Source organism: Pseudomonas sp. NPDC089569, from assembly GCF_050280625.1.
GTDB lineage: Bacteria > Pseudomonadota > Gammaproteobacteria > Pseudomonadales > Pseudomonadaceae > Aquipseudomonas.
On sequence record NZ_JBNNVQ010000025.1, the window covers coordinates 1 to 56,970 of the forward strand.

Genomic DNA, 56,970 nt, shown 5'->3' on the forward strand with positions numbered 1-56,970 from the left:
AGCGGGGTGGTGTGCCCGTTTAATGTTCGTGCGCGGGCAAGCCTCGCTCCTACACTCAGTGCCCGCAATGCGCGGAAATCCGCCTATACCCCCTGCCTCCAATAAGCGGATTTCCGCTCATCAATATTGCCAAACCCCTCTAAACCGGCCCTCTCCCCGTTGGCACAGCTCCTGCTATAGGCCCCGCAGGCTGCGTTTAATCACGCTCCACAAAAACAATTAAACGAAGGATCCTTCAATGGATAACTCCAACGCCCTGCCCCGTGGGTCGGCTGCCGTGCCGACAGAAGAACGAACCACCTCCAGCCGCATCAAGTCGATCTTCAGCGGCTCCGTCGGCAACATGGTCGAGTGGTATGACTGGTACGTCTATGCCGCTTTCTCGCTGTACTTCGCCAAGACCTTTTTCCCCAAGGGCGACACCACCGCACAACTGCTGAACACCGCTGCAATCTTCGCCGTGGGCTTCCTGATGCGACCGATCGGGGGCTGGCTGATGGGCCTGTACGCCGACAAGGTCGGACGCAAGAAAGCGCTGATGGCCTCGGTCTACCTGATGTGCTTCGGCTCACTGCTGATCGCCCTGAGCCCGGGCTACGAGATCATCGGCATCGGCGCGCCGATCCTGCTGGTGTTCGCCCGCTTGCTGCAAGGCTTGTCCGTCGGCGGCGAATACGGCACCTCGGCCACTTACCTCAGCGAGATGGCGACCAAGGAGCGTCGCGGCTTCTACTCCAGCTTCCAGTACGTGACCCTGATTTCCGGCCAGCTCATCGCCTTGGGCGTACTGATCGTGCTGCAACAACTGCTGACCACCGAGGAGCTGTATGCCTGGGGCTGGCGCATTCCGTTCGCCATCGGCGCGCTGTGTGCCGTGGTCGCTTTGTACCTGCGTCGCGGGATGGAAGAAACCGAGTCGTTCACCAAGAAGGAAAAGGCCAAGGAAAGCGCGATGCGCACCTTGCTGCGCCATCCAAAAGAGCTGTTGACCGTGGTCGGCCTGACCATGGGCGGCACCCTGGCGTTCTACACCTACACCACCTACATGCAGAAATACCTGGTGAACACCGTCGGCATGAGCATTTCCGACTCCACCACCATTTCCGCCGCCACGCTGTTCCTGTTCATGTGCCTGCAACCGGTCATCGGCGGCCTGTCGGACAAGATCGGCCGTCGCCCGATCCTGATCGCCTTCGGCATTCTGGGCACGCTGTTCACCGTACCGATTCTCACCACCCTGCACACCATCACCACCTGGTGGGGCGCGTTCTTCCTGATCATGGCGGCGCTGATCATCGTCAGCGGCTACACCTCGATCAACGCCGTGGTGAAAGCGGAACTGTTCCCGACGGAAATCCGCGCCCTGGGCGTGGGCCTGCCGTACGCACTGACCGTGTCGGTCTTCGGCGGCACCGCGGAATACATTGCCCTGTGGTTCAAGAGCATCGGCATGGAAACCGGCTACTACTGGTACGTCACCGCGTGCATTGCAGTGTCCTTGCTGGTGTACATCACCATGAAAGACACCCGCAAGCATTCGCGGATTGTCACTGACTGACCGGCAAATCACCACTGGCTTTACGGGCCTCTTCGCGGGCAAGCCTCGCTCCTACAGGCACTACATACCGTAGGAGCGAGGCTTGCCCGCGAAGGCCTCGACTCGGTCTATCAGGAAAGTTGCGCAGCCTCGCGCTTGCCGAACTTGTTTTGCGCAATCGAAGCGCCGCCGATCAACACCACCAGAATCCCCGCCAGTACCAACGACGAACCAATGGTGCCGAAATCCAGTCCACCCTTCTCATGAGGCTTGGTCAGGAAATCACCCAGGGTTGCGCCGAAGGGACGGGTCAGCACGAAGGCCACCCAGAACAGCACGACCGACGAAATCCGGGTGAGGTACTTGAGCAGGACCACCACGGCAATGGTCGAGCCGATCAACAACGCGCCACCGGCAAAGCCGAGCCCCGAATCGTCAGCCAGGTAGTCGCCAAGCGCCGTACCCAGGGTGTTGGAAAACAGGATCGCCATCCAGTAAAACATCTCGCCGCGAAAGCTCTGGACCTTGGTCACATTCAGCGAGTCGCCGCTCAGGCGCCAGGCCGCGAAGATACCCAGCAAAATCGCAATCAGGATCATCGAGCCGCTGGCATAGCCCAGTCCGAGGGTGCGGTCCATGAAGTCGGACATGGTGGTGCCCGCCGTGCTGGTCGACAGGATCACGATCCAATACAGCACCGGCTTGTAGGTTTTCGACATCAGTTGAGTGATCAATGTCAGCACGAACACGCTGATCAGAATCAGCGAGCTGACGGCATAACCGACATTGAGTGTCATCGACAGCAGGTCACCTGCGGTTTCCCCCAGGGTGGTCGCACATATTTTCATCACCCAGAACGCCAAGGTGATTTGAGGCAATTTATTCATCGGAGATGAAGCTCCAGTGTTCATGAAACGCATTTTCCTTCCGGTTATTCGGCGGTGCGCAGACTGGAGATGAGGCAGTGAAAATTGGGTAAGCACTAGATGAAAATTCTGTCACACAAGCAAAAGAGCGGATTAATCACGGGTTAATGCGCTTCCCCCATTCTGAAACTGCCTGATCGATTAACGCTGATGCGCTCACTCAAACCCTGAAAGCGGAAAGGCTCGATGGCGTTAACATCAAATTAATCGATTATTTGTAGCATTATTTTGCGCTTTTTAATCAGCTTAATTGGCGTAGCATAGAACCCATGACCAAGACACAGAACGCCAACGAATCTGGAGATACGAAAATGAAAACCAAACTGTTCCTTGCCCTGGCACTCACCGTACTGGCTGCCAACTCCTTTGCCGCCGACGGTTTCGACCGCACCGGTTCTGCCGTGGCAGCAGACGGCTATGATCGCACCGGCTCAGCCACCGTCGCCGCCGATGGCTACGACCGTACTGGCGGTTCAACCGTCGCTGCAGACGGCTACGACCGCACAGGCTCAGCCACCATCGCTGCCGATGGCTACGACCGCACCGATGGCGCTTCCATTAGCTGATCCATGCAAGTGACACCAAAGCCCGGCTTAGGCCGGGCTTGGTCATTTCTGGAGGGCAAAAAACTGTAGGAGCGAGCACGCTCCGGGCGGCGTTCCGACGATGGACGCAAGGACACCGCGGGAAACCAGACTGCCCGCGTCATCGTTAACGTCCATCGCGAGCGTGCTCGCTCCTACAGGGAGATTGATCACTGGCAAAATGTTGCCCGGCCTTGCACCATGAACGACTTACGAAACTCCAGGATTGCCTCATGTCGGACGACATCCACTACTACGAACCCGCCAACGGCCATGGCCTGCCCCACGATCCGTTCAACGCGATCGTCGGCCCGCGCCCCATTGGCTGGATCTCCTCACAGGATGGCAACGGTCACCTGAATCTGGCGCCCTACAGTTTCTTCAACGCCTTCAACTACATTCCGCCGATCATTGGTTTTTCCAGCATCGGACGCAAAGACAGCCTGAACAACATCGAACGGACCGGCGAATTCGCCTGGAACCTGGCCACCCGGCCACTGGCCGAGCAAATGAATCAGAGCTGCGCCATGGTCGCGCCTGAGGTCGACGAGTTCGAACTGTCGGGGCTGACCCCGATTGCCTCGAAAATCATTTCGGTGCCACGGGTCGCTGAAAGTCCGGTGTCCTTCGAGTGTAAGGTCACGCAGATCATCCAGTTGCAGCGGGCCGACGGAAATACAGTGCCGAGCTGGCTGATTCTTGGCGAAGTGGTCGCCGTGCATATCGCCAAGTGGCTGTTGAAGGACGGGATTTACGACACCGCCGCGGCAGAACCGATTCTGCGCGGCGGCGGGCCGGCGGACTATTTCCAGCTGGGGCCTGAGGCATTGTTCAAGATGTACCGCCCGGGGGCGGCCAGGTAATCACCAGAGCAGATCGGTGTCTTCCTTGACGTCCTTGAGACGGGTCAGCTCTTTGGCGGCGGCCTCATCGGCCTCATGGGCGGTCTTGAAGGTCTGGCCTTCCAGAACCTTGTGAAAACGCGGGGCACCGAAACCACCCAGTGCCTTGACGGCGATAGCGGCGTGGTAACCACCCTCGCCCGGAACTACAGCGGAAACTGCTTCAAAGTGATCAAAGGCTTTACGTGCCATGTCGCGCATCCTGGCTGGTTGAGAATGCCGCCATTAAACCCTCAACCGGCCAGTTTGTGTACCGCAACCCCTGACTGGCCAAGAGCCTGTGCCGCCGATACATCCTTGAAGGTATGGAAATCCAGGCTATCGACTACCAGTTCCTGCACCAACTCGGCAAAAATCTCCATGGCCGGCGTACTGAAATAGGCGGTCATTGACTGCTGATTGACCCAGAAACCGGACACCAGCCACAGCTGCGGATCGCATTGCGAATGCTGCAAGGCAAAATTCAGACAGCCGGGTGCAGCGTTGGATGGTTCGATCAGTGCGCTCAGGCGCACACCCAGCTCCTGCGAACGCCCGGCGCGCGCCCGGACAAAAGCCATATGACTGACGGGGATCTGCTTTGACATGTTCAACCCTCCGGGGGAGTTGCGTGGCAGCCGAGGGACAGGCTGCGACAGGATCAAAGATTAATGGCCGGCAGACCTTGTTCGTTAGTCGATTCCTGCCGGTGAATTGCACATTTCTGCGAGCGTGCAGGGCCAGCTTGTAAAAATGTGTAAAACGCTGTCACCGTCCTGCAACACGAGTTTCAAGCAAGTTCTGCCTTCTGCGCCCTGCTTCGTCGGGGCATGAAGGCGTTGCCGTGCAGAATCAGGCAAGCATCAGGCAGGATGTGTCTACCGCTGTGGCTTGCACAAACTTAAGCTCGCTCCATTAGCCATACGTTAACGAGGATGCCTGGCATGTCGTCACTCGATCACTATCAGGAATTGCAGCAGGAATTGCAGCAGCACCCGCTGCAGGACCCGCTGCAAGCCGCGCAGGAAGCCGACATGGAGAAGCAGCGCGCAGAACTGGCAGCGATCATCCGGCGTAATACCGCCGAAGATGGCAACTATGCTACCGCCGTCGACTCGTTGTTCATGTCGCGCCACAGTCAGAACCACGACTTTGCACCCGTGCTTGCACAACCGGCGCTGTGCATCATGGCCCAGGGACGCAAGGAAGTTCGGCTGGCCGATGAGTACTTCAATTACGACCCGCTCAATTACCTGGTGGTCTCGGTTTCCATGCCGCTCAGTGGGCGGGTGGTGAATGTCTCGGCGCAGGAGCCGATCCTCGCCGTGCGCCTGGACATCGACCCGGCGGAAATTACCGCATTGATCGCCGATGCCGGACCTCTGGGGGTGCCGACTCGCCCGACCGGGCGTGGACTGTATGTGGAGCGCCTGGATGCCGCCATGCTCGATGCAGTAGTGCGCCTGGCACGCTTGCTCGATACCCCGAAAGACATCGCCATGCTCGCGCCGCTGATCCGGCGGGAAATCCTCTATCGCCTGCTGCGCAGCAAACAGGGCCATCGGCTGTACGAGATCGCCATTGCCAACAGCCAGAGCCACCGCATCAGCCAGGCGATCAAGTGGCTCAACGGCAACTTCGAGCAGCCGCTGCGCATCGATGACCTGGCCAGGGAAGTGAACTTGAGCGTGTCGACGCTGCATCACCGCTTCAAGGCGATGACGGCGATGAGTCCGTTGCAATATCAGAAGCAACTGCGCCTGCAGGAAGCGCGACGCCTGATGCTGGCCGAAGGGCTGGAAGCCTCGGTCGCCGGGTATCGAGTGGGGTATGAAAGCCCTTCGCAATTCAGCCGTGAGTACAGCCGATTGTTCGGGGCACCGCCGCTGCGGGATCTGGCGCGGTTGCGGTTGTCGGTCTAGCTGAATTTTTTTGTTCGCACCGGCCTCATCGCTGGCAAGCCAGCTCCCACAGGTTTTGTGAACACCACCGAACACTGTGGGAGCTGGCTTGCCAGCGATGGGGCCAGCGAGGCCACCATCAATTCCTGATCAGGCGCCCAGTACGCGGCACGCTTCTGCCGGCAAGGTCACCGACACCGGATTACCGATGCTCAGGCCGATGTCCTGGCACGGCGTGCTCAGCGTGGTAAAGGAAATGCCCGAACACTCGACCGTCGTCTCGATGGTCGCGCCGATATCGCGCACGAAGGTCACCTTGCCCAGCAAGCGGTTGCCCGCCGTGGCCTGGGGTGCCGACAGTTGCAGGTCTTCCGGGCGAATCAGCATCTTCACCTTCTCCCCCACCACAATGCTGCTGCAGATCGGCACGTCCAGCGCGTCACCGCCCGGCAGGCTGACCTTGCCGTTGCCCATCGCCGTGGCCGGGAAGATGTTGCCCGAACCGATGAAGTCCGCCACGAATTCGTTGGCCGGGTGGCGATAGATTTCGATCGGCGTGCCCACCTGTTGTATCCGGTGCTCACCCAACACGACGACGATATCGGCCATGGTCATGGCCTCGCGCTGGTCGTGGGTCACCATGATGGTGGTGATGTTCAGGCGTTGTTGCAGCTGACGGATTTCCACCTGCATCGATTCGCGCAGCTTGGCGTCCAGCGCCGACAGCGGCTCGTCGAGCAGCAGGATCTTGGGGTGCGAGGCAATCGCCCGGGCAATCGCCACGCGCTGACGCTGGCCGCCGGAGAGTTTTGCCACAGGGCGATCGATCATCGGTCGCAGTTGAATCAGGTCCAGCAGCTCCACCACCCGCGCCTGCTGGTCAGCCTTGCTGACCCCGCGCAGCTTCAGTGGATAGGCGATGTTCTCGCCCACGGTCATGTGCGGGAACAGTGCCAGGGACTGGAACACCATGCCGAAGTTACGCAGGTGCGCCGGGGTATTGCCGATGTCTTCCCCGTCCAGGCGAATCTCGCCTCCGGTCAGGGTTTCGAGCCCCGCGATCATGCGCAACAACGTGGTTTTGCCGCACCCCGAAGGGCCGAGGAAACACACCAGTTTGCCCTCGGGCAAATGCAGGTTCACATTCTTCACCGCACAGGCCGAGCCGTAATGTTTCTCGACGTTTTCCAGAATCAGACCAGACATTTGAATTACCTCAAGAAATCAGAACGAAACGCCGCCTTCACCGACCAGCTTCTCCAACGCCCAGATCAGGACGAAGTCGATCAGCACGATCAGCACGGCAAACGAGAACACGGTTGGGTCGAGCGAAGACACGGTGCGGCTGTACATCCAGATCGGCACGGTCATGACGTCGATGGTGTAGAGGAAGTAGGTCACGGTGAATTCGTTGAACGAGACGATGAACGCCAGCAGCATGCCCGCTAGAATCCCCGACTTCATCAGCGGCACGACCACATCGACAATCGCCCGCAGCGGAGAAGCGCCGAGCATCTGCGCAGCCTCTTCGACTTCGCTGCCGATGGACAACATCGCCGCGGTGCAGTTTTTCACCACGAACGGCAGCGCCAGGATCACGTGGGCAATCACCAGCCGCGAGGTGGTCATGTGGAACGGCAGGCTGTCGAACACCAGCAGCAAGGCCAGGCCCAGCACCACCATCGGGAACACCAGTGGCAACGACATCAATTGCAGCGCCACCGCCTTGCCGCGGAACTCGCAACGGGTCAGCGCATAAGCGGCCGGCACGGCGATCAGCGTGGCGAAGATCATGGTCATGCACGACACCAGCAGGCTGGTGGTCATGGCCTGGCCAAGACTCAGGACATCGCTGGCATCCGGCGACACGAACGTGTGCCAGGCGGCCTTGTACCATTGCAGGCTGTAGCTGCTCGGCGGGAAGTCGAGGTTCGACGCACCGCTGAACGACATCACGATCATGGTCAGGATCGGCAATACCGCCAACAGCAGGATGAAGCCGGAAAGTATGCCGGCGAACTTGCCGGTCTCACCCGGCAACAGCGACTGGCGCTTCTTGATCAGGGTACTCATTGCGAAGCCTCCAGCATGCGCCGGCGACGGCCGGTGATGTATTCGGACAAAGTCATGATCGCCAGGGTGGTGACAATCAGCACCACACCGGCAGCTGAAGCGTTGGGCCAGTTCATCAGCGGAGCGATCTGGTCATGCACCATCACCGCCAGCATCGGCACGCGCCGGCCGCCAAGCAGCAGCGGCACCACGAAACTGCTGGCGTTGTAGGCGAACACCAGCGTCGCACCGGTAATGATCCCCGGCATGCTCATCGGCAAGACCACCTGACGGAACACCTGCAAGCGACTGGCGCCGAGGGTGGCCGCGGCTTCTTCATAGCTGCGGGCAACGCCGCGCATGGCGCTGGCAATCGGCAACACGGCCAGCGGGAAAGCGGTTTGCACCAGGCCCATCAGCACGCCGTTCTGGTTGTACAACAGCATCAGCGGACGCTTGATCAGGCCCAGGCCCATCAGGGTCTGGTTGAGCATGCCGCCGGGGCCGAGAATCACCAGCCAGCCGTAGCTTTGCAGCAGCAGGTTGACCAGCAACGGCAGCAATACCGCGGCGAGGAAAATCCGTCGCACCAATGGCGAGGTCAGGCGCGACATGGTGTAGGCGACCGGGATCGCCAGGATCACTGCGATCACTGCACTGATCAGCGCCAGGCGCAGGGTCAGCAGCAGGGATTTGAGGTAGTAGGGTTCCAGCAATTGGGCATAGCTGGCCAGGCTGAAACCGGTCCATTCCGCGCCCTTGGTGCCCACGCTCATGCGCAGGACCAACAGACTGGCGGCAATCAGCACGCCCAGGAACAGCATCGACGGTGTGAGGAAAAGCCAGGCACGCGTCGTCGGCGAAACACCGCGTTCGGCGCGCACGGGTACGGCACTCACCGGATGGGCAAGAGGTTGGTGTTCCATAGCAAGGGTCTCGTCAATGGAAAACAGCTGACAAACACAAGCCTTCAGGTCACTGCGACTCTTGTGGGAGCGGGCTTGCCCGCGATAGCGATCTGTCAGTCACATCATCATCGACAGGAAGGCCATCATCGCGGGCAAGCCCGCTCCCACAGGGTTATGCAGTGCCTTGAAGATCCAGATCAGGAAGAAAAGATTTCCGTGTAACGACGAATCCACTGGTCATGCACGGTGGCCAGGAAGGCGTTGTCGTGCATGATCGCCTTCTCGGCGATCTGCTCCGGCGTGAGGATGTAAGGGCTCTTGCGCGCTTCGGCGGAGATGATCGCCTTGGCGTTGACCGGACCGTTGTAGATGTCTTCGGCCATCTTGCCCTGCACCAGCGGGTCCAGAGAGTGGTTGATGAAGGCGTATGCCATGTCGGTATCGCCCGGACGGTTTTTCGGCATGACCGATTGCATCAAGTCGGTGTAGAAACCTTCTTTCATGCCAAAGGTTGCGCTCAGACCGTAGTTCGGATCGCGGATCTGTTTCGGGAAGAAGGCTGGCGCGTACAGGCCGCCCATGTCCAGGGAGCCGGTGCGGAACAGCTCGGCGATCTGGTTCGGGTTTTCACCCAGAGTCACCACGCGGTCCTTGAGCTCGGCGAGTTTCTTGAAGCCAGGCTCGATGTTGTGCTCGTCACCACCTGCCAGTTTGGCGGCGATGATGATCAGGTCCATGGCCTCGGTCCAGTTCGGCGGCGGCAGGAAGATGTTCGGAGCAAGCTCGGCGTCCCACAGGGAGGCATAGCTGTCCGGCGCGACTTTCTGGGTGCGGGTGCTGTAGACCAGGCTGTTGCACCACAGCAGGTAACCGATGCCGTGGCCGTTGGCGCCGGTGCGGTATTTCTCCGGCACGTCGACGATGTTGGGAATGCGGTTGAGGTCGGGTTTTTCCAGCAGGTTGGCGGCGGCCAGACCTTCGGCGCCGACGCCTGCCAGGGTGATGATGTCGTACTGCGGACGATCACCGCCGGCCTTCAGTTTGGCGACCATTTCCGAAGTACTGCCGGTGCGGTCGGCGACGACCTTGCAGCCGTACTTGTCTTCGAACGTTGCGGCGATGTTGCGCAGTGCCGCCAGGCCGGTGTCATCGGACCAGGTCAGCAACTTCAGTGTCTTGCCGGCAAAGCGTGTATCGCTGGCATTGGCCTTGATGAACGGCATGCTCATGGCCGCTGCCGCAACCGAGGCTACACCTACGGTCTTGATGAATTGACGTCTGTTCAGATCATGATCGCCCATTACGGACTCCCTTTGTTTTTGTAGGTATAAGGCAGCTCAAAACTGTTGCATCCGCTCGGCCGGTTCAGCGTTACACCTCCTGTTTTCGGGGGTTTTACTGAGCCGGCGAGTTCATCCTGAGGTCGTGCACAGCACCTGACTATCGATAAAAACTCATCGAAGCCATGACGCTGGCGCATGCCTCTTTGTAGGAGCGAGCAAGCTCGCGATGGTCGCAAGGACGACGTTGGCTGTCTGATGCCCCGCGTTATCGTTAACGTCCATCGCGAGCGTGCTCGCTCCTACAGGGGTGTGTCAGACAGCGCGAATCACGTGTTTGATTTCCTGGAAAGCCTGCAAGCCCCACGGGCCCAATTCGCGGCCGATGCTGCTCTGCTTGTAGCCACCCCAGGCGGTCTGCGGGAAGATCACCTGCGGCGCGTTGATCCATACAAGCCCTGCCTGCAAGGCGTTGGCGACGCGATCAGCCGTCTCGGCATTGCGCGTGACCACACTGGCGACCAGGCCGAACTGGCTGTCGTTGGCCAGGGCAATCGCCTCGGCTTCCGAGGTGAAACGGCGCACGCAAATGACCGGGCCGAAAATCTCTTCACACCACAGCGCACTGTCCAGGGGCACGTCGGTGAACACCGTCGGCTGCAAGAAATATCCGCGCGACAGGTCGGCGGGGCGATTGCCGCCGCAAACCAGCGTGGCACCGGCGCTCAGGCCACGGTCGATATGACCGAGCACGCGCTGGTATTGCGCCTGGTTGACCAGTGCGCCCATTTCCACGTTCGGGTCGAACGGATCGGCCACGCGAATCGCCTCGGCACGGCTTTTGAGGCGTGCGATGAAATCATCGAACAGTTCATCGGCGACCAGCACGCGGCTGGTTGCGGAGCACATCTGCCCGGCGTTGAAGAAACCGCCGCCGCAAGCCACCTCGACCGCCAGTTCGATATCGGCATCGGCCAACACCACCAGCGAAGACTTGCCGCCCAGTTCCAGGCTCACGCCCTTGACGGATTCCGCCGCACGCTGCATGACCTGCACGCCCACCGCGTTGCTGCCGGTGAAGGAAATCTTGGCGATGCGCGGGTCCGCCGACAGTGGCGCGCCCACCGCCAGTCCAGTCCCGCAGACCAGGTTGAAGACGCCGGCCGGCAGACCGGCAGCGGCGATGATGCCGGCCAGTTCCAACTCCGGCAGCGGTGTCACTTCCGAAGGCTTGAGCACCACACAGCAACCGGCGGCCAGGGCCGGGGCGAGTTTCCATGCGGTGGTGACCATCGGGAAGTTCCACGGCACGATCAGGCCGACCACGCCGCAAGGCTCGCGGCGCAGGCGTGCGCTGAAATCGTCGCTCGGCAACTCGATGGCGCTGTCTTGCTTGGCATCGAGCCCTTCGGCCAGCCCGGCGTAGTACTCGAACGTGGCGATCACGTCGTCGACGTCGATGGCCGCTTCGAACTGTGGCTTGCCGTTGTTGCTGGACTGCAGCTGCATCAAGCGATCACGGCTGGCCTGCACGCCGGCGGCGATTTTGCGCAGGATGGCACCGCGCTCGGCGCCGGTGGTTTTCGACCAGTCGGCAAACGCGCGTGTCGCCGCGTCGACGGCTTTTTCCACCGCCAGCTCATCACCGCCCACGACCGTGGTCAGCAGCGCTTCGGTCGCCGGGTTGATCACACGCAGGTGCTCATTGCCGGCAGACCATTGGCCGTCGATGTACAGGCCGTCCAGCGTGGTCGGTAGTGTCAGGGAAGCACTCATTTCGACACCGCCTTGGTCCACGCCGTCTGATCGATTTCAATCAGGGTCGGGCCCTGGCGATCGGCGGCGGCGCGCAGGGCGCTGCGCAACGAGTCAACGTCGCTGGCGGCCTGTGCGGCGCAACCCAGGGCCTTGGCCACGGTGATGAAGTCCGGGGTGTAGATGTCCACGCCGACCGGTTCGATGGCGCGGTTGACCATGTACTTCTTGATCTCTTCGTAGCCCTGGTTGTTCCACAGCAGCACGATCACCGGTGTACGCGCTTCAACGGCACTGGCCAGTTCCGGCAGGGTGAATTGCAGGCCACCATCGCCGATCAGGCAGACCACCGGTGGACGCGCACCGTTGTCGATGCTGCCACCCAGCCAGGCGCCGATTGCCGCCGGCAAGGCATAACCGAGGGTGCCGTAGCCGGTGGACGAGTTGAACCAGCGACGCGGACGCTCAGGGTTGAATGTCAGGTTGCCGGTGTACACAGGCTGGGTCGAGTCGCCGACGAATACCGCATCCGGCAATTCGCGCAAAACGGTTTCCAGGAAGCAGGTCTGGGCCAGGGTCGGCTCATCCCAGGTACCGGCGAGCTCTTCACGCAGGCGGGTGGCACGTACATGGCCCCAATCGCTGCCACGTGCGGCCAGCGTTTTGTGCGACAGCGCGCTGAGCAAGGCCTGTGCGGCGTTGCGCGAGTCGGCCACCAGCGCCACGTGCGGCGGGTAGTTGCGTACGGTCTGGTCCGCGTCGATGTCGATACGCAGCAGTTTGCCGGGAATCTCGAAGCCACCCTTGAAGGTGACGTCGTAGTCGGTCTCGGCCAGTTCTGTACCGATGGCCAGAACGACGTCGGCTTCGGCGACCAGCGCACGGGTGGCGACCAGGCTCTGGGTCGAGCCGATCAGCAGCGGGTGCGCGGATTCGAGCATGCCTTTTGCGTTGATGGTCAATGCCACCGGCGCATCCAGCAATTCAGCCAGTTCGGTCAGTTCGCCAGCAGCGTCGATGGCACCGCCACCGGCCAGAATCAGCGGACGCTTGGCGTCGGCCAGCAGATCAGTCATGCGCGAAACCGCGGTCGGCGAAGCACCCGCGCGGTCGATATTGACCGGGACGCTGGCGAGCAGGTCATCGGCTTCTTCAACCAGAACGTCCAACGGGATTTCGATGTGCACCGGACGCGGACGACCGGCCTGGAACAGTGCGAACGCGCGGGCCAGCACGTCCGGCAATTCGGATGCGGACATCAGGGTGTGAGAGAACGCCGCCACGCCGGCGACCAGCGCGCTCTGGTTCGGCAGCTCGTGCAGCTTGCCGCGACCACCGCCCAACTGGTTACGGGTCTGGACGCTGGAAATCACCAGCATCGGGATCGAGTCGGCATAGGCCTGGCCCATGGCGGTGGTGATGTTGGTCATGCCCGGGCCGGTGATGATGAAGCACACACCCGGTTTGCCGCTGGTACGGGCATAGCCGTCGGCCATGAAGCCGGCGCCTTGTTCGTGACGCGGCGTGACGTGGTTGATGCTCGAACGGGCCAGCCCGCGATACAGCTCCACGGTATGAACCCCGGGAATGCCGAACACCTGCTCGACTCCGTAGTTTTCGAGTAACTTGACCAATACTTCGCCACACGTCGCCATGTCATTGCCCTTCTTGTTCGGTTGAGACGCCGGGCCTGCGCAGTGTTTATGATGGATTCGCAGGTCCAGGGATGGCCTCATTGGAACGGGCGACACGTAGCCGCAACAATGGATAAATAGTCATACTAGCCATGTCCTCACGTCATACCTTGGATCCCAATGAAACGACTGCCTCCCCTGCCGGCGCTGCACACCTTCCTGATTACCGCGCAGTGCTGCAATTTCACCCGGGCCGCCGAGCAACTGCACATCACCCAGGGTGCAGTGAGCCGGCAGATCGCCGGGCTGGAAGATCATCTGGGTTATGAGCTGTTCATTCGCCAGGCCCGCGGTCTCGACCTGACCGCCGAAGGCAAGGAGTGGCTGCCACGGGTCCAGCAGATTTTCGGCCTGATCGACGAGGCCGTGGAGCAAATCGGCGAGAAGCGCGAGACCCTGCAACTCAAGGCCCCGACCTGCGTCATGCGCTGGCTGTTGCCGCGGCTGTTGCAGTGGCAAAAGGAACGCCCGGACGTACCGGTGGAACTGACCACGACGGTCAAGCATGGCGTGGATTTTCATCGTGAACAGTTCGATGCCGCGGTGATGTACGGTGCACCGCCGGACAACTTGCTGATGTCGCAGAAACTGTTCGATGAGCAACTGACGCCCGTGTGCTCGCGCCCCATGCTGGAAGGGCCGATGCCCCTGCAAAACCCGGCTGATCTGCAACAGCACCTGCTGCTTCACCCGACCCGCGATGAACGGGACTGGAAGGCCTGGCTGAAAGCTGCGGATGTGAACTTGAGCAATGTCGGCAAGGGCCAGCATTTCGAAACACTGGACCTGGCGATGTCGATGGCGTCCCAAGGCACCGGTGTGGCCATCGGCGACTGGTCGTTGATTGGCGATGACCTGAGCGCCGGACGGCTGGTCATGCCCTTTGAGCTGAAGGTGAAAACCGGACTGGCGTATTACCTGGTGTTCCCGGAAAAACCCGGCCCCTCACCGAAGTTGCGCGAATTGATGGGGTGGCTGGTGGAGCAGGCGCAGTCTCGGTAAGCCAGATAGATCGTTCCCACGCTCCGCGTGGGAACGATCTGATACCTGTAGGAGCGAGCATGCTCGCGATGGCCGCAAGGACGACGTTGGCTGTCAGATGCCCCGCGTCATCGTTAACGTCCATCGCGAGCTTGCTCGCTCCTACAGGGTTGTGGTGTCAGTAGCCGACGGTGAACCGCTGCCGCGAATGCTTCGGCACTTCGACTTCATCCAGCATCGCAATCGCATAGTCGGCGAAGGTGATCCAACTGCGCCCTTCACTGCTCACCAGCAAATCGTCCTGGCCGATACGGAACGCGCCTGTCCGCGGACCTTCGACAAACTCTGCCGAGGGTGACAGGAAGCTCCAGTCCAGCACCTGTTCCTGACGCAGGTTGGCGAGGAATTCGGCACCGGCACCCGCCTCGGCCTTGTATTCGGGCGGAAAGCCCGGACTGTCGATCACACGGGTGCCGTCAGGCAGCAGCAACGAACCGGCACCGCCCACCACCAGCAAGCGTTTGACTCCGGCGCCTTTCACCGGGCCGGTGACGGCGCTGGCCGGCAGTGTCGCGAAATGCGCCGCGCTGATCACCACGTCATGGCCGACGACGGCCGCTTGCAAGGCTGCCGCATCGAGGGCATCGACATTACGCGTGGTCACACCTTCACGCTGGCCGATCTTCGAAGTATCACGGGCGATGGCCGTGACGCTGTGACCGCGACGCAGGGCTTCTTCCAGCAGTTGGCTACCGGCACGACCGGTTGCACCGATGATTGCGATTTTGCTCATGGGGTTCTCCAGTGGGTTGGACTGTATCGAATTGATCGTTTCCACGCTCCGCGTGGGAATGCCGCCAGGGACGCTCCGCGTTCCGCTTCAGGGAACACGGGTTACCACTTCATTTCGCCCTTGGCGACTTTGGCACTCAGTTCCAGCGAACTTGCTTCGCCCAGTGTCGGGAAGCGTTTTTTCATCGCCGCGATCAGTGCGGCGGAGTCGCTGGCCCGGGCGGTTTCTTCGTCGAAAGCCTTGATGTAATCCGCGGTGAACTGCACGGCGGACAGTGTGCTGTCACCGAGGTAATGCCCCGGCACGACGGTTTTCGGTTTCAGGGTTTCGATGGCATGCAGCGTAGCCAACCAGTCGGCATGCGATTGCGGGGTCTGTGTATCGGCCATCCACACATGGATGTTCTGCGCCACGACCACACCGCCGACCACGGCTTTGATCGATGGAATCCACACAAAACTGCGATCCGGTTGGTTGCCCTGCAGGCCGACGACCTGCAGTTTCTGCCCCTCGAGGATCAGACTGTCGCCCTCGAGCACGTCCGGCACGATGGTTTTGGCCGGTACATCGGCCCCCATTTTCGGCCCCCAGAACGCCAGTTTGCCGGCGACGGTCTGCTTGATGTGGTCGACTGTCGGCTGCGAGGCCAGCACTTTGGCCTTGGGGAATGCAGCGGTCAGCGTGTCGAGGCCGAAGTAGTAATCCGGGTCACCGTGGCTGATGTAGATGGTGGTCAGTTGCTTGCCGCTGGCGCGGATTTTTTCCACCACCTGCTCGGCCTGGGACTTGCCGAACTGCGCGTCCACCAGAATCGCCTCTTTCTCACCGCTGACCAGCACCGAGGTCACCGGGAAGATGGCTTTTTCACCGGGATTGTAGACATCCAGCGTCAGCGTCGAAGCGCTGGCGTGACCAGCGAAAGTCATCGCTGCCGCCAGCAATACACGTTTGAGCGAGGTAAAGCCGATCATTGTTTACTCCATAGTCCGAAAACACACGTCTCCCTGTAGGAGCGAGCAAGCTCGCGATGGTCGTGAACGATAACGCGGGGTACCTGAATGCCCGCGTTGTCTGGGCCACCATCGCGAGCTTGCTCGCTCCCACAGGGTTGGGATGCGGCAGAGATTAGTTGCTTGTATCGGTACAAAAAATGCGATGCTTTGACATAGTTTGTTTCTGATATCGGGCAAATCATGGATCGTCTGCAAGCAATGCGAGTGTTCGTCACGGTGGTCGACCTCGGCAGCCAGTCGGCGGCCGCCGATCATCTGGAGCTGTCACGGCCGGTGGTTTCCCGGTATCTGGCGGAACTGGAAGACTGGGTCGGCGCACGCCTGATGCACCGCACTACGCGCAAGTTGAGCCTGACCGCCGCCGGTAACGAGATCCTGCCGCGATGCAGGCAGATGCTCGATCTGTCCACCGATATGCAAGCCGCCGTCAGCGAGCCGGACGATACACCGCGCGGCCAGTTGCGGATCAGCGTCAGCACCTCGTTTGGCCAGGCACAACTGGCCGATGCCATGGCGTCTTTCGTCAAGCGCTACCCAGGCGTCAGCATCGACATGCAGATGCTCGATCGCACGGTCAACCTGGTGGACGAACGCATCGATCTGGCGATCCGCACCAGCAATGATCTGGACCCGAACCTGATCGCCCGCCGACTGACGGTGTGCCGCTCGGTGATCTGCGCCTCTGCCGCGTACCTGCGCGAACACCCCATGCCACAACGTGTCGAGGACTTGAGCGGGCACAACTGCCTCACCCACTCCTACTTCGGCAAAAGCCTGTGGCATTTCGAACAGGACGGTGAAGAAGTCTCGGTGCCGGTGCAGGGCAACATCAGCGCCAACGAAGCCAGCACACTGCTGCGCGCGGCCATGGCCGGTGCCGGCGTGGCGATGCTGCCGACGTATCAGGCAGGCAAGCACATCCACAGTGGCGAACTGGTGCGCCTGCTGCCCAGGGCCGAGCCACGGCAGATGAACGTGTACGCGGTGTACGCCTCACGCAAGCACATGCCGACGGCGCTGCGCTGCCTGCTGGATTTTCTGGTGGAAAGATTTCCGCAAGAGCCTGAGTGGGATGTGGGTCTTTGAGGCAGATTCAAGCTTCAAGCTTCAGGCTTGCAGCTGCACCTCCGTGACCTATGCTCTAGGTAATACCCGAGGGTATTCGTTCAGAGGTGTACGCCATGAACATCAGAACAAGAAGGTACCTTGCTATCTTCATCACCTGCGCGGTCACGCTCGGGTTGTATGGCGTCGCAGCCTGGCGCGTGGAGCAGTTACGCAACCTGCCCCGTGAGTTTGCCAGTTGCAATTTCGAGCATTGCATCCCGCACAATGCCACCCTCAACGCCCTGCGCTGACGATCAGGTGCGGTTGTCCTGATCGGCCTTCAAGCGGTCGCGAAAGGCCTTGGGAGAAATCCCCACCCGGCGTCGGAACAGGCGGGTGAAGTTGGTCGGATCGGAAAACCCCAACACGTCGGACATTTCATAAATGGTCATGCTGGTGTAGGTCAGCAAGCGCTTGGCCTCCAGCAACTGCCGCTCGTGCATGATCTGCAACGCCGGTTGCCCGGCCAGTTCGCGACAGGTGCCATTGAGGTGGGACACGGAGATGCCCAGGCGATGGGCCAGGTCCTCGACCTTGACGTGCTGGCGATAGGTCTCCTCCACCAGTTGAATGAAACCGTTGAGGTATTCACGGGCACGCTGTGGTCGTTGCATGGCCGAACGCCGCTGCATCACCTGGCGACTGACCCACACCATGATCACGCTGACCAGTGAATGCATGAGCATTTCGCGGGCCGGTTGATGGCCGGTGTATTCGTTCTGCAACGCACAAAAAAGACTGTACAGGTAATCGGCATCTTTACCGGCAAGGTAACTCTCGGCCTGGGCCAGGGCGCTCACCGAATGCCCCAGTTGCGCCTGCAGGTGAGCAACCAGCGGCGCGGCCAGGGTCACCACAAACCCCTCGACGTCTTCGGAAAAACGGAAACCGTGCACCGACAGCGGTGGCAGGATCTGGATTGCAGGTTCGCTCAATTGCGTGCGCTGACCTTCGATTTCAAGCTCTGCCTGACCTTTGAATACGAAGAGCAACTGACATAAATCGGCGTGGCGGTGAGGTTTGATTTCCCATTGATGTTCGCGACTGCGTTTGGAGATGGTTTCGCAGTGCAGCAAGTCCGGGGTCGGCCAATCCAGGCTTTCACCGTAGAGCTTGAACACTGGAATCGAAGGCAGGTCAGGCTTGTTCATCACTTCAATCCAGGCCTCAGGAGAGATGACGGTCGATAATCGCACCGATTGGCAGAATGTACAGAGATCGGCTCAGTTTTCACCTTCAATTGACAGACCCGCAAGTGAAAAATGCAAGCACTCGAACCATAAAAATCACTCACCGACTCTGGTCGTGTGGCGCTTGCGAGTCATAAAAACAATGAAAATGCTGAAAACCCAAATCGCCATCATTGGCGCCGGCCCCTCCGGTCTTCTGCTCGGTCAATTGCTGCACAACGCCGGCATCGACACCCTGATTCTCGAACGCCAGACACCGGAATATGTGCTCGGGCGCATCCGCGCAGGCGTGCTTGAACAGGGCATGGTAGAGCTGTTGCGCCAGGCCGGAGTGGGTCAGCGCATGGACGCCGAAGGGCTGGTCCACAGCGGCTTCGAACTGGCGCTCGACGGGCGCCAGGTACACATCGATCTGCAAGCGCTCACCGGTGGCAAAACCGTGATGGTATATGGCCAGACCGAGGTCACCCGTGACCTGATGGCCGCTCGTCGGGAGGCCGGTGCACGGACCCTTTATGAAGCCGTCAACGTCGTGCCCCATGGTATGAAAACCGACGAAACGTTCATCACCTTTGAAAAGGACGGCGAGCCGTACCGCCTCGATTGCGACTACATCGCCGGTTGTGATGGTTTCCATGGTGTGGCACGGCAATCGATTCCCGCCGACTGCCTGAAGGTGTTCGAACGGGTCTATCCATTTGGCTGGCTGGGGATTCTGGCCGACACCCCGCCGGTCCATGAGGAGCTGGTCTACGCCCGCCACGAACGCGGGTTTGCCCTGTGCAGCATGCGCTCGAGCACACGCACCCGGTATTACCTGCAGGTGCCCGCCGATGAAAAAGTCGAGGACTGGTCCGATCAGCGCTTCTGGGATGAACTCAAAAGCCGCTTGCCGGCTTCCCTGGGCGAAAAACTGGTGACCGGTCCGTCCATCGAGAAAAGCATCGCGCCTCTGCGCAGTTTCGTGGTTGAACCCATGCAGTACGGGCGCCTGTTTCTGCTCGGTGACGCGGCCCACATTGTTCCGCCCACTGGCGCCAAGGGCTTGAACCTGGCGGCGAGCGACGTCAGCACGCTGTTCAATATCCTGTTGAAGGTTTACCGCGAAGGCCGCGTCGATCTGCTGGAAAAGTACTCTCAAATCTGCCTGCGCCGAGTGTGGAAGGCCGAGCGGTTCTCCTGGTGGATGACCTCGATGCTGCATCGTTTCGAGGAGCACGACGCCTTCAGCCAGCGCATTGCCGAGTCGGAGCTGGAGTATTTCATCGACTCCGAGGCGGGTCGAAAAACCATTGCAGAAAATTACGTCGGTCTTCCTTATGAGACTATCGAATAGCCTGCTATCGACTTAAGATGGTGAGCATGCCCGCTCGCCTTTCGGCCTGCGGGCCCCTCACTGCCCGCAGGTTTTCCCGTGACCAACCTCAACCAGACTGAAACGTCCAGACCCGCCATCCGCAGCGTGTTGATCGCCTTGATGCTGGCGATCTTTCTCGGCGCACTGGACCAGACCATCGTCGCCGTGTCGATGCCGGCCATTTCCGCACAGTTCAAGGACCTCAGCCTGCTGGCCTGGGTGATTTCCGGTTACATGGTGGCAATGACGGTGGCGGTGCCGATCTACGGCAAACTGGGCGACCTGTACGGGCGACGCAAGTTGATGCTGTTCGGTATGGCCCTGTTCACCCTGGCGTCGTTGTTTTGCGGCATGGCCCAGAGCATGGAACAACTGGTGCTGGCGCGGATTTTCCAGGGCATCGGCGCAGGCGGAATGATTTCGGTCAGCCAGGCGATCATCGGCGACATCGTGCCGCCACGCGAGCGGGGTCGCTATCAGGGCTACTTCAGCAGCATGTATGCGATGGCCAGCGTGGCCGGCCCGGTGCTCGGCGGGTACATGACCGAATACCTGTCCTGGCGCTGGGTGTTCCTGATCAATCTGCCGCTGGGACTTGGCGCATGGCTGGTGGCCAATCGCAATCTGCTGGGGCTGCCGATTCCGCAACGCAAGCCGGTCATCGATTACCTGGGCACCCTGTTGATGATCATCGGCCTGACGGCATTGCTGCTGGGTATCACTCAAGTCGGCCAGGGCTATTCGTGGCGTAGCGCCCAAGTGTCGGGATTGTTTGCCGGCGCGGTGGTGGTGCTGGCGCTGTTTGTCGCGCATGAGCGGCGGGCGCGGGAACCGTTGCTGCCCATGCACCTGTTCGCCAACCGCAACGCGATCCTGTGCTGGTGCACGATTTTCTTCACCAGTTTCCAGGCGATTTCCCTGATCGTCCTGATGCCGTTGCGCTTCCAGAGCGTGACCGGTGCCGGGGCCGACAGCGCCGCCCTGCACTTGCTGCCGCTGGCCATGGGCCTGCCCATCGGCGCGTATTTCGCCGGACGCCGTACGTCCGTGACCGGACGCTACAAACCCGTGATCCTCACCGGTGCCTTGCTGATGCCGGTTTCGATTGTCGGCATGGCAATGATTCCACCCCAGGCATTCTTGCTGAGCAGCCTGTTCATGTTGCTCAGCGGAATCGCTTCGGGCATGCAGTTCCCGACCTCGCTGGTGGGCACGCAGAATGCGGTGGCGCAACGCGACATCGGTGTCGCCACCAGCACCACCAACCTGTTCCGTTCCCTGGGTGGTGCAGTGGGTGTGGCGTTGATGTCCGCCTTGTTGCTGGCGCTGCTGCAGGATTCGAGTTTCTCCCATCTGGCCGGCTCGACATTGATTGCCGAGGGCCATTCGGGGAATGTTCTGCTCGACGGCCTGAACGCTGCGCCAGGGGATGCGCAGGATGCCTTGCGCGCGGAGCTGCTGCTGACCTTCCGGCATTTGCTGATGGTCAGCGCAGCGGTATCGCTGCTGGGGCTGGCGGCAGCGATCGCCATGCCGAACCAGTTGTTGCGCGGGCGTGAGGACAAGGTTCGGTAATCGCGGCCTTCGCTGTAGGAGCCAGGCTCGCCGGCGAAGAACGATGACGCGGTGTATCAGGGACACCACAGCGTCTCGTTCGCGGGCAAGCCTCGCTCCTACAGCGAAGGCGTTTACGGCCTACTGCCGGGCACGCAACTGTTGCTGCAGGTTCTGGATCTGCGCCTGAAGGGTATTGATGTTGCGGGTAATCTGGCCCCGGAAAGCGTCGAACTCCGCGGTATTGGTCGATCCCTGAGCCGCCGGGCGATTGTCCTGCACGCTCTTGAGCACCACCACGTCCTGCTCCAGACGCTCGATGGCAGCGTTCGGGTTGCCTTGCTTCTTCAGCGCAGTAATGTCGGCACCCAGGCTCTTCAACTGCGCATCGAACTTGTCGGTATCCGCCGGAGCGCTTTTCAGTGCGGCCAGTTCACTGCCCAGGGTTTTGACCTGCGCTTGCAATTGAGTGTTGGTGTTCTGGTACTCGGTGTTCTGGGCGGTGACTTGCGCCAGGCGCTTGTCCAGATCGCCGGCTTGCGCGGCCATTTGCGCCAGACGCTTGTCCAGGTCCGTGGCCTGACCCGCCACGCCTTGTTGCTCTTTGCTCTGGTCCTGCAGTTTGCTTTCCAACTGCCTGATTTGCAGTTTCAAGGCTTCGCTGTCAGTGGTGACATTGGTCTGACTGGCTACCACCTTGCCGGAAATATCCTGCAGACGTCCCGCCGCCTCCTCGCTGATCCGCGCGAAGCTTTCCTGGGTCGCCACCAATTGCTGTTCCATCAATGAAATCTGCTGAAAGCTCCACCAGGCCAGGCCCGCGAACGCAAAAAACAACGCGCCCACCAGCGCCCACAATGGCCCGACGCTCGCGCTCCTGACCTTCACCGCCGGTGCGGGCCGCGAGTGCACGGAGGTGCGTGCAGTGACCGGAAAGTCATCGTCATCGAGGTTATCGGCACGCAGGCTCGGTACATCATCGAAGTCGTCGTTGGCATCGTTACGCATGGACATTGAGTCAACCTATGTAAATCGGTGATGGCAGAATGCAACGAGTATACCCCGCTCTGCCGTACCGATTGACCCTCAACCCGCAAGTCGGTTCAGCACAGGGCCGTTCAGCGAATGTCCTGGGCTTTCCACCAGGCGCAAAATTCATCGAGGGCAGCCCACAGACTGACCTTCGGGTCGTAATCCAGATAATGCCGGGCGCGGCTGATGTCCAGGGTGAAGTTTTTGTTCATGACCTGCATGCCCAGCCGCGACAGGGTCGGCTCCGGGCGGCCTGGCCACAGCTTGCACACGCCTTCATTGAGCGCCGCCACGGTGTAGGCCAAACCGTAGGAACGGTAGCGCGTAACCTGTGGGACTTCCATTTTGCGCATGACGTAATTGACCACATCCCACAATGGAATCGGCGTTCCGTTGCTGATGTTGTATACCTTGCCCAAGGCAGAGCCGCTGGCCAGCAGACTGCTGAGCAGCGCTTCGTTGAGGTTTTGCACACTGGTGAAATCGACCTTGTTCAGGCCATTGCCGATGATTGCCAGACGCCCTTTGCGCTGCATTTTCAGCAGGCGCGGGAAGATGCTCATGTCGCCGGCCCCGGTGACGAAACGCGGACGCAGGGCCAGGGTTTCCAGGCCGAACTCCTGGGCACCGAAGACCTTCTGCTCGGCCAGGTATTTGGTGGCGGCGTAGGGATGTCTGAAGCGCTTGGGCACCTGCTCTTCGGTCAGGCCAAGATGATCGCGACCATCGAAGTAGATCGAAGGCGATGACAAATGCACCAGACGCCGCACACGCTGCTTGAGACAGGCTTCGACCACGTTCTCGGTGACCTGGACGTTACCCTGGAGAAAGTCCTGGTAGCGCCCCCACAAGCCGACGGCACCGGCGCAATGCACCACCGCCTCGACGTCGGAGCACAGCTCGCGTGTGAATTGCGCATCGCTCAAGTCGCCCTGGACGAACTCGGCGCCGCGTCGAACCAGATGCTCCACGCCTTCGGCCCGGCGACCGTTGACCCTCACGTCCAGGCCCTGCTCAAGGGCGAAACGCGCAAAGCGCCCGCCGATGAAGCCGCTTGCGCCGGTGACCAGAATCTTCATGTATTGCTCCGAATATTTCGTTTTGCGTAGTGCGTGAGGTCTTGACGTCATCCGTCAATGCAACGGCACCAGCCATTGCTTTGATGCATGCACCAATTGGTCGGTGAGCAGCCCCAGCAACTGACCGCCATTGCGCCAATGATGCCAGTACAACGGCACATCAATGGGCTTATCTGGCAAAAGTTCGAGCAAAGTCCCCCTTTGCAGTTGCTCGTGAACCTGCAATTCAGGCACCAGCCCCCAGCCGAGGCCAGCCTCGGCCAGACGTATGAAGCCTTCGGACGAAGGACATAAATGGTGTTCGAATCCACCCTCGACACCCAGAGACGCCAGGTAACGATGCTGCAGGAAATCATCCGGGCCAAACACCAGTGCCGGGGTCCGGACCAACTGATCGGCACGCACACCCTGGGGAAAATGCCGGGCGATAAAAGCCGGGCTGGCCAGGGCGCGGTAGCGCATCGCCCCCAGCAACACGCTGCGCGCACCGGCGACCGGCCGTTCGCTGGCACAAAGACAGGCCGCCACTTCCCCTGCGCGCATGCGTTTGAGGCCGACCGTCTGGTCTTCGACGATCAGGTCCATCAACACCTGCTGCTGCGCGCAAAAATCCCCGACGGCCTGCGCCCACCACGTCGCCAGGCTGTCGGCGTTGAGCGCGATCCGCAGGCGCTCCGGCAGGCCCTCTTCATCCAGCGCCGGTACCAGGGTTTGCAGATCACGCTCGAGCAAACGCACCTGTTGCACATGGTTGAGCAACCGCCGACCGATCTCGGTGGGCGCAGGTGGCGTTCCCCGCACCAGCACCGGTTGCCCCACCCGCGCTTCAAGCAGCTTGATCCGCTGGGAAATGGCCGATTGCGAGAGTCCCAGCACCTGCGCGGCCCGTTCGAAACCCGCCTGCTCGACCACCGCGGCCAAGGCAGAAAGCAATTTATAGTCGAACATCAGTTTTCCTAATGAGCGATCAGCACTATTTGTTTTTCTTATACAGCGTCCTGCCCGAGAATAGCCAGCAAGAACTCTTGAACAGGAAACACCGAAATGGCTGGCGAAACTTCATTGGCAACGCTGCTGCGCAGCATGAGTCCGCAACTCAACGCCGGCGAATATGTGTTCTGCACCTTGAGCGACGGCCACCTGCCTGCGGGCCTGGACATCGTCGGCAGCTTCCGCGAACAGGAAGGCCTGACCGTGATTGTGCAGCGCGCCCACGCCGAGCAGGCCGGCTTGAACTTCGATTACGTCGCCGCGTGGATCACCCTGAACGTGCACTCGGCGCTTGAAGCCGTGGGCCTTACCGCCGCCTTCGCCACCGCGCTGGGCAAGGCCGGGATCAGTTGCAACGTGATCGCCGGCTTCTACCACGATCATCTGTTTGTCGGCCTGGCCGACGCCGATCGCGCCATGCAGGTGCTGCGCGATCTGGCTGCGAACGCGGAGTAACCCTTATGTGGCAAAGCTATGTGAACGGCCTGCTGGTGGCCTTCGGGCTGATCATGGCGATCGGCACCCAAAACGCCTTTGTACTGGCGCAAAGCCTGCGCCGCGAGCATCACCTGCCGGTGGCGGCGCTGTGCGTGGCCTGCGACGCGATACTGGTCGCCGCCGGTGTATTCGGCCTTGCCACGATACTGGCGCAGAATCCGACCCTGCTGGCCATCGCCCGTTGGGGTGGTGCAACGTTCCTGATCTGGTATGGCAGCCAGGCACTGCGCCGGGCCTGTTCGAAACAGACACTGGATCAAGGGGAAAACCAGACCGTACGTTCACTGCGAGCCGTGATGCTCAGCGCATTGGCGGTGACCTTGCTCAACCCCCACGTCTATCTCGACACGGTGTTGCTGATCGGTTCCCTGGGCGCCCAGCAATCGGTGCCCGGTGCTTATGTCGTGGGTGCGGCGAGCGCCTCGTTGCTATGGTTTTTCACCCTGGCGCTGGGGGCGGCATGGCTGGCACCGTGGCTGGCACGACCCAGTACGTGGCGTATTCTCGACTTGTTAGTGGCGGTGATGATGTTCACCGTGGCCGGTCAGTTGATTTTGGCTTCATGATTTATTCCAAACGGCTCTGGAACCTCTATTCCACACAGTTGTTGCGTGGTTATGCCGCACCCCCGGTGCTATGATCCGAACCCTGCGCCGCAAAGAGTACAAAACTCCCCGGCGCTAGTCTGGCCGCCCGTGATCGGCCTTGCGCTCACCGCAACTGACCTGATTAGGAGATCCATCATGGCTTTCGAATTGCCGCCACTGCCTTACGCACACGATGCACTGCAGCCGCACATTTCCAAGGAAACCCTGGAATTCCACCACGACAAGCACCACAACACCTACGTCGTGAACCTGAACAACCTGGTGCCAGGCACCGAGTTCGAAGGCAAGACCCTGGAAGAAATCGTCAAGTCCTCCTCCGGTGGCATCTTCAACAACGCCGCTCAGGTCTGGAACCACACCTTCTACTGGAACTGCCTGGCCCCTAACGCCGGCGGCCAACCAACCGGCGCCCTGGCTGATGCCATCAACGCAGCCTTCGGTTCGTTCGACAAGTTCAAGGAAGAGTTCAGCAAGACTTCCATCGGCACCTTCGGTTCCGGCTGGGGCTGGCTGGTGAAAAAGGCTGACGGTTCCCTGGCCCTGGCCAGCACCATCGGCGCCGGCAACCCGCTGACCAACGGCGACACCCCGCTGCTGACCTGCGACGTCTGGGAACACGCTTACTACATCGACTACCGCAACCTGCGTCCGAAGTACGTCGAGGCGTTCTGGAACCTGGTCAACTGGAAGTTCGTGGCTGAGCAGTTCGAAGGCAAGACCTTCACCGCTTAAGCGTCACGCCAGTCAGAAAACCCGGCTTTATGCCGGGTTTTTTTATGGGTCAACGGTTCGGGGCCTCACGTCTGATTTCACGAATGAAACCTGCCTGTGCGCCTTGCCCGGACGCCGCAGACGACTAACATCAACCAGAAGGAATATTTCTCCTCGTCTCCCCTCAAGTTGAAGGACTCGACAACCGAAACAGTACTAATCGGGTAATGTCTCCAGACAACCGTATTTCGGCCAAGCTGCAGGCAAAATCCCCTGGGGATGATTGACCCTTTGACTGCCATCACGGGATTGCCAATACTCATGGCAACTTGATGCTACCCGCACGGAACAAGGAATAACCCTTTGAAGCTGGAACTCAAGAACAGCTTGTCGGTGAAGTTGCTCCGGGTCGTGCTCCTGTCGGCATTGATCGTCGGCGTCATCCTGAGCTGCGCGCAGATCGTCTTCGATGCCTACAAAACACGCCAGGCCGTCGCCGGCGATGCCGAGCGCATCCTCGACATGTTTCGCGACCCTTCGACCCAGGCCGTCTATAGCCTGGACAGGGAAATGGGCATGCAGGTGATCGAAGGGCTGTTTCAGGACGACGCCGTCCGCGAAGCCTCCATCGGACATCCCAATGAAGCCATGCTCGCGCAAAAGTCCCGTGAACTGCAGCACTCCAACAGCCGCTGGCTGACCGACCTGATTCTGGGCAAGGAACGCACCTTTACGACGCAACTGGTAGGTCGTGGTCCTTACAGCGAGTATTACGGTGACTTGAGCATCACGCTCGACACCGCCACCTACGGTCAGGGTTTTATCGTAAGCTCGGTGATTATCTTCATTTCCGGCGTGTTGCGTGCCCTGGCGATGGGACTGGTGCTGTACCTGGTCTACCACTGGCTGCTGACCAAACCCCTGTCGCGCATCATCGAACACCTGACTGAAATCAATCCCGATCGCCCCAGCGAGCACAAGATTCCGCTGCTCAAGGGGCACGAAAAAAACGAACTGGGCATCTGGATCAACACAGCGAACCAGTTGCTGGAGTCCATCGAACGCAACACCCATCTGCGCCACGAGGCGGAAAACAGCCTGCTGCGCATGGCCCAGTACGATTTCCTCACCGGTCTGCCGAACCGCCAGCAACTGCAAACACAACTGGACAAGATTCTCGTCGATGCCGGCAAACTGCAACGGCGAGTGGCGGTTCTGTGCGTCGGCCTCGATGACTTCAAGGGTGTCAACGAACAGTTCAGTTACCAGACCGGCGACCAGTTGCTGCTGGCCCTGGCCGACCGCCTGCGTGCCCACAGCGGCCGCCTGGGTGCCCTCGCCCGCCTGGGTGGCGACCAGTTCGCCCTGGTGCAGGCCGATATCGAACAACCCTACGAAGCCGCCGAACTGGCGCAAAGCATCCTCGACGACCTGGAAGCGGCGTTTGCCCTCGATCACCAGGAAATCCGCCTGCGAGCCACCATCGGCATCACCCTGTTCCCCGAGGACGGCGACAGCACCGAGAAACTGCTGCAAAAAGCCGAGCAGACCATGACCCTGGCCAAGACCCGCTCGCGCAATCGTTACCAGTTTTACATCGCCAGCGTCGACACCGAGATGCGCAGGCGTCGCGAGCTTGAAAAAGACTTGCGCGAAGCGTTGGCCCGCGGGCAGTTCCATCTGGTCTATCAACCGCAGATCAGTTACCGCGACAAGCGCGTGGTGGGTGTGGAGGCGCTGATCCGCTGGCAGCACCCTGAACACGGGCTGGTTCCACCCGACCTGTTCATCCCGCTGGCCGAGCAGAACGGAACCATCATTGCCATCGGCGAGTGGGTGCTGGATCAGGCTTGCAGGCAATTGCGCGACTGGCACGACCAGGGATTCATCGAGCTTCGCATGGCGGTGAATCTGTCTACCGTGCAATTGCACCACGCCGAACTGCCAAGGGTGGTCAACAACCTGCTGCAGATGTATCGCCTGCCACCACGCAGCCTGGAACTGGAAGTCACCGAGACCGGCCTGATGGAAGACATCAGTACCGCGGCCCAGCACTTGCTCAGCTTGCGCCGCTCCGGTGCGCTGATCGCGATCGACGACTTCGGCACGGGCTATTCGTCGTTGAGCTACCTGAAAAGCCTGCCGCTGGACAAAATCAAGATCGACAAAAGCTTCGTTCAGGACCTGCTCGATGACGACGACGATGCGACCATCGTTCGCGCCATCATCCAGTTGGGCAAGAGCCTGGGCATGCAGGTGATTGCCGAAGGCGTGGAAACCGCCGAACAGGAGGCGTACATCATCTCCGAGGGCTGCCATGAAGGTCAGGGCTACCACTACAGCAAACCACTGCCTTCGCGGGAATTGAGCCTTTATCTCAAGCAGGCACAGCGTGCCCACACCGCTATTTGGTAAACCCGATGCACCTGTAGGAGCGAAGCTTGCTCGCGATGGTCGTCAATGATGACGCTGGAAACCTGATGCCCCGCGGCGTACTTGCATTCATCGCGAGCTTGCTCGCTCCTACAGGTATTTCTGAATAAGAAATATTTCCAGCTACAGCCTTTACACATAATGCGAAAGATTTGCATTATGTCGCAGTTTTGCGCGCCGCTCGCGCCACACCCCCTCTATCGAAGCAGGATGTTCGCCATGATTCGTATGCCCCTGGCTACTGCCAGTCTGTTGGCCATCGCAATTTCCCTCGCCGGTTGCGGCGAAGGAAAGGACAAAGAAAAAGCTGCCGCACCTGCGCCAGCGGCCAGCACCGCAGCTGCCCCGGCTGCTCCAGCCGCTGCGCCTGCCAGCGCCGGTAAAGTCGATGAAGCGGCGGCCAAAGCCGTTGTCGCCCACTACGCCGACATGGTTTTCGCTGTGTACAGCGATGCCGAATCCACCGCGAAGACCCTGCAAACCGCCGTCGATGCTTTCCTCGCCAAGCCGAACGCCGACACGCTGAAAGCCGCCCGTGCTGCCTGGGTCGCTGCTCGCGTTCCGTACCTGCAAAGTGAAGTATTCCGCTTCGGCAACACCATCATCGACGACTGGGAAGGTCAGGTGAACTCCTGGCCACTGGACGAAGGCCTGATCGATTACGTCGACAAGTCCTACGAACACGCACTGGGTAACCCGGGCGCCACCGCCAACATCATCGCCAATACCGAAATCCAGATCGGCGAAGACAAGGTCGATGTGAAAGACATCACCCCGGAAAAACTCGCCAGCCTGAACGAGCTGGGCGGTTCCGAGGCCAACGTTGCCACCGGCTACCACGCCATCGAATTCCTGCTCTGGGGCCAGGACCTGAACGGCACCGGCCCTGGCGCCGGCAACCGTCCGGCTTCGGACTACCTGGAAGGTGCCGGCGCCACTGGCGGTCACAACGATCGCCGTCGCGCTTACCTCAAGGCCGTGACCCAATTGCTGGTCAGCGACCTGGAAGAAATGGTCGGCAACTGGAAGCCGAACGTTGCCGACAACTACCGCGCCACACTGGAAGCGGAACCTGCTGAAAGCGGCCTGCGCAAGATGATGTTCGGCATGGGCAGCCTGTCGCTGGGCGAACTGGCGGGCGAGCGCATGAAGGTCTCCCTGGAAGCCAACTCCCCTGAAGACGAACAGGATTGCTTCAGCGACAACACCCACAACTCGCACTTCTACGATGCCAAGGGCATTCGTAACGTGTACCTGGGCGAGTACACCCGTGTCGATGGCACCAAAATGACCGGCGCCAGCCTGTCGTCCCTGGTGGCCAAGGCCGATCCGGCTGCCGATACCGCGTTGAAAGCCGACCTGGCTGCCACCGAAGCCAAGCTTCAGATCATGGTCGACCACGCCAACAAGGGTGAGCACTACGACCAGTTGATCGCTGCCGGCAACACGGCAGGCAATCAGATCGTCCGTGATGCCATCGCTTCGCTGGTCAAGCAGACCGGTTCGATCGAAGCCGCTGCTGGCAAACTGGGCATCAACGACCTGAACCCGGATAACGCCGATCACGAGTTCTGATTGACGCTGGTTGAGTGAACGCAAAAAGGCGACCTTCGGGTCGCCTTTTTCATTCCTGCCTTTTTCGGTGATGCTCATGGCCCCATCGCTGGCAAGCCAGCTCCCACAGGTCAGGTGGCGTTCGCAAAAATTAAGTACACCACCGCCCATTGTGGGAGCTGGCTTGCCAGCGATGGCAGCGCTGCGGTCTCAAGTGAAATACCTGCACCAAATCAAGCAAACGCTAATTCCTCTTATTCAAATTCCCATCCCCTGTTAGACTTTGCGCCCTTGTTTTGCTCGTCTTGCAGGATGTCCGATGCCTCCGCTGCTTCTTCGCTTGTCCGCACTGTTTCTGGCTGTGAGCCTGAGTGCCTGCGATGACGCCCCGCGTTTTACCAAGGCAGAACCCGGTGAAGCCCGTTCCGGTGGCGGTACGACCGTGCGCAAGACCGATCAGAACGCCTTTTCGCTGCCTTCGGCCAACCTGCCGCCCTCGCGGCGCGTGGACTTCAGCGTCGGCAACAGTTTCTTCCGCAGCCCCTGGGTGATTGCTCCTTCGACGACCACTGCACGTGATGGTCTCGGGCCGCTGTTCAACACCAACGCCTGTCAGGGCTGCCACATCAAGGACGGTCGCGGACACCCGCCGGCGCCCGATGCGGCAAATGCCGTATCGATGCTGGTACGGCTGTCGATCCCCAACGATCCAGCCTTCGCACACATCATCGAGCGGCAAGGCGTCGTGCCGGAACCGGTGTATGGCGGACAGTTCCAGGACATGGCCGTGCCCGGCGTTGCTCCTGAAGGCAAGGTACGGATCGATTACACGCCGGTGCCCATCCGCTTCAAGGACGGCACCGAAGTCGAATTGCGCAAACCGTCCTTGAACATCAGCCAGCTGGGTTACGGGCCGATGCATCCCGACACCCGATTCTCGGCACGCGTCGCGCCGCCCATGATTGGTCTGGGCTTGCTGGAGGCCATCGCTGAAACCGACATTCTGGCCAATGCCCAGGCGCAAGCGAAAGAAAACAACGGCATCGCCGGACGCCCGAACCGGGTCTGGGATGACGCCCTGCAGCAAACCGTGATTGGGCGATTTGGCTGGAAGGCCGGTCAACCGAGCCTCAATCAGCAGAATGTTCACGCGTTTTCCGGTGATATGGGCCTTACGACCAGCCTCAGGCCGTTCGATGATTGCACCGACACGCAAATCGCCTGCAAACAGGCACCGAGCGGGACCGGCCCCGAGGGTGAACCGGAAGTCAGCGACAACATCCTGCGCCTGGTGCTGTTCTACACCCGCAACCTTGCCGTACCGGCGCGGCGCGATGTCGGCACGCCCCAGGTACTGGCCGGCAAGAACCTGTTCTACCAGGCCGGGTGCCAGACTTGTCACACACCGAAATACACCACCGCCGCCAACGCCGCCGAGCCTGAACTGGCCAGTCAAGTGATTCGCCCCTACAGCGATCTGCTGCTGCATGACATGGGCGATGGTCTGGCCGACAACCGCAGCGAATTCCAGGCCGGCGGCCGCGACTGGCGTACGCCGCCATTGTGGGGCATCGGTTTGACCGAAACAGTCAGTGGCCACACCCAGTTCCTGCATGACGGTCGCGCCCGCAACCTGCTCGAAGCCGTGCTCTGGCATGGCGGCGAAGCAAAAGCGGCGCAACAACAGGTTTTGACTTTCGATGCCGGGCAGCGCGCTGCGTTGCTGGCGTTTTTGAATTCCCTTTAATAGCCCTTCCACAAGCGGGAGCTTTACATGTTTCGTCACAAATTGTTGTTCACCAGCCTGGCCGCGCTGGCCTTGGGCGCCTGTTCGCCACAGGATCCACAGGCCGTCACTTCGGCGGCCATCGCCAAGTCGGTGATCCTGCCGAGCTATACCCGCTGGGTCGAAGCCGACCGCCAGTTGGCCGTCAGCGCCCTCGCCTACTGCGAAGGCAAGGAAAGCCTGGAAACCGCCCGTGCCGATTTCCTGCACGCGCAAAAAGCCTGGGCCGAGCTGCAACCCCTGCTGATCGGGCCGCTGGCCGAAGGCAACCGTTCCTGGCAGGTGCAATTCTGGCCGGACAAGAAAAACCTGGTCGGTCGCCAGGTCGAGCAACTGGTCAGCAGCCAGCCGCAGATCGATGCCGCGGCGCTGGCCAAGTCCAGCGTCGTCGTGCAGGGCCTTTCGGCCTACGAATACATTCTGTTCGACAGCAAGCCTGACGTGGCCAACGCTGAGCAGAAAGCCAAATACTGCCCGCTGCTGGTCGCCATCGGCGAACGCCAGAAGCAGTTGGCCGAAGACATTCTGAAGACCTGGAACAACACCGACGGCATGCTCGCGCAGATGAGCAAGTTCCCGAACCAGCGCTACGCCGACTCCCATGAGGCCATCGCCGACCTGCTGCGCGTGCAGGTCACCGCCATCGATACCCTGAAGAAAAAACTCGGCACGCCGATGGGTCGCCAGACCAAAGGTGTTCCGCAGCCATTCCAGGCCGATGCATGGCGTAGCCAGTCGTCCCTGGCCGGCATGGAAACCAGCCTCGCCGCCGCCAGAACAGTCTGGGAAGGTGTCGACAACAAAGGCTTGCGCAGCCTGTTGCCAAGCGACCAGAAACCGTTGGCCGACAAGATCGACGCCGCCTATGCCGCCTCGTTGAAACTGTTCGCCAGCAACCAGCGTTCGTTGACCGAGATGCTCAATGACGACGCCGGTCGCCAGCAGCTCAACGATCTCTATGACAGCCTCAACGTTGTCCATCGCCTGCAAGAAAGCGATCTGGCCAAGGCGCTGGGCATCCAACTGGGCTTCAACGCCAACGACGGTGACTGATGAGGGCGAGTGCCATGCTGCGACGCCAGGCTCTGACTTTGGGTAGCTTGCTGCTGTGTGCGGTGACACTGGGCGGCTGGAAGCTGTTCAAGCAGAAAGACAAAAGCCCGCTGCTGCTTTCGGCGCGGGACGATACCGACGGCAAGCACTACGCCGTCGGTTATCGGCTCGATGGCACCCGGGCGTTTGCCACTCAGGTCAGCCAGCGTTGCCACGACATCATCAACCACCCGACATTGCCGATCGCGCTGTTCGTTGCCCGGCGTCCGGGCACCGAGAGTTACCTGATCGACCTGCGCGACGGCACGTTGCTGCAAACCGTGACGTCGCGGCCCAACCGGCATTTCTACGGTCACGCGGTGATTCACAAGAGTGGCGACTGGCTGTACGCCACTGAAAACGACACCAGCGATCCGGGTCGAGGCCTGCTCGGGGTCTACCGCTTCGAAGGCGAACGGCTGGTGCACAGTGGCGAGATTTCCACCCATGGCATTGGTCCGCACCAGGTGTCGTGGATGCCCGATGGCGAAACCCTGGTGGTGGCCAACGGCGGCATTCGTACGGAAGCCGAAAGCCGGGTCGAGATGAACCTCGATGCCATGGAGCCGAGCCTGGTCCTGATGCAACGCGACGGCACCCTGCTGAGCAAGGAAACCCTCGCCCAGCAGATGAACAGCGTGCGCCACCTCGGGATTGCCAGTGACGGCACCATCGTCGCCGGCCAGCAATTCATGGGCGCATCCCATGAGCAATCGGAGCTGCTGGCGATCAAGCGTCCCGGCCAACCCTTCGTGGCATTCCCCGTGCCCGAGCATCAGCTGCAAGCCATGGGTCACTACACCGCGAGTGTCGCCGTCCACAGTGACTTGCGCCTGGTGGCGTTGACCGCCCCACGGGGCAACCGTTTCTTCATCTGGGACCTGGACAGCGGCGAAGTGCGCCTGGACGCCCCTCTGCCCGATTGCGCCGGCGTGGGTGCAGTGGCCGACGGGTTTGTCGTGACCTCGGGCCAGGGACGCTGCCGTTACTACGATTGTCGTCAGACAGATTTGGTTGCAAAACCGTTGGACCTTCCGGCAGGTCTCTGGGACAACCACCTGCATCTGATCTGACGCGACGGACCCGTGTAGGAGCGAGCATGCTCGCGAAGAATGTCGGGGCGCCGCGGGCGTCCTGACAGCCAGCGCTGCCCCTGACATCTTTCGCGAGCGTGCTCGCTCCTACAGGGTTTGGCGTCAACCTGAGAAAAGTGTCAGTTGGAATCCCCTTCTCACTCGCGGTAATGTGCCCCACTGTCTCACCTGATTTTCTCCAAGGAACTGGAAATATGCTGCGTCGCCGCATGCTGATCATGTTGGGTGTTGTGCTGCTGATCGTGCTGGTGCTGGCCGGGTACAAAGCCTTCTCCATCTATACGATGATCCAGGGCTTTGCCGCACCTAAACCACCGATCAGTGTCGCCGTGGCCACGGCCACCGAACAGCCCTGGCAAGCCCGCCTGCCTACTGTCGGCACGCTCAAGGCACTGCAGGGTGTGGACCTGAGCCTGGAAACCGACGGCACTGTGGTCGACGTGCAATTCGAATCGGGTCAGAAGGTCAAGGCGGGCCAGCCGATCATCCGGCTCGACAGCGCCGTGGAAAGTGCCTTGCTCGAAACCGCCCTGGCCGATCTCGGGCTGGCACAGGTCGACTACACCCGCGGTAGCCAGTTGGTGGGCAGCCAGGCCATTTCCAAGGGCGAGTTCGACCGGCTCTCGGCGGTACTGAAGAAAAGCAAGGCCACCGTCAATCAGCTCAAGGCCGCGCTCGGCAAAAAAAGCATCCTTGCCCCCTTCAGCGGGACCATTGGCATCCGTCAGGTGGACGTCGGCGATTACGTCGCCACCGGCACCATGATTGCCACCCTGCAAGACCTCAGCAGCCTCTATGTGGACTTTTTCGTCCCCGAGCAATCGGTGCCGAAGATCGCCGTCGGACAATCGGTGCAAATCATTGTCGCGGCTTTTCCGACGCAGACGTTTCCCGGCACCATCAGTGCAATCAACCCGAAGGTCGAAAACAGCACACGCAACGTGCAGGTCCGCGCGACCCTGGCCAACCCCGACGGCAAGCTGTTGCCGGGGATGTTCGCCAGCCTGCAGGTCATCCTTCCCGACTCGCAGCCGCGCATCGTCGTACCGGAGAGCGCCATCACCTACACGCTGTATGGCAATTCGGTGTATGTCGCGGTGCAAAAAAAAGCTGAAGACGGCAGCCTGGTCAAAGACGACAAGGGCCAGCCTGTCCTGATTGCCGAACGGCGTTTCGTCGAAACCGGTGAACGCCGCGATGCGATGGTGATGATCACCAAAGGCGTGCAGAACGGCGAAACCGTGGTCACCGCCGGCCAGATCAAACTGGACAACGGCGCGCACATCGCCATCTCCGACGACAAGACCCTGGCCGAAAAGAACAGTCAGCCGCGCGCCGATTGATCAAGGAATCTCCAATGGCTTTTACCGATCCGTTCATCCGTCGCCCGGTGCTGGCCACCGTGGTCAGCCTGCTGATCGTACTGCTGGGTTTCCAGGCCTGGAGCAAGTTGCCGCTGCGCCAGTATCCGCAGATGGAAAACGCCCTGATCACCGTGACCACCGCCTACCCGGGTGCCAACGCCGAAACGATCCAGGGCTACATCACCCAGCCGATGCAACAAAGCCTGGCCAGCGCCGAGGGCATCGACTACATGACGTCGGTCAGTCGCCAGAACTTCTCGGTGATCTCCATCTATGCGCGCATCGGCTCCAACAGCGACCGCCTGTTCACCGAATTGCTGGCCAAGGCCAATGAGGTCAAGAACCAGTTGCCCCAGGACGCCGAAGACCCGGTCCTGAGCAAGGAAGCAGCCGATGCCTCGGCCCTGATGTACATCAGCTTTTTCAGCAAGCAATTGAGCAACCCGCAGATCACCGATTACCTGTCGCGGGTGATCCAGCCGAAACTGGCGACCCTGCCGGGGATGGCTGAAGCCGAAATTCTCGGTAACCAGGTATTCGCGATGCGCCTTTGGCTGGACCCGGTGAAGCTTGCCGGATTTGGCCTGACCGCCAGCGATGTGACCAACGCCGTGCGCCAGTACAACTTTCTCTCCGCCGCAGGCGAGGTCAAGGGTGAATATGTCGTCACCAGCATCAACGCCAGCACCGAACTCAAATCCGCCGAAGCCTTTGCGGCCATCCCCCTCAAGGTCGAGGGTGACAGCCGTGTGCTGTTGCGTGACGTTGCGCGGGTCGAGATGGGCGCGGAAAACTACAACACCATCAGCTCCTTCGGCGGCACGCCCTCCGTGTATATCGGCATCAAGGCCACGCCAGGCGCCAACCCGCTGGATGTGATCAAGGAAGTGCGCAAGATCATGCCCGACCTTGAAGCGCAGTTGCCGCCGAACCTCAAGGCTGAAATTGCCTACGACGCCACACTGTTCATCCAGGCCTCGATCGACGAAGTGGTGAAAACCCTGTTCGAAGCGGTGCTTATCGTCATCGTGGTCGTATTCCTGTTCCTCGGGGCGCTGCGCTCGGTGGTCATTCCGGTGGTCACCATTCCCCTGTCGATGATCGGCGTGATGTTCTTCATGCAGATGATGGGGTACTCGATCAACCTGCTGACCCTGCTGGCGATGGTGTTGGCCATCGGTCTGGTGGTGGACGACGCCATCGTGGTGGTGGAGAACATCCACCGACACATCGAGGAAGGCAAGACACCCCTGGAGGCAGCCCTCGAGGGTGCGCGGGAAATCGCCATGCCGGTGGTTTCCATGACCATTACCCTGGCGGCGGTGTATGCGCCGATCGGCTTCCTGACCGGCCTTACCGGGGCGTTGTTCAAGGAGTTCGCCCTGACCCTGGCCGGGGCCGTGGTGATTTCCGGCATCGTTGCCCTGACCCTGTCGCCGATGATGTGCGCCTTCCTGCTGCGTCACGATGAAAACCCTACCGGCCTGGCCCACCGACTCGACCTGATATTCGAAAGTCTCAAGCACCGCTACCAACGGCTGCTGCACGGTACGCTGAACACCCGCCCGGTGGTGCTGGTGTTTGCCGTCATCGTGCTGTGCCTGATTCCGGTGCTGCTCAAGTTCACCAAGTCCGAACTGGCGCCGGATGAGGACCAGGGCATCATCTTCATGATGGCCAGCGCTCCGCAACCGACCAACCTCGACTATCTGAACACCTACACCGACGAATTCATCCACATCTTCAAGGCGTTTCCAGAGTATTACTCATCGTTCCAGATCAACGGCTTCAACGGTGTGCAATCGGGTATCGGCGGTTTTCTGCTCAAGCCGTGGAACCAGCGTCACAGGACCCAGATGCAGATTTTGCCGGATGTCCAGGCCAAGCTGGAGAGCATCCCGGGACTGCAGATTTTCGGCTTCAACCTGCCTTCGTTGCCGGGCACCGGCGAGGGTCTGCCGTTTCAGTTCGTCATCAACACCGCCAACGACTACGAGTTGCTGCTGCAAGTGGTCGACCGGGTAAAAAAACGCGCGATGGAGTCTGGCAAGTTCGCGTTTGTCGACGTCGACCTGGCCTTCGACAAACCGGAAGTGGTGGTGGATATCGACCGCGCCAAGGCTGCGCAGATGGGCGTGTCCATGCAGGACCTGGGCGGAACGCTGGCGACCCTGCTGGGCGAGGCGGAAATCAACCGTTTCACCATCGAAGGTCGCAGTTACAAAGTCATTGCCCAGGTCGAGCGCCCTTTCCGGGATAACCCCGACTGGCTTAACAACTACTACGTCAGGAACAGCAAGGGTGAACTGCTGGCCCTGTCGACGCTGATCCACGTGACCGATCGGGCGCGCCCAAGGCAACTGAACCAGTTCCAGCAGCTGAACTCGGCGATTCTTTCCGGCGTACCGCTGGTCAGCATGGGGGAAGCCATCGACACCGTACGCCAGATCGCCCGGGAAGAGGCGCCGACAGGATTTGCCTTCGACTACGCAGGCGCATCGCGCCAATACGTGCAGGAAGGCAGCGCGCTGTGGGTCACCTTCGCCCTGGCCCTGGCCATCATTTTCCTGGTGCTGGCCGCCCAGTTCGAAAGTTTCCGCGATCCGATGGTGATCCTGGTCACTGTGCCGCTGTCGATCTGCGGCGCCTTGCTTCCGCTGTTTCTGGGCTGGTCGAGCATGAATATCTACACCCAGGTCGGGCTGGTGACGCTGATCGGCTTGATCAGCAAGCACGGGATTCTGATCGTCGAGTTCGCCAACCAGTTGCGCAAGGACAAGGGCCTGACGCCGCGCGAGGCCGTGGAGGAAGCGGCGGCCATTCGCTTGCGCCCGGTGTTGATGACAACCGCCGCAATGGTCTTCGGCATGGTGCCGTTGATCATCGCCACGGGCGCGGGTGCTGTCAGCCGGTTCGACATCGGGACGGTGATCGCCACGGGGATGTCGATCGGCACGCTGTTCACGTTGTTTGTATTGCCGTGCGTGTATACGTTGCTGGCAAAACCCGACAAGGCCCGACACTGACGAGCCTGCACCGAGGTTTGACTGATCCACAGGCATGCTCCCACGATCAATCGATAGGTTGCGCCGCAATGAAAAAGGCCCCGTTGATACGGGGCCTTTTACTTGGGCTTCAATTTTTTCAACTTTGCGGTCTCAATCCTTGTTGGAGTCCGAAGAGAAACAGCAGCAAATCATGATCGGGCTGTTTGGCCACGGATGTCTTGGCGACCCGTGGCAGTGGGCAATATTCGCCACTTCCTGAACTGAAAACTTGCATGCGTGGCTGTTCCCAGGCAGCCACTGCAAGTGAAGCAACTGCCAAGGCTCCTACCAAAAACAAACCTCGCGCAACTTCGAGTTTCATTGCTGTAAACCTTTGATAGCGCTGCCAAACGCCGTCTTGTAAAAATAGACGACTTTGTTCCAATGCGCCTGACTGAACGACGAGTGGCGGCGCACTGGTTTCATGCCCTGGGCGGTCGAATGCTGCCGGCATTTCCTGACCTCGCCACAGGTTGCGTCACCGCTACCGGACACACACGGCCAGGTGCTTGATAAAGAACGCGAACCACCACCGCACTGCACTGCCATTGAGTTACCTCTTGCGTAATACGTAAACCCGCCACATCGCATAGAGTGGAAAAAAGTCGAGACGTTCCTGAATTCGAAAACCTGCCTGCTCAAACTCCTCCTCCACCGTAGCGCGAGGCAGCACAAATCGATTTTGATAACCTGGCTGCTCGCGGCTTTTCTCCAGGCGCTTGCGCTTCCAGGCTTTGTAATTGCCGTCCACCCACATCGAAAGAATGACGCTGTCACGGGTAACGCGTTCGAACTCGCGCAAGAGGGTCAATCGATGCTCGGCTTCGCCAATGTGATGGAGCAGACGCATGCAGAAAATGCTGTCGACCGCGTTATCGGGCAAAGCGATATCAAAGGCTGAGGTGCGCAAGGTCTGTACCCGCTTCACCACATCGACAGGCTGCGCCTGTTTCGCCACCTTCAGCATGGACTCGGAGTTATCCGCGCCGATGATCACGCGGTTGCTCTTTTCTGCCAGCAATGGCCAGAAACGCCCGGTTCCGGAGGGCAAATCGAGTACAAGTCCCGGTTCGCCCGCCAATGCCAGTGCTTTTCTGACCAGATGTTCATTGCGCCAGTGAGACAAACGACGCACGAGACCCTCCCGGTGATTGCTCAAGTACCGTTGAGTGTCCTCATCGTCGTACTTTTCGGAAAAACCCAGCTTGATCGGGCCGTCAACCATCTTCGAGGTCTCCTGAGCTTTATATGACGACCACCCTACTTAGCGCCCCGTCAGCGTCAGGTTATACCTTTGTGAAAATAATGTTCTGCAAAAGCTGAATCGACTCAGGAACCCTGCAACGCATGCCACCCGTCAGATTTTTTGCGGGCCCCCGGTCGATCATCTGGCGGGCGACGCATTCAGGTCTACCTGAAAACGGCAACCATTGGGCTCCATATTCGTCAGGCTGACGGTCCAGCCCTGGTTCTCGCAGATACGTTGCACCAGTGACAGTCCCAGGCCCAGGCCTTCCCCGCGCTTCTCGTCGCCGCGCACAAACGGCTCGAACATCGCTTCGCGCTTTTCCTCGGGAATACCCACGCCACTGTCCTCGACCACGAAACCGCTGGCCGACAGACTCAGACGAATGAATCCGCGTTCGGTGTAGTGCAGTGCATTACGCAACAGGTTCCCCATGACCGCATGCAGGAACGTTGCGTTGTATCCGGAATCGTTTGGCTGGCCCGGCTCGAAAACCAGTTTCAAGCCTTTGGCTTCGATCGGCTCTCGCCATAGATTGATCAGTCCGTCGGCCACGCCACCCAACGTTTGTTTGGGTGACATGCTGGCGTCTTCGCGCTGGGCACGGGCCAGCATCAGGAAGGTCTGCACCAGTTCGCGCATTTCTTCACTGGCACGGGCCATTCGTTCGACCTGAGCGCGACTGCGCTGGTCGATACCCGGATTTTCCAGCAACAACTCGCAGGAGGTGGCCAATACCATCAACGGCGTACGCAACTCATGGCTGACGTCACTGGTGAACAACCGCTCACGGGTCAACGCCTGGCGCAGTCGACCCAGTGTCACGTCGAATGCCACCGCCAGCTCACCCACTTCATCTGCCGCATAATCCGGCGCCAGCGGCGGGGCCAGGCCCAGCAACTGGTCGCGATGCCGCACCTGACGAGCCAGGCGTACAACCGGCGCCATGACCCTGCGCGCCAGGACCCAGCCAAGAAAAACCGCCAGGGCCAGGCTGAGCACAAAGCCAACCAGCACTACAGCGAACAGGACCCGTTCACGCTCTTCGAAATCGCTCTGGTCCTGCAACAGCACATAGCGCCGCCCGTCGACGATTTCGACCATCGCGTGGTACGACAGCTGCTCGCGGAACACCTCGTGGAAGCCGGGATCCAGGTGCCGCAGATCCTTGGGCAACTCGAAATCGCCCGGCCCGCCACTGAAATAGAACAGCTGATCCGGTTCCGGGCGATGGTTCCAGTCTGAAAAGTTATCCATCAACAGCAGGCGCTGCAAATCGCCGCCAAGCCCTGCTGAAATCAGCTTTTCTTCCACCAGATGCACAGTGGCGACGATGCCCATGGCAAAGGCGCCTGCCACCAATGCGCTCATCAGCGCAAAGGCAATGATGATGCGTTGGGCAAGGCTTTGCTTAAACTCCATCTCGGCCCTCTGCCAAGCGATAACCCACGCCATGTACGGTGTGCAGCAGCGGTTTGGCAAACGGTTTGTCGATGACCTGGCGCAATTGGTGGACATGACTGCGCAAGCTGTCGCTATCGGGGCAGTCATCGCCCCACAGGGCCTCTTCGAGTATTTCGCGGCGCAATACGTGGGGGCTTTTCTGCATCAGCACCGCCAGCAATTTAAGGCCTACCGGGTTGAGTTTGAGCAATCGGCCATCACGGGAGACTTCCAGTGTGTCCAGGTCATAGCTAAGATCACCCACTTGCAGGGTACGACGCCCGCCACCTTGGGTACGCCGCATGACCGCCTCGATCCGCGCCGCCAGTTCCGACAGGGCGAAAGGCTTGATCAGGTAGTCGTCGGCACCGGACTTGAAGCCTTGCAGGCGGTCATCCAGTTGATCGCGCGCGGTCAGCATGATCACCGGCGTGTCACGTCGGGCATCTTCACGCAAGCGCTTGCAAAGCGTGTAGCCGTCGATGCCGGGCAACATGATATCGAGCACGATCAAATCGTAGTGCTCGGTAGCCGCCAGGTGAAGGCCCGACAAACCGTCCTGCGCGCAGTCCACGGTGTATCCTTTGAGCCCCAGGTAATCGGCCAGATTGGCCAGGATATCGCGGTTGTCTTCAACCAATAAAATTCGCATGGGCATCTCTCCGTACACAGTAACGGCCGTCTTGGCCCGCGCAGCTTAAGGCCAAGTGTGGCTCACGGCTAGCGTTACGCTACGCCGGTTGGGCGCCTTCGGAAAAGGCAGCCTGTTGACGGGTTTTTAACCATCGCTTCACACGCCCGCGACAGATGCGGGAGTAACTTGGTACTGATTGCTATAAGGAATGTTGCCAATGGATGTACTGAAAACGGCGCCCATGCGCTTTCTGCTGCTGATTTCCGGCTGCTGGCTGGTCATCTTTTTCCTGACCCGAATGGTTCTGCTGCTCACGCATCTGGATGAGGCCGGTAGCGGTTATCTGTCGGTTTTCGGCATCGGTCTGCTTTACGACCTCGGCTTCATTGCCTATGCGGTCCTGCCCATGGGCGTGTATCTGTTGCTCTGTCCGCAAGCCTTGTGGCGCCGTCGCGGTCATCGCTGGTTTCTCCAGGGGCTGTTGACCATCAGTCTGTTCGCGATGTTGTTCACCTCGGTAGCCGAGTGGTTGTTCTGGGATGAGTTCGGCGTGCGCTTCAACTTCATTGCCGTCGACTACCTGGTGTATTCCGACGAGGTGCTGAACAACCTGCTTGAGTCCTATCCGATCGGCACGCTGCTGAGCATCCTCGCGGTATTGGCTGTCGTGTTGAGCCTTGCCTTGCGCAAATTGTTCAATGCAGCCCTGAACGCCCCCTTGCCGCCAATGCGCCGGCGGCTGTTGGGTGTGCTGGGCCTACTGATTGTCGCCGGATTGAGCATGCAACTGCTCAGCCAGGATGCTCCACGCGCCCAGGGCGGCAACGCCTATCAGAACGAACTGGCGAGCAACGGCCCGTACCAGTTCTTCGCCGCTTTCCGTAACAACGAACTGGATTACCCGCAGTTCTACAGCACCCTGCCGGCAGCCGTCGTTGCACAGCAGATCCGCGCGGAGTTGAGCGAGCCCAACGCCCGCTTCGTCGGCAACGACCCGCTGGATATCCGCCGGGACATCGACAACCCCGGTAGCGAACGCAAGCCCAACATCATTCTGGTGACTATCGAAAGCTTCAGTGCCAAGTACATGGGCAGCAACGGCGACGAACGCAATCTGACGCCGAACCTGGATGCCTTGCGCAAGCAAAGCCTGTATTTCAACAACTTCTATGCCACCGGTACCCGCACCGATCGTGGTCTGGAAGCCATCACCCTGGCGATTCCGCCAACGCCGGGCCGCTCGATTGTCAAACGCGTGGGTCGTGAGAGCGGCTTCGCCAGCCTGGGCCAGCAACTCAACGCCAAAGGTTACGACAGTGTGTTCGTCTACGGCGGCCGCGGTTATTTCGACAACATGAACGCCTTCTTCAGCGGCAACGGTTATCGCGTCGTGGACCAGAGCAGCGTCGAAGAGTCGGAAATTCACTTCAAGAACGCCTGGGGCATGGCCGACGAAGATCTCTACACGCAGGCGATGAAACTGGCTGACGCCGATTACGCGAAGCAGCAACCGTTTCTGCTGCAACTGATGACGACGTCCAACCATCGTCCGTACACCTATCCGGACAATCGGATCGATATCAAATCGGGTAACGGGCGCGACGGTGCAGTGAAGTACACCGACTATGCCATTGGTCAGTTCCTCGATCAGGCGCGTAAAAAGCCCTGGTTCGACAGTACAATCTTCGTTTTTGTCGCCGACCACACGGCAGGAAGCGCCGGCAAGGAGGACTTGCCGGTCAACAACTACCAGATTCCATTGTTCATCTATGCACCAAAGCTGATAGAAGCGCGCGAGACCGCACAACTGGCCAGTCAGATCGACCTGGCCCCTACATTGATGGGCCTGCTGAATCTTGATTACCAGTCGACGTTCTTCGGCCGCAATCTGTTGCAGGAAAACTCACTGCCACCGCGTGTGGTGATCGGCAACTATCAGCACTTGGGCTTGTTCGACGGCAAGGATCTGGCGATCCTGAGCCCGCGCCAGGGACTGCGCCGCCACGATGAAGCGCTGACCGACAGTCGCGAGTCCCGGGCAACCGCCAGCGATCCGTTGATCGGCCGGGCAATCACTTATTACCAAACCGCCAGTTATGGCTTCAAGCAGCAGCTGCTTGGCTGGAGGGCGCCCAAGGAGGGCACCGACCAAGTCAGCAAATGAAAACCGAATGGCCCCGGGCTGATGCCCCGGGGCTTTTCCTTAGTTCAGGATCCAGCATGTCATCAACCGTTGCCCGCCCCGTCTCTCGCCCGCTCAACTTGTGGGTGTTTCTGGGTGTCCCCGCCGTCACGGCAATCACTTTGCTATTACTGGAGCTGACGTCCCTGGACATGGACCTCGCCAGGATGTTTTACGACCCGGCCGCCGGTGGTTTTGTCGGCAGGCACAGTTATTTCCTCGAAACGATCCTGCATGACCGTGCCAAGCAAGTGGTCATTGCCTTCTCGGTATTCGCCATCCTGGGTTTTGTCGGCTCGTTCCTGATCGGCAGGCTCAAACCGCTCAAGCGGGAACTGGGCTGCCTGGTGCTGTCCCTCGGTTTGGCGACATCGTTTGTCACGCCCATGAAAGCAGTGACAGCCGTGCAATGCCCGTGGAGCCTCGAACAGTTCGGTGGCCATGAAAAATACAGCGAATTGTTGAGCCCGCGTCCGCCTACCGAAAAACCTGGCCGCTGCTGGCCCGGTGGACATGCCGCGACCGGCTTCACCCTGTTCGCCTTGTTCTTCGTATTGCGTGACCGTCGACCACGCCTGGCCCGCGCTGCGCTCGTCTTCGCTTTCACCCTGGGTTCGGTGTTCTCCATCGGTCGAATGATGCAGGGCGCGCACTTCTTCTCCCACAACGTCTGGACGGCAGTGTTCTGCTGGCTGATTTGCCTGGGGTCGTACTACTGGATTCTTTATCGTCCGGCTTCCCCGGCAGAGAAAGTGACCAAGGCCCAGCCTGTCGGTGCCTGATCCGAGGTCCTCGCGGGCGATACGACTTGCCCGCGAAGCGCCCTCCATAAACGACACGACTTTCTGAACCGCAATAAAAAACCCCGCCTGCTCATCGCAGGCGGGGTTTTTTCGTACGGGGTAAGGCTGGCTTACATCATGCCGCCCATGCCGCCCATGCCGCCCATGTCTGGCATGCCGCCGCCAGCAGGTGCGTCTTTCTTCGGTGCATCAGCAACGGCTGCTTCGGTGGTCAGGATCAGACCGCCGATGGAGCTTGCAGCTTGCAGAGCCGAACGGGTGACCTTGGTTGGGTCCAGGATACCCATTTCGATCATGTCGCCGTATTCGCCGGTCGCAGCGTTGTAACCGAAGCTGCCCTGACCGTTCTTGACCTTGTCGACTACCACGCTTGGCTCGTCGCCGGAGTTGGCAACGATCTGGCGCAGTGGTGCTTCGATTGCGCGACGCAGAACTGCGATACCGACGTTCTGGTCAGCGTTGTCGCCTTTCAGGTCAGCCAGGGTCTGCAGAGCGCGGATCAGCGCTACGCCACCGCCAGGTACCACGCCTTCTTCAACGGCTGCACGGGTAGCGTGCAGGGCGTCTTCAACGCGGGCTTTCTTCTCTTTCATTTCAACTTCGGAACCGGCGCCAACCTTGATCACCGCAACGCCGCCGGACAGCTTGGCCAGACGCTCTTGCAGTTTTTCACGGTCGTAGTCCGAGGAAGTTTCGGCAACCTGGGCACGGATCTGGGCGATACGTGCTTCGATGTCGCCCTGTACGCCAGCACCGTCAACGATGATGGTGTTTTCCTTGGACAGGGTGACGCGCTTGGCGTTGCCCAGGTGCTCCAGGGTGGTGCTTTCCAGGCTCAGGCCGATCTCTTCGGAGATGACGGTACCGCCGGTCAGAACGGCGATGTCCTGCAGCATGGCCTTGCGACGGTCGCCGAAGCCAGGCGCCTTGACGGCTGCGACTTTGACGATGCCACGCATGTTGTTCACAACCAGAGTCGCCAGGGCTTCGCCTTCAACGTCGTCGGCACTGATCAGCAGTGGACGGCCGGCTTTGGCAACGGCTTCCAGCACTGGCAGCATTTCGCGGATGTTCGAGATTTTCTTGTCGACCAGCAGGATCAGCGGGCCGTCCAGCTCGGCCACCATGGTGTCCGGCTTGTTGACGAAGTAAGGGGACAGGTAGCCACGGTCGAACTGCAAGCCTTCAACAACCGACAGTTCGTTTTCCAGGCCCGAGCCTTCTTCAACGGTGATCACGCCTTCTTTACCGACTTTTTCCATGGCTTCGGCAATGATGTCGCCGATGGAGTTGTCGGAGTTGGCGGAGATGGTACCTACCTGAGCGATGGCCTTGGTGTCAGCGCATGGCTTGGACAGTGCTTTGAGCTCTTTGACGACAGCAACGGTCGCCTTGTCGATGCCGCGCTTGAGGTCCATCGGGTTCATGCCGGCAGCGACGGCTTTCAGGCCTTCGTTGACGATCGCCTGAGCCAGAACGGTAGCGGTGGTGGTACCGTCGCCAGCGTCATCGTTGGCACGGGAGGCAACGTCTTTGACCAGCTGCGCGCCCATGTTTTCGAAACGGTCTTCCAGTTCGATTTCCTTGGCTACGGAAACGCCGTCCTTGGTGATGGTCGGAGCGCCGAAGCTCTTTTCCAGAATCACGTTGCGGCCTTTCGGACCCAGGGTCGCTTTTACAGCGTCAGCCAGGACGTTTACACCAACGAGCATTTTCTTGCGGGCGGAATCGCCGAATTTAACTTCTTTAGCAGCCATGATCGATATTCCTTGAATGCTTTGTAATAGCGGGAAAATGAACGGGGGTTATCAGCCTTCGATAACAGCGAGGATTTCGTTCTCGCTCATTACCAGCAGGTCTTCGCCGTCGACTTTCACAGTGTTGCTGCCGGAGTAAGGACCGAACACAACCTTGTCGCCCACTTTGACGGACAGTGCACGCACTTCGCCGTTTTCCAGCACACGGCCGGTGCCGACAGCCAGGACTTCACCGTGGTTGGCTTTTTCAGCAGCCGAACCTGGCAGGACGATACCGCCAGCGGTTTTCTTTTCTTCTTCGCTGCGACGGATGACGACGCGGTCATGCAGAGGACGAAGCTTCATTGTCGATCTCTCCTAATTGTGGTTTTCATCGGCCGGTGTAGTCCCGGCGGGTTTAACAAAATCCGGCGGCGCCGGGTGCGGCTCGCCAAGCGAACCGCGGAAGTCTGTCTGGCGTGAACGCCAGAAACCTTGCGGTGACCGATACATAAGGGCGCATATGCTTATTACAAGGGCGGGCAGCGAAAAATTTTCTTATCGATGCCCTGCAAACGAACACGGCACCCGAAGGTGCCGTGTCGCCAGGCGTATTACTTGGTATCGCGGTGCTCGAATTCACCTTCGATCACGTTTGGCTCGCGGCCCAGCGGTTCGCGTGGCACGGGACCGCCACGGGGTTGAAGATCGTCGGCAAAGGCGCGCTGACGCATCGCCTGTTCCTCGGCACGCTGGCGCATTTTTCCGGCCAGCAGACGACGGCTGGCCGGCAACAGCATCAGGAGACCGACGACATCGCTGATGAAGCCCGGAAGAATCAGCAAACCACCGGCCAACGCCAGCATCAGGCCTTCGAGCATGGTCTGGGCGGGCAATTCGCCGCGGTTGAGGCTTTCACGGGCACGTAGTGCCGTGGCCAGGCCGGCGACACGCAGCACGAACACACCGAACATGGAGCCGAGAATGATCAGCAGCAGGGCCGGGAAAAACCCGATGGCCCCTGCCACCTTGACGAATACGAACAGCTCCAACACCGGAAACAGCAGAAAGAGCAACAAAAAAGGGCGCATCAAATGGTTCCTCAACACAAGCAAGAAAGCCTTGCCAGTTCACCTTAGATGACGTCGCCGTTTCGTGAATTCAAGCGTCGACCGCTTCATTTTTCGGCCAATGCTCTGCGTGAGCCAGGAAAATCAAGGCCTCGCGAACTTGTGTCGGAGTGTTACATGGCGTCGGGAACGACAACCAATAGACGCCCTGGCCGATGCGCAGATGCATGCCTTCGCTGTCGATACCGACCATCTGCGCCGGCGAGGTTTTCGGCAGCCCGGCCAGCTCCACGTAGTGCGCGATGGCCTTGGCATGGTCGCTGTTCATGTGCTCGATCATGCTCACCTCGGCCTTGCCGGCGAAGGGGTTGGCCAGGTTCAGATCGTTGACCCAGTGGATGGCGCCAAAACCGCCGATGTAACGATGCCGCACCGGTTGCAGCACCCAGAAATCGAAATCATGGGCCTTGTGATAATTCTGCGAGTCGGGGAAAAAGCGGTAGTAGCGTGCGGCTGCGGCTTCGATGGCGTCCTCGCCCTCGATCATTTGGGCCTCGGCCAGATAAGTCAGGCGCCCGACGGCCTGCACGTCTTCCGCTTCGCGCTCGCCCACCAGCAGCGAGCATTTCGGGTCCTTTTGCAGGTTGTGGGTATGCTGGGCGATGCGGCTGATCAGGATCAGCGGTCGCCCCTGCTCGTCCAGGCAATAAGGAACCACGGAGCCGAATGGAAAACCGGGCATGGCCTTGGAGAGCGTCGACAGGACGCCACGGTATTCCTTGAGCAGCAATTCTCGTGCATGCTTGGCAACTTCAACGCTCAATTTATGACTCCTTATATAGAATCCGTCAGAAAAACGGACGAGCGACTGGTAAAAGTTCCAGTACGCCATCGGGGGCAGTTCTCGTGTGCAGCCAGGCCACATCAGGCGCAGATCGAGAGGCACTCCATAAGGAAACCACTCAGACCTGCTACCGGGGCACGCCCATGCAACTCACTGACAAAGTAATCATTATCACTGGCGGTTGCCAGGGTTTGGGCCGCTCCATGGCCGAGTATTTCGCCGGCCTGGGCGCGAAACTGGCGCTGGTCGACCTGAACCAGGAAAAGCTCGACGATGCCGTGGCGTCCTGCAAGGCCAAGGGTGTCGAGGCACGCGCCTACCTGTGCAACGTGGCCAATGAAGAACAAGTGACGCACATGGTTGCCCAGGTAGCCGAAGACTTCGGTGCGATCCACGGCCTGATCAATAACGCCGGCATCCTGCGCGACGGCCTGCTGCTCAAGGTCAAGGATGGCGAAATGAGCAAAATGAGCCTGGCCCAGTGGCAGGCGGTCATCGATGTCAACCTGACCGGCGTGTTCCTGTGCACCCGTGAAGTCGCCGCAAAGATGGTCGAGTTGAAGACCAGCGGCGCGATCATCAATATCTCGTCGATTTCCCGAGCCGGCAATGTCGGCCAGACCAACTACTCCGCCGCCAAGGCCGGTGTCGCTGCGGCCACCGTGACCTGGGCCAAGGAACTGGCGCGTTACGGTATTCGTGTAGCCGGCATTGCGCCGGGCTTCATCGAGACCGAAATGACCCTGGGCATGAAGCCTGAGGCACTGGAGAAAATGACCTCGGGTATTCCGCTCAAGCGCATGGGCAAGCCGGAAGAAATCGCCCATTCGGCGGCGTACATCTTCGAAAACGACTACTACACCGGCCGGATCCTGGAAATGGATGGCGGGTTGCGCATCTAAAACCCACCTGTAGGAGCCAGGCTTGCCGGCGAAGGCGTCCTCGAGACCGCTTTCGCCGGCAAGCCGTGCTCCTACAAAAGCGGATTAATCGTCGCTGATGCTGATGTTCGGCATCGCCGGCGTTGCTGCCTCCTGCAACACGATCCGCGCGCCGACATGGCGGGCCAGTTCCTGGTAAACCATCGCAATCTGGCTGTCAGGCTCGGCGATCACCGTCGGTTTACCACCATCGGCCTGCTCGCGAATGACCATCGACAGCGGCAACGAGGCGAGCAACTCGACGCCATACTGGCTGGCCAGTTTCACCCCGCCGCCTTCTCCGAACAGATGCTCGGCATGTCCGCAATTGGAGCAGATGTGCACGGCCATGTTTTCCACCACGCCCAGCACCGGAATGTTGACCTTGCGGAACATCTCCACCCCCTTGCGCGCGTCGAGCAGGGCCAGGTCCTGCGGCGTGGTGACGATGACGGCACCGGCCACCGGGACTTTCTGTGCCAGGGTCAACTGGATGTCACCGGTACCTGGCGGCATGTCGATGACCAGGTAGTCCAGATCGCCCCAGGCCGTCTGGGTCACCAGTTGCAGCAAGGCGCCGGAGACCATCGGGCCGCGCCAGACCATCGGTGTGTTGTCGTCAGTCAAAAACGCCATGGACATGACTTCGACACCATGGGATTGCAGCGGCACAAACCACTTCTGGTCCTTGACCTGAGGACGGGTGCGCTCCGGGATGCCGAACATGATGCCCTGGCTTGGGCCGTAGATATCCGCGTCGAGAATCCCGACCTTGGCGCCTTCGCGCGCCAGCGCCAATGCGAGGTTGGCAGCGGTGGTGGACTTGCCCACGCCCCCCTTGCCGGATGCCACGGCGACCACGTTCTTGACGTTGGCCAGCCCCGGAATTTGCGCCTGGGCCTTGTGCGCGGCAATCACGCAGGTGATGTCGACCCGGGCCGACGCGACGCCGTCCAGGCCCTCGATGGCCATTTGCAGCATCTGCGCCCAGCCACTCTTGAACAGACCGGCGGCATAACCCAGTTCGAGCTGAACGCTGACGCGGTCACCCTGAACCTCGATATTGCGCACGCACCCGGCGCTGACCGGGTCCTGGTTCAGATAAGGGTCGGTATATTGGCGAAGAACAGCTTCCACCGCTGCGCGATTGACGGCGCTCATGGGCAACTCCGATAACAAGGCTGGAAAATCAGGCGAGTATCGTACCTGTTCTAATCGTTTGAAGGGATGGCGAAACATCACGCTTTTGCAGGAGCACGGCTGCTCTGATCCAATGAAACAGGCCCACGGGGTGAAAAATATGCGCCGGCGCTTTATAGTGGCCGACCTCCGTTTCATCAAGTAGCCGAGCCCCATGTCCGAGCCACGCAAGATTCTCGTCACCAGCGCCCTGCCCTATGCCAATGGTTCGATTCACCTCGGCCATATGCTGGAATACATCCAGACCGATATGTGGGTGCGCTTCCAGAAGCACCGCGGCAATCAATGCATTTATGTCTGCGCCGACGACGCCCACGGCTCGGCAATCATGCTGCGCGCGGAAAAGGAAGGCATCACCCCGGAACAACTGATCGCCAACGTCCAGGCCGAACACAGCGCCGACTTTGCCGAGTTCCTGGTGGACTTCGACAACTTCCACTCCACTCACGCCGAAGAAAACCGTGAGCTGTCGAGTCAGATCTACCTGAAGTTGCGCGACGCCGGCCACATCGCCACGCGTTCGATCACCCAGTACTTCGACCCGGAAAAGAAAATGTTCCTGGCCGACCGCTTCATCAAGGGCACCTGCCCGAAATGCGGCACGGAAGACCAGTACGGCGACAACTGCGAAAAATGCGGCGCCACCTATGCACCCACCGACCTGAAAGATCCGAAGTCGGCCATTTCCGGCGCCACGCCGGTGCTCAAGGACTCCCAGCACTTTTTCTTCAAGTTGCCGGATTTCCAGGAAATGCTGCAAGGCTGGACCCGCAGCGGCACCCTGCAGGACGCCGTCGCCAACAAGATTGCCGAATGGCTGGATGCCGGCCTGCAGCAGTGGGACATCTCCCGTGATGCCCCGTACTTCGGCTTTGAAATTCCCGACGAGCCGGGCAAGTACTTCTACGTATGGCTGGACGCGCCAATCGGCTACATGGCGAGCTTCAAGAACCTTTGCAACCGGACGCCGGGGCTGGACTTCGACGCATTCTGGAACAAGGACTCCACCGCCGAGCTGTACCATTTCATCGGCAAGGACATCGTCAACTTCCACGCCCTGTTCTGGCCAGCCATGCTCGAAGGCGCCGGCTACCGCAAACCGACCGGCATCAATGTGCACGGCTACCTGACCGTCAACGGCCAGAAAATGTCCAAGTCCCGCGGCACCTTCATCAAGGCCCGGACCTACCTGGACCACCTGTCGCCGGAATACCTGCGCTACTACTACGCGTCCAAACTGAGCCGCGGCGTGGACGACCTGGACCTGAACCTCGAAGATTTCGTGCAGAAGGTCAACTCCGACCTGGTCGGCAAAGTCGTCAACATTGCCAGCCGTTGCGCCGGTTTTATCCACAAGGGCAACGCCGGCGTCATGGTCGATACCAATGCCGCGCCGGAACTGACCGATGCGTTCCTGGCCGCCGCGCCAGGCATCGCCGACGCCTATGAAGCCCGCGACTTCGCCCGGGCCATGCGCGAAATCATGGCCCTGGCCGACCGCGCCAACGCCTGGATCGCCGACAAGGCGCCGTGGTCGCTGAACAAACAGGAAGGCAAGCAGGACGAGGTCCAGGCCATCTGCGCCACCGGCGTCAACCTGTTCCGCCAGTTGGTGATCTTCCTCAAACCAGTGCTGCCGCTGCTGGCCGCCGACGCCGAGGCGTTCCTGAACGTCGCGCCGCTGACCTGGAACGATCACGCCACCCTGCTGGCGAACCATCAATTGAACGAGTTCAAGCCGTTGATGACGCGCATCGACCCGGCCAAGGTACAGGCCATGACCGACGCTTCGAAAGAAGACCTGGCCGCCAGCCAGACCGACACCGGCGAATCGGCACCGGCCGGCAATGGCGAACTGGCCAAGGACCCGCTGTCCCCGGAAATCGAGTTCGACACCTTCGCGGCCGTCGATTTGCGCGTGGCGCTGATCATCAAGGCCGAACACGTGGAAGGTGCCGACAAGTTGCTGCGCCTGACCCTCGATATCGGTGACGAACAACGCAACGTGTTCTCCGGGATCAAGAGTGCCTATCCAGACCCGTCCAAGCTCAATGGTCGCCTGACCATGATGATTGCCAACCTCAAGCCACGGAAAATGAAGTTCGGCATTTCCGAAGGCATGGTGATGGCCGCGGGCCCCGGCGGTGAAGAAATCTACCTGCTGAGCCCTGACAGCGGCGCCAAGCCTGGTCAGCGGATCAAGTAAGGCGAGCGGTAAAGCGATCCCACAGTCATGCGTGGCATGACTGTGGGATTTTCATGTCCGGCATACCCTGCGTCTTGCCGGATAGTGCCTAAGCTTTTTAAGGCACGGCATTGAAAAAGCCCTGTTTTTTTGTGGGAGCGAGCCTGCTCGCGATGAGGCATTCACATCCAATAACGATGTAACTGACACACCGCAATCGCGAGCAGGCTCGCTCCCACAGTGGAAGACCTCCACTCAAGCGAACAGCGTTACCGTAATTTGTCGGCACGATCATGACCGAAGCATTTCTTACGCTTGTCAGCACCGCCCTGATCAACAACCTCGTGTTGCACTGGCCTCTGGGCGTCGATCCGCTACTGGGCAGTGAACCCCGGCAAGTCCACGCCCTGGGCATTGCGACAACGTGCCTGATGCTGATTGTCGGCCTGTTCGGCTACACGCTCTATCATTGGCTGCTCCTCCCGCTGGAGTTGACTTCGCTACGCCTATTCGTGTTTCTGCCCCTGAGCGTGCTGACGATCGGCCCGTTGCTCAAGGGGTTGTCCCATTTGTTCGCGACGCTGCCGTTCAAGGGTCTTTGGCCGCTGCTACTGGGCAATGCCGCCGTGCTCGGGGTGACGTTGCTCAACGCTCAGGACGACAAGGGATTTTTCTCCGCCGCCGCCCTGAGCCTGGGGGCCGGACTCGGATTCTGGCTGGTATTGAGCCTGTTCAACGACTTGCGCCAACGCACGCGCAATAACGATATTCCGTTGCCCTTTCACGGCTTGCCGATTGACCTGATCGGCGCTGGCCTGATCGCGGTGGCCTTTCTCGGATTCAGTGGACTGATCAAAACATGAGTCTGATTCAACGCATCGACGCCCTCTTGCCGCAGACCCAATGCGGTAAATGCGGCCATCCCGGATGCAAACCCTACGCCGAAGGCATCGCCAATGGCGAGCCGATCAACAAGTGTCCGCCGGGCGGGAGCGAAACCATCAGCGGCCTGGCCGAGCTGCTCAACGTGCCGGTACTGGAACTGGATGTGAGCCGTGGTTCGGCGCCCGCGCAAATTGCCTACATTCGCGAAGCCGAATGCATCGGATGTACCAAATGCATTCAGGCCTGCCCGGTCGATGCCATCGTCGGCGCGGCCAAACTGATGCACACGGTGATTGTCGACGAATGCACCGGGTGTGACCTCTGCGTCGCACCCTGCCCGGTGGATTGCATCGAAATGCGTCCATTGCCCATCGCCACGGTAGTGCCCGTTGTTGGCGGTCTGGCATTCAGCCTTGAAGACCAACGTGCGCGTGCCGCCAAACGCAACCATGCCCGGCGTCGTTACGAACAGCGCAACGCCCGCTTGCTGCGCGAAGAACAGCAAAAATCCGCTGAGCGCCTTGCTCGCGCGCAACGTGCCGCCCAGCCCAGCGAGGTGACACTTGACCCGGTGCAGGCCGCCCTTGAACGCGTCCGCGCGCAAAAAGCCGCCAACGCCGATGCTGCGCTGAAAAAGGCCAGGATCGATCTGGCCATGAGCCGGGCACAACTGACCAAATCACTCAAAGCCTTCGGCCATCCCCCGACCTTCGATCAACAGTCGCAACTGATCGTCCTGCAACAACAGTTCGAAACCGCAGAGCAAGCCCTTGCGCAGTTGGAAAGCACCGTGCCGCCGGCTCCAACGCCTGCTGCCGCCGTGCCGAAGAATGCGGAACTGAATCGAGCGAAGATTCAATTGGCCATGCGCCGCGCCGAACTGAAGAAAGCCCTCAATAGCGGGGCAGCTGCCGAGCAGATCAAGTTGCTGGAGCATGCCGTCAGCGAAGCCGAACGCCAGGTGGATGCCCATGCCACCCCTTGAGCCGGTCGACAAGCGCCTGCAACAGGCGATGAAACTGGTTCTACTGGCTACATTGCCAGGGATGCTGGCATTGTTCTGGGTGTATGGCTGGGGCGTGTTGATCAACCTGCTGTTGGCGGGCGCAAGTGCATTGGCCGTTGAAGCAGCCGTCCTGCAATTGCGCAAACGCGCGATCAAGCCCACCTTGAGTGATGGCAGCGCCCTGGTCAGCGCCACGCTGCTGGCGCTTGCCTTGCCGCCGTATTGCCCGTGGTGGCTGACGGTCTGCGCGGCTGCATTCGCCATGTTGCTTGGCAAGCATTTGTATGGAGGCGTCGGCAGTAATCCGTTCAACCCGGCGATGCTCGGCTTCGCCCTGGTGATGGTGGCGTTTCCCCAACAAATGACCCACTGGCCTGCATCCCAGGGCATGGATCTGCCGGCGACCGTCCAGCAAGTCTTCGGTTTCGGCCAAAGCCCGGATGCCTGGGTCCGAGCCACGGCACTCGACAGCCTGCGCATCAACAAAAGCCTGACCATGGACGAACTGTTTTCCGCGAATCCCGCATTTGGCCGCTTTGGTGGCCACGGCGTGGAATGGGTGAATCTGGCTTTTCTCGCTGGCGGCCTGTTTCTACTGCAACGTCGTGTGTTCGGCTGGCATGCGCCAGTCGGGATGCTCGCCAGCCTCTTCATTTTCAGCCTGGTGTGCTGGAACGGGACGGGGTCCGACTCCCATGGTTCCCCGCTGTTTCACCTGCTGAGCGGTGCCAGCATGATGGGCGCGTTTTTCATCGTCACCGAACCCGTGTCCGGCCCAAAGAGCCCCGGGGCGCGGCTGCTGTTCGGCATCGGGGTCGGGCTGCTGACCTATCTGATTCGAACCTGGGGCGGCTACCCGGATGGCGTAGCCTTTGCCGTGCTGTTGATGAACCTCTGCGTACCGGCGCTGGAGCGCTTTATCGCAACCAGGCAGGAGCGGATTGCGCCATGAACCGGGCGTCGAACGTTGTCATCCTGGTGCTGTTGGCGGCCTTCGGACTTGGCCTGACCTATGTGGTACAACGCAGCAGTGCGCCAAGGATCGCCAGCGAACAGCGCTCGATCGACAGCCGCAGCCTGTTGGATCTGCTGCCACCCGACAGCTACGACAACCAACCGCTGGAACAATCGCTCACGCTCAAGGATCCGACGCTGGCCAATAGCACGCTGCTGACCGGTTACCGGGCCACCAGGGCCGGCCAAACGTCCGCCGTGTTGTTGCGCAGCCAGACGTCGGGTTATGCCGGCACCATAGACTTGCTGATTGCCATCGACCCCAATGGCAGGCTGATAGGCGTCAAAACCCTGAAACAAACGGAAACGCCAGGGCTCGGCGCGCGGATCGCCGACCGGCCCAATGCATGGCTTCAGGCATTTACCGGCAAGTCCCGAACCGATCCGGAAGATAACGGCTGGGCCTTGAAAAAGGATCGAGGACAATTTGACCAGATTGCAGGAGCGACCATCACCTCAAGAGCGGTGATAAACGCTACGCACGATGCGCTGCGCTACTTCGATGAACACCGGCAACCACTGCTCGGGGCATCCCATGAGTAAATTTTCGCAATTGCAGCACTCATTAATGCTCGCACCACTTATTGGCGCCACCGGCTCGCTGGTGTCCGCTCTGGGCCTGTGGTTGTTCTTCGCCGTCGTGATCAGCGTATTTGGTGTGCTCATGAATGCAGTGCGATCGCATTTGCTTGCGACGACACGCTTGCTGGCAAGCGTGCTGTTCGCCGCAACGCTGACCAGTTGCGCGGAACTGGGTGCCCAGGCCTGGTCATTGCAGTGGTATCAACAGATGGGAATCTATCCTGCCCTGGTTGCCTTGCAATGTGTTGTGCTGGAGCACACCGGTTTTTTCCAGAGCACACGGCGAAACCGCATTCACCTGTACCTTCTGTTCGGCGTGCTGATGCTGACCCTGAGTTCGCTGCGTGAACTGATGGGTGATGGCACATTCGGTCATCATCTATCGTGGCTGATCGCTGCAACCCCGGGCTGGCAGGGCT

The 56,970-nt window shown here is 60.2% G+C and carries 52 protein-coding genes (1 of these 52 only partly in view); 28 read left to right on the forward strand and 24 right to left on the reverse strand.

The features are described 5' to 3' along the window. Positions 1-238: 238 nt before the first annotated feature. Positions 239-1,558, forward strand: coding sequence for an MFS transporter (locus ACQKP2_RS13025; protein WP_427576947.1), 1,320 nt, complete (start codon positions 239-241; stop codon positions 1,556-1,558). Positions 1,559-1,668: 110 nt separating this feature from the next. On the opposite strand, the gene ACQKP2_RS13030 is transcribed toward ACQKP2_RS13025, so the two are convergent. Continuing rightward, on the reverse strand, positions 1,669-2,424 hold the full coding sequence (locus ACQKP2_RS13030) for a hypothetical protein (RefSeq protein WP_427576949.1): 756 nt from the start codon (positions 2,422-2,424) through the stop codon (positions 1,669-1,671). A gap of 350 nt (positions 2,425-2,774) precedes the next feature. On the opposite strand from ACQKP2_RS13030, the gene ACQKP2_RS13035 reads away from it, so the two are divergent. Together ACQKP2_RS13035 and ACQKP2_RS13040 are read left to right on the forward strand one after the other, a co-directional pair. Continuing rightward, entirely contained in the window at positions 2,775-3,029 is a 255-nt protein-coding gene (locus tag ACQKP2_RS13035; RefSeq protein ID WP_427576951.1) for a hypothetical protein, read from the forward strand. A 251-nt stretch (positions 3,030-3,280) separates the two neighbouring features. Further along, on the forward strand, positions 3,281-3,910 hold the full coding sequence (locus tag ACQKP2_RS13040) for a flavin reductase family protein (RefSeq protein ID WP_427576953.1): 630 nt from the start codon (positions 3,281-3,283) through the stop codon (positions 3,908-3,910). On the opposite strand, the gene ACQKP2_RS13045 is transcribed toward ACQKP2_RS13040, so the two are convergent. Both ACQKP2_RS13045 and ACQKP2_RS13050 read right to left on the reverse strand, forming a co-directional pair. Continuing rightward, positions 3,911-4,141 (reverse strand): hypothetical protein, encoded by a 231-nt coding sequence (locus tag ACQKP2_RS13045; RefSeq protein WP_427576955.1) that lies wholly within the window; start codon positions 4,139-4,141, stop codon positions 3,911-3,913. Between the two features lie 41 nt (positions 4,142-4,182). Further along, on the reverse strand, positions 4,183-4,536 hold the full coding sequence (locus ACQKP2_RS13050; RefSeq protein WP_427576957.1) for a putative quinol monooxygenase: 354 nt from the start codon (positions 4,534-4,536) through the stop codon (positions 4,183-4,185). A 336-nt stretch (positions 4,537-4,872) separates the two neighbouring features. On the opposite strand from ACQKP2_RS13050, the gene ACQKP2_RS13055 reads away from it, so the two are divergent. Beyond that, the gene (locus tag ACQKP2_RS13055) at positions 4,873-5,850 is read left to right on the forward strand and encodes an AraC family transcriptional regulator (RefSeq protein ID WP_427576959.1); all 978 of its coding nucleotides are present in this window, start codon (positions 4,873-4,875) and stop codon (positions 5,848-5,850) included. Positions 5,851-5,979: 129 nt separating this feature from the next. On the opposite strand, the gene ACQKP2_RS13060 is transcribed toward ACQKP2_RS13055, so the two are convergent. From ACQKP2_RS13060 to ACQKP2_RS13085, 6 genes are all read right to left on the reverse strand, one after another. Beyond that, on the reverse strand, positions 5,980-7,035 hold the full coding sequence (locus ACQKP2_RS13060) for an ABC transporter ATP-binding protein (RefSeq protein WP_427576961.1): 1,056 nt from the start codon (positions 7,033-7,035) through the stop codon (positions 5,980-5,982). Positions 7,036-7,053: 18 nt separating this feature from the next. Continuing rightward, positions 7,054-7,902 carry an ABC transporter permease gene (locus tag ACQKP2_RS13065; protein WP_427576962.1) on the reverse strand — a complete coding sequence of 283 codons (849 nt, stop codon included), beginning with the start codon at positions 7,900-7,902 and terminating at the stop codon, positions 7,054-7,056. After that, complete coding sequence (locus tag ACQKP2_RS13070; RefSeq protein ID WP_427576964.1) at positions 7,899-8,807, reverse strand: ABC transporter permease; 909 nt, start codon at positions 8,805-8,807, stop codon at positions 7,899-7,901. Before ACQKP2_RS13070 ends, ACQKP2_RS13065 begins: the two co-directional genes overlap by 4 nt. A 179-nt stretch (positions 8,808-8,986) precedes the next feature. Beyond that, positions 8,987-10,090: an extracellular solute-binding protein gene (locus ACQKP2_RS13075; protein ID WP_427576966.1), complete on the reverse strand. Its 1,104-nt coding sequence runs from the start codon at positions 10,088-10,090 to the stop codon at positions 8,987-8,989. 294 nt (positions 10,091-10,384) lie between these two features. Beyond that, complete coding sequence (locus ACQKP2_RS13080; RefSeq protein ID WP_427577043.1) at positions 10,385-11,833, reverse strand: aldehyde dehydrogenase family protein; 1,449 nt, start codon at positions 11,831-11,833, stop codon at positions 10,385-10,387. An 8-nt stretch (positions 11,834-11,841) separates the two neighbouring features. Further along, on the reverse strand, positions 11,842-13,479 hold the full coding sequence (locus ACQKP2_RS13085) for a 5-guanidino-2-oxopentanoate decarboxylase (RefSeq protein WP_427576968.1): 1,638 nt from the start codon (positions 13,477-13,479) through the stop codon (positions 11,842-11,844). A 159-nt stretch (positions 13,480-13,638) separates the two neighbouring features. On the opposite strand from ACQKP2_RS13085, the gene ACQKP2_RS13090 reads away from it, so the two are divergent. Then, positions 13,639-14,520, forward strand: coding sequence for a LysR substrate-binding domain-containing protein (locus ACQKP2_RS13090; protein WP_427576970.1), 882 nt, complete (start codon positions 13,639-13,641; stop codon positions 14,518-14,520). 157 nt (positions 14,521-14,677) lie between these two features. Here the strand turns inward: ACQKP2_RS13090 and ACQKP2_RS13095 are convergent, their stop codons facing one another. Next, a complete protein-coding gene (locus tag ACQKP2_RS13095) occupies positions 14,678-15,292 on the reverse strand; it encodes an NAD(P)-dependent oxidoreductase (RefSeq protein WP_427576971.1) in 615 nt (204 codons plus the stop codon). A gap of 101 nt (positions 15,293-15,393) precedes the next feature. Then, positions 15,394-16,263, reverse strand: coding sequence for an MBL fold metallo-hydrolase (locus ACQKP2_RS13100; RefSeq protein ID WP_427576973.1), 870 nt, complete (start codon positions 16,261-16,263; stop codon positions 15,394-15,396). Positions 16,264-16,485: 222 nt separating this feature from the next. On the opposite strand from ACQKP2_RS13100, the gene ACQKP2_RS13105 reads away from it, so the two are divergent. Beyond that, complete coding sequence (locus ACQKP2_RS13105) at positions 16,486-17,391, forward strand: LysR family transcriptional regulator (protein ID WP_427576974.1); 906 nt, start codon at positions 16,486-16,488, stop codon at positions 17,389-17,391. A 95-nt stretch (positions 17,392-17,486) separates the two neighbouring features. Continuing rightward, complete coding sequence (locus tag ACQKP2_RS13110; RefSeq protein ID WP_427576976.1) at positions 17,487-17,663, forward strand: hypothetical protein; 177 nt, start codon at positions 17,487-17,489, stop codon at positions 17,661-17,663. A 3-nt stretch (positions 17,664-17,666) separates the two neighbouring features. On the opposite strand, the gene ACQKP2_RS13115 is transcribed toward ACQKP2_RS13110, so the two are convergent. Then, the gene (locus tag ACQKP2_RS13115) at positions 17,667-18,563 is read right to left on the reverse strand and encodes a helix-turn-helix domain-containing protein (protein ID WP_427576978.1); all 897 of its coding nucleotides are present in this window, start codon (positions 18,561-18,563) and stop codon (positions 17,667-17,669) included. A gap of 190 nt (positions 18,564-18,753) precedes the next feature. Here ACQKP2_RS13115 and pobA point away from each other — a divergent pair, with 190 nt between their 5' ends. Beyond that, positions 18,754-19,938, forward strand: a complete 1,185-nt coding sequence (gene pobA / locus ACQKP2_RS13120) for a 4-hydroxybenzoate 3-monooxygenase (RefSeq protein WP_427577045.1) — start codon at positions 18,754-18,756, stop codon at positions 19,936-19,938. 78 nt (positions 19,939-20,016) lie between these two features. Continuing rightward, positions 20,017-21,534 carry an MDR family MFS transporter gene (locus ACQKP2_RS13125; RefSeq protein WP_427576980.1) on the forward strand — a complete coding sequence of 506 codons (1,518 nt, stop codon included), beginning with the start codon at positions 20,017-20,019 and terminating at the stop codon, positions 21,532-21,534. Between the two features lie 120 nt (positions 21,535-21,654). On the opposite strand, the gene ACQKP2_RS13130 is transcribed toward ACQKP2_RS13125, so the two are convergent. From ACQKP2_RS13130 to ACQKP2_RS13140, 3 genes are all read right to left on the reverse strand, one after another. After that, positions 21,655-22,527 (reverse strand): ATPase, encoded by an 873-nt coding sequence (locus ACQKP2_RS13130; protein WP_427576982.1) that lies wholly within the window; start codon positions 22,525-22,527, stop codon positions 21,655-21,657. Between the two features lie 104 nt (positions 22,528-22,631). Beyond that, complete coding sequence (locus ACQKP2_RS13135; RefSeq protein WP_427576983.1) at positions 22,632-23,624, reverse strand: NAD-dependent epimerase/dehydratase family protein; 993 nt, start codon at positions 23,622-23,624, stop codon at positions 22,632-22,634. A gap of 54 nt (positions 23,625-23,678) precedes the next feature. Further along, positions 23,679-24,572 (reverse strand): LysR family transcriptional regulator ArgP, encoded by an 894-nt coding sequence (locus ACQKP2_RS13140; protein ID WP_427576985.1) that lies wholly within the window; start codon positions 24,570-24,572, stop codon positions 23,679-23,681. A 96-nt stretch (positions 24,573-24,668) separates the two neighbouring features. Here ACQKP2_RS13140 and ACQKP2_RS13145 point away from each other — a divergent pair, with 96 nt between their 5' ends. From ACQKP2_RS13145 to ACQKP2_RS13190, 10 genes are all read left to right on the forward strand, one after another. Next, positions 24,669-25,070 (forward strand): ACT domain-containing protein, encoded by a 402-nt coding sequence (locus ACQKP2_RS13145; RefSeq protein WP_427576987.1) that lies wholly within the window; start codon positions 24,669-24,671, stop codon positions 25,068-25,070. Between the two features lie 5 nt (positions 25,071-25,075). After that, positions 25,076-25,678, forward strand: a complete 603-nt coding sequence (locus ACQKP2_RS13150) for a LysE/ArgO family amino acid transporter (RefSeq protein WP_427576988.1) — start codon at positions 25,076-25,078, stop codon at positions 25,676-25,678. A gap of 177 nt (positions 25,679-25,855) precedes the next feature. Beyond that, entirely contained in the window at positions 25,856-26,452 is a 597-nt protein-coding gene (locus tag ACQKP2_RS13155; RefSeq protein WP_034149048.1) for a superoxide dismutase, read from the forward strand. A gap of 342 nt (positions 26,453-26,794) precedes the next feature. Next, entirely contained in the window at positions 26,795-28,846 is a 2,052-nt protein-coding gene (locus ACQKP2_RS13160; protein ID WP_427576990.1) for a putative bifunctional diguanylate cyclase/phosphodiesterase, read from the forward strand. 237 nt (positions 28,847-29,083) lie between these two features. Next, positions 29,084-30,439 carry an imelysin family protein gene (locus ACQKP2_RS13165; RefSeq protein WP_427576992.1) on the forward strand — a complete coding sequence of 452 codons (1,356 nt, stop codon included), beginning with the start codon at positions 29,084-29,086 and terminating at the stop codon, positions 30,437-30,439. Positions 30,440-30,737: 298 nt separating this feature from the next. Next, a complete protein-coding gene (locus ACQKP2_RS13170; protein ID WP_427576993.1) occupies positions 30,738-32,165 on the forward strand; it encodes a di-heme oxidoredictase family protein in 1,428 nt (475 codons plus the stop codon). Positions 32,166-32,192: 27 nt separating this feature from the next. Further along, positions 32,193-33,257 (forward strand): imelysin family protein, encoded by a 1,065-nt coding sequence (locus tag ACQKP2_RS13175; RefSeq protein ID WP_427576994.1) that lies wholly within the window; start codon positions 32,193-32,195, stop codon positions 33,255-33,257. A gap of 14 nt (positions 33,258-33,271) precedes the next feature. Continuing rightward, a complete protein-coding gene (locus ACQKP2_RS13180) occupies positions 33,272-34,369 on the forward strand; it encodes a DUF1513 domain-containing protein (protein ID WP_427576995.1) in 1,098 nt (365 codons plus the stop codon). 215 nt (positions 34,370-34,584) lie between these two features. Continuing rightward, entirely contained in the window at positions 34,585-35,733 is a 1,149-nt protein-coding gene (locus ACQKP2_RS13185; protein ID WP_427576997.1) for an efflux RND transporter periplasmic adaptor subunit, read from the forward strand. 14 nt (positions 35,734-35,747) lie between these two features. Next, on the forward strand, positions 35,748-38,780 hold the full coding sequence (locus ACQKP2_RS13190) for a multidrug efflux RND transporter permease subunit (protein ID WP_427576999.1): 3,033 nt from the start codon (positions 35,748-35,750) through the stop codon (positions 38,778-38,780). 118 nt (positions 38,781-38,898) lie between these two features. Here the strand turns inward: ACQKP2_RS13190 and ACQKP2_RS13195 are convergent, their stop codons facing one another. From ACQKP2_RS13195 to colR, 4 genes are all read right to left on the reverse strand, one after another. Continuing rightward, positions 38,899-39,123 (reverse strand): hypothetical protein, encoded by a 225-nt coding sequence (locus ACQKP2_RS13195; protein ID WP_427577047.1) that lies wholly within the window; start codon positions 39,121-39,123, stop codon positions 38,899-38,901. A 231-nt stretch (positions 39,124-39,354) separates the two neighbouring features. Beyond that, positions 39,355-40,026, reverse strand: a complete 672-nt coding sequence (locus tag ACQKP2_RS13200; RefSeq protein WP_427577000.1) for a methyltransferase domain-containing protein — start codon at positions 40,024-40,026, stop codon at positions 39,355-39,357. Positions 40,027-40,185: 159 nt separating this feature from the next. Further along, entirely contained in the window at positions 40,186-41,469 is a 1,284-nt protein-coding gene (locus ACQKP2_RS13205) for a sensor histidine kinase (protein WP_427577002.1), read from the reverse strand. Further along, positions 41,459-42,142 (reverse strand): two-component system response regulator ColR, encoded by a 684-nt coding sequence (gene colR, locus ACQKP2_RS13210; protein ID WP_427577004.1) that lies wholly within the window; start codon positions 42,140-42,142, stop codon positions 41,459-41,461. The genes ACQKP2_RS13205 and colR overlap by 11 nt, the downstream gene beginning before the upstream one ends. 199 nt (positions 42,143-42,341) lie before the next feature. Here colR and ACQKP2_RS13215 point away from each other — a divergent pair, with 199 nt between their 5' ends. Then, positions 42,342-44,288, forward strand: coding sequence for an LTA synthase family protein (locus ACQKP2_RS13215; protein ID WP_427577006.1), 1,947 nt, complete (start codon positions 42,342-42,344; stop codon positions 44,286-44,288). A gap of 56 nt (positions 44,289-44,344) precedes the next feature. Continuing rightward, positions 44,345-45,088 carry a phosphatase PAP2 family protein gene (locus tag ACQKP2_RS13220; RefSeq protein WP_427577007.1) on the forward strand — a complete coding sequence of 248 codons (744 nt, stop codon included), beginning with the start codon at positions 44,345-44,347 and terminating at the stop codon, positions 45,086-45,088. 131 nt (positions 45,089-45,219) lie between these two features. On the opposite strand, the gene groL is transcribed toward ACQKP2_RS13220, so the two are convergent. The 4 genes from groL to ACQKP2_RS13240 form a co-directional block, all read right to left on the reverse strand. Beyond that, positions 45,220-46,866, reverse strand: coding sequence for a chaperonin GroEL (gene groL, locus ACQKP2_RS13225; RefSeq protein ID WP_427577008.1), 1,647 nt, complete (start codon positions 46,864-46,866; stop codon positions 45,220-45,222). A gap of 51 nt (positions 46,867-46,917) precedes the next feature. Beyond that, positions 46,918-47,211: a co-chaperone GroES gene (locus tag ACQKP2_RS13230; RefSeq protein ID WP_427577009.1), complete on the reverse strand. Its 294-nt coding sequence runs from the start codon at positions 47,209-47,211 to the stop codon at positions 46,918-46,920. A gap of 248 nt (positions 47,212-47,459) precedes the next feature. Further along, the gene (locus ACQKP2_RS13235) at positions 47,460-47,936 is read right to left on the reverse strand and encodes an FxsA family protein (RefSeq protein ID WP_427577011.1); all 477 of its coding nucleotides are present in this window, start codon (positions 47,934-47,936) and stop codon (positions 47,460-47,462) included. Between the two features lie 70 nt (positions 47,937-48,006). After that, positions 48,007-48,738, reverse strand: coding sequence for a HugZ family protein (locus ACQKP2_RS13240; protein WP_427577013.1), 732 nt, complete (start codon positions 48,736-48,738; stop codon positions 48,007-48,009). Between the two features lie 164 nt (positions 48,739-48,902). Between ACQKP2_RS13240 and ACQKP2_RS13245 the strand changes: the two genes are divergently transcribed. Beyond that, complete coding sequence (locus ACQKP2_RS13245) at positions 48,903-49,661, forward strand: SDR family oxidoreductase (protein WP_427577015.1); 759 nt, start codon at positions 48,903-48,905, stop codon at positions 49,659-49,661. Positions 49,662-49,745: 84 nt separating this feature from the next. Here ACQKP2_RS13245 and apbC read toward each other — a convergent pair whose 3' ends face one another. Continuing rightward, positions 49,746-50,840: an iron-sulfur cluster carrier protein ApbC gene (gene apbC / locus ACQKP2_RS13250; RefSeq protein WP_427577017.1), complete on the reverse strand. Its 1,095-nt coding sequence runs from the start codon at positions 50,838-50,840 to the stop codon at positions 49,746-49,748. A 193-nt stretch (positions 50,841-51,033) separates the two neighbouring features. Between apbC and metG the strand changes: the two genes are divergently transcribed. The 6 genes from metG to ACQKP2_RS13280 form a co-directional block, all read left to right on the forward strand. Beyond that, positions 51,034-53,085 carry a methionine--tRNA ligase gene (gene metG, locus ACQKP2_RS13255; RefSeq protein WP_427577018.1) on the forward strand — a complete coding sequence of 684 codons (2,052 nt, stop codon included), beginning with the start codon at positions 51,034-51,036 and terminating at the stop codon, positions 53,083-53,085. 272 nt (positions 53,086-53,357) lie between these two features. Next, positions 53,358-53,927, forward strand: a complete 570-nt coding sequence (locus tag ACQKP2_RS13260) for an Rnf-Nqr domain containing protein (RefSeq protein WP_427577020.1) — start codon at positions 53,358-53,360, stop codon at positions 53,925-53,927. After that, complete coding sequence (gene rsxB, locus ACQKP2_RS13265) at positions 53,924-54,934, forward strand: electron transport complex subunit RsxB (protein ID WP_427577022.1); 1,011 nt, start codon at positions 53,924-53,926, stop codon at positions 54,932-54,934. The genes ACQKP2_RS13260 and rsxB overlap by 4 nt, the downstream gene beginning before the upstream one ends. Beyond that, a complete protein-coding gene (locus ACQKP2_RS13270; RefSeq protein WP_427577024.1) occupies positions 54,921-55,907 on the forward strand; it encodes an RnfABCDGE type electron transport complex subunit D in 987 nt (328 codons plus the stop codon). Before rsxB ends, ACQKP2_RS13270 begins: the two co-directional genes overlap by 14 nt. Further along, entirely contained in the window at positions 55,904-56,512 is a 609-nt protein-coding gene (locus tag ACQKP2_RS13275; protein ID WP_427577026.1) for an RnfABCDGE type electron transport complex subunit G, read from the forward strand. The genes ACQKP2_RS13270 and ACQKP2_RS13275 overlap by 4 nt, the downstream gene beginning before the upstream one ends. Beyond that, a protein-coding gene (locus ACQKP2_RS13280; protein ID WP_427577027.1) for an Rnf-Nqr domain containing protein crosses the window boundary here: on the forward strand, positions 56,505-56,970 show its 5' portion. It continues 119 nt past the right edge of the window; 466 of the gene's 585 nt are visible here — the first part of the coding sequence; its start codon is at positions 56,505-56,507; its stop codon lies beyond the right edge, outside the window. The genes ACQKP2_RS13275 and ACQKP2_RS13280 overlap by 8 nt, the downstream gene beginning before the upstream one ends.

Excerpts from the sequence above, each read along its gene's own strand:
- ACQKP2_RS13190 (WP_427576999.1), top strand. The coding sequence starts at position 35,748 with ATGGCTTTTACCGATCCGTTCATCCGTCGCCCGGTGCTGGCCACCGTG.
- groL (WP_427577008.1), bottom strand. The coding sequence starts at position 46,866 with ATGGCTGCTAAAGAAGTTAAATTCGGCGATTCCGCCCGCAAGAAAATG.
- ACQKP2_RS13235 (WP_427577011.1), bottom strand. The coding sequence starts at position 47,936 with ATGCGCCCTTTTTTGTTGCTCTTTCTGCTGTTTCCGGTGTTGGAGCTG.
- ACQKP2_RS13270 (WP_427577024.1), top strand. The coding sequence starts at position 54,921 with ATGCCACCCCTTGAGCCGGTCGACAAGCGCCTGCAACAGGCGATGAAA.
- ACQKP2_RS13165 (WP_427576992.1), top strand. The coding sequence starts at position 29,084 with ATGATTCGTATGCCCCTGGCTACTGCCAGTCTGTTGGCCATCGCAATT.
- ACQKP2_RS13090 (WP_427576970.1), top strand. The coding sequence starts at position 13,639 with ATGAAACGACTGCCTCCCCTGCCGGCGCTGCACACCTTCCTGATTACC.
- ACQKP2_RS13170 (WP_427576993.1), top strand. The coding sequence starts at position 30,738 with ATGCCTCCGCTGCTTCTTCGCTTGTCCGCACTGTTTCTGGCTGTGAGC.
- ACQKP2_RS13130 (WP_427576982.1), bottom strand. The coding sequence starts at position 22,527 with ATGTCCATGCGTAACGATGCCAACGACGACTTCGATGATGTACCGAGC.
- ACQKP2_RS13220 (WP_427577007.1), top strand. The coding sequence starts at position 44,345 with ATGTCATCAACCGTTGCCCGCCCCGTCTCTCGCCCGCTCAACTTGTGG.
- rsxB (WP_427577022.1), top strand. The coding sequence starts at position 53,924 with ATGAGTCTGATTCAACGCATCGACGCCCTCTTGCCGCAGACCCAATGC.
- ACQKP2_RS13105 (WP_427576974.1), top strand. The coding sequence starts at position 16,486 with ATGGATCGTCTGCAAGCAATGCGAGTGTTCGTCACGGTGGTCGACCTC.
- ACQKP2_RS13230 (WP_427577009.1), bottom strand. The coding sequence starts at position 47,211 with ATGAAGCTTCGTCCTCTGCATGACCGCGTCGTCATCCGTCGCAGCGAA.
- ACQKP2_RS13205 (WP_427577002.1), bottom strand. The coding sequence starts at position 41,469 with ATGGAGTTTAAGCAAAGCCTTGCCCAACGCATCATCATTGCCTTTGCG.
- ACQKP2_RS13075 (WP_427576966.1), bottom strand. The coding sequence starts at position 10,090 with ATGGGCGATCATGATCTGAACAGACGTCAATTCATCAAGACCGTAGGT.
- ACQKP2_RS13115 (WP_427576978.1), bottom strand. The coding sequence starts at position 18,563 with ATGAACAAGCCTGACCTGCCTTCGATTCCAGTGTTCAAGCTCTACGGT.
- ACQKP2_RS13050 (WP_427576957.1), bottom strand. The coding sequence starts at position 4,536 with ATGTCAAAGCAGATCCCCGTCAGTCATATGGCTTTTGTCCGGGCGCGC.
- ACQKP2_RS13180 (WP_427576995.1), top strand. The coding sequence starts at position 33,272 with ATGCTGCGACGCCAGGCTCTGACTTTGGGTAGCTTGCTGCTGTGTGCG.
- ACQKP2_RS13040 (WP_427576953.1), top strand. The coding sequence starts at position 3,281 with ATGTCGGACGACATCCACTACTACGAACCCGCCAACGGCCATGGCCTG.
- ACQKP2_RS13055 (WP_427576959.1), top strand. The coding sequence starts at position 4,873 with ATGTCGTCACTCGATCACTATCAGGAATTGCAGCAGGAATTGCAGCAG.
- ACQKP2_RS13085 (WP_427576968.1), bottom strand. The coding sequence starts at position 13,479 with ATGGCGACGTGTGGCGAAGTATTGGTCAAGTTACTCGAAAACTACGGA.
- ACQKP2_RS13155 (WP_034149048.1), top strand. The coding sequence starts at position 25,856 with ATGGCTTTCGAATTGCCGCCACTGCCTTACGCACACGATGCACTGCAG.
- ACQKP2_RS13035 (WP_427576951.1), top strand. The coding sequence starts at position 2,775 with ATGAAAACCAAACTGTTCCTTGCCCTGGCACTCACCGTACTGGCTGCC.
- ACQKP2_RS13195 (WP_427577047.1), bottom strand. The coding sequence starts at position 39,123 with ATGAAACTCGAAGTTGCGCGAGGTTTGTTTTTGGTAGGAGCCTTGGCA.
- apbC (WP_427577017.1), bottom strand. The coding sequence starts at position 50,840 with ATGAGCGCCGTCAATCGCGCAGCGGTGGAAGCTGTTCTTCGCCAATAT.
- ACQKP2_RS13200 (WP_427577000.1), bottom strand. The coding sequence starts at position 40,026 with ATGGTTGACGGCCCGATCAAGCTGGGTTTTTCCGAAAAGTACGACGAT.
- ACQKP2_RS13140 (WP_427576985.1), bottom strand. The coding sequence starts at position 24,572 with ATGTTCGACTATAAATTGCTTTCTGCCTTGGCCGCGGTGGTCGAGCAG.
- colR (WP_427577004.1), bottom strand. The coding sequence starts at position 42,142 with ATGCGAATTTTATTGGTTGAAGACAACCGCGATATCCTGGCCAATCTG.
- ACQKP2_RS13025 (WP_427576947.1), top strand. The coding sequence starts at position 239 with ATGGATAACTCCAACGCCCTGCCCCGTGGGTCGGCTGCCGTGCCGACA.
- metG (WP_427577018.1), top strand. The coding sequence starts at position 51,034 with ATGTCCGAGCCACGCAAGATTCTCGTCACCAGCGCCCTGCCCTATGCC.
- ACQKP2_RS13070 (WP_427576964.1), bottom strand. The coding sequence starts at position 8,807 with ATGGAACACCAACCTCTTGCCCATCCGGTGAGTGCCGTACCCGTGCGC.
- ACQKP2_RS13215 (WP_427577006.1), top strand. The coding sequence starts at position 42,342 with ATGGATGTACTGAAAACGGCGCCCATGCGCTTTCTGCTGCTGATTTCC.
- ACQKP2_RS13245 (WP_427577015.1), top strand. The coding sequence starts at position 48,903 with ATGCAACTCACTGACAAAGTAATCATTATCACTGGCGGTTGCCAGGGT.
- ACQKP2_RS13185 (WP_427576997.1), top strand. The coding sequence starts at position 34,585 with ATGCTGCGTCGCCGCATGCTGATCATGTTGGGTGTTGTGCTGCTGATC.
- ACQKP2_RS13045 (WP_427576955.1), bottom strand. The coding sequence starts at position 4,141 with ATGGCACGTAAAGCCTTTGATCACTTTGAAGCAGTTTCCGCTGTAGTT.
- ACQKP2_RS13145 (WP_427576987.1), top strand. The coding sequence starts at position 24,669 with ATGGCTGGCGAAACTTCATTGGCAACGCTGCTGCGCAGCATGAGTCCG.
- ACQKP2_RS13275 (WP_427577026.1), top strand. The coding sequence starts at position 55,904 with ATGAACCGGGCGTCGAACGTTGTCATCCTGGTGCTGTTGGCGGCCTTC.
- ACQKP2_RS13150 (WP_427576988.1), top strand. The coding sequence starts at position 25,076 with ATGTGGCAAAGCTATGTGAACGGCCTGCTGGTGGCCTTCGGGCTGATC.
- ACQKP2_RS13135 (WP_427576983.1), bottom strand. The coding sequence starts at position 23,624 with ATGAAGATTCTGGTCACCGGCGCAAGCGGCTTCATCGGCGGGCGCTTT.
- ACQKP2_RS13260 (WP_427577020.1), top strand. The coding sequence starts at position 53,358 with ATGACCGAAGCATTTCTTACGCTTGTCAGCACCGCCCTGATCAACAAC.
- ACQKP2_RS13100 (WP_427576973.1), bottom strand. The coding sequence starts at position 16,263 with ATGATCGGCTTTACCTCGCTCAAACGTGTATTGCTGGCGGCAGCGATG.
- ACQKP2_RS13060 (WP_427576961.1), bottom strand. The coding sequence starts at position 7,035 with ATGTCTGGTCTGATTCTGGAAAACGTCGAGAAACATTACGGCTCGGCC.
- ACQKP2_RS13095 (WP_427576971.1), bottom strand. The coding sequence starts at position 15,292 with ATGAGCAAAATCGCAATCATCGGTGCAACCGGTCGTGCCGGTAGCCAA.
- ACQKP2_RS13065 (WP_427576962.1), bottom strand. The coding sequence starts at position 7,902 with ATGAGTACCCTGATCAAGAAGCGCCAGTCGCTGTTGCCGGGTGAGACC.
- ACQKP2_RS13030 (WP_427576949.1), bottom strand. The coding sequence starts at position 2,424 with ATGAATAAATTGCCTCAAATCACCTTGGCGTTCTGGGTGATGAAAATA.
- ACQKP2_RS13110 (WP_427576976.1), top strand. The coding sequence starts at position 17,487 with ATGAACATCAGAACAAGAAGGTACCTTGCTATCTTCATCACCTGCGCG.
- ACQKP2_RS13175 (WP_427576994.1), top strand. The coding sequence starts at position 32,193 with ATGTTTCGTCACAAATTGTTGTTCACCAGCCTGGCCGCGCTGGCCTTG.